This window comes from Pseudomonas sp. FW300-N2A2 (genome assembly GCF_017351735.1).
Lineage (GTDB): Bacteria > Pseudomonadota > Gammaproteobacteria > Pseudomonadales > Pseudomonadaceae > Aquipseudomonas > Aquipseudomonas migulae.
Window position 1 is genome coordinate 55,996 of record NZ_JACNDU010000002.1, and the last position, 57,671, is coordinate 113,666.

At 60.3% G+C, this 57,671-nt stretch carries 50 protein-coding genes and 2 pseudogenes (2 of these 52 only partly in view); 32 read left to right on the plus strand and 20 right to left on the minus strand.

The window, feature by feature from the left end; genetic code table 11:
• Both thiI and typA read left to right on the plus strand, forming a co-directional pair.
• Positions 1–30 carry the final stretch of a tRNA uracil 4-sulfurtransferase ThiI gene (gene thiI, locus J4E42_RS03900; protein WP_008040995.1) on the plus strand. Its footprint begins 1,425 nt before the window's first position, so only the last 30 of its 1,455 coding nucleotides appear in the window; its start codon lies off the left edge, out of view; the stop codon is at positions 28–30.
• A gap of 139 nt (positions 31–169) precedes the next feature.
• A complete protein-coding gene (gene typA, locus J4E42_RS03905) occupies positions 170–1,990 on the plus strand; it encodes a translational GTPase TypA (protein WP_008028025.1) in 1,821 nt (606 codons plus the stop codon).
• Positions 1,991–2,192: 202 nt separating this feature from the next.
• Here typA and J4E42_RS03910 read toward each other — a convergent pair whose 3' ends face one another.
• Positions 2,193–2,633, minus strand: coding sequence for a YkgJ family cysteine cluster protein (locus tag J4E42_RS03910; RefSeq protein WP_085988407.1), 441 nt, complete (start codon positions 2,631–2,633; stop codon positions 2,193–2,195).
• Positions 2,634–2,892: 259 nt separating this feature from the next.
• Between J4E42_RS03910 and J4E42_RS03915 the strand changes: the two genes are divergently transcribed.
• The 5 genes from J4E42_RS03915 (at position 2,893) to J4E42_RS03935 (ending at position 12,421) form a co-directional block, all read left to right on the plus strand.
• The gene (locus J4E42_RS03915; protein WP_008028030.1) at positions 2,893–5,343 is read left to right on the plus strand and encodes a glycogen/starch/alpha-glucan phosphorylase; all 2,451 of its coding nucleotides are present in this window, start codon (positions 2,893–2,895) and stop codon (positions 5,341–5,343) included.
• 217 nt (positions 5,344–5,560) lie between these two features.
• Entirely contained in the window at positions 5,561–9,154 is a 3,594-nt protein-coding gene (locus J4E42_RS03920) for a DUF2339 domain-containing protein (protein ID WP_207284655.1), read from the plus strand.
• The gene (locus J4E42_RS03925; RefSeq protein WP_207284656.1) at positions 9,151–10,524 is read left to right on the plus strand and encodes a DUF3999 domain-containing protein; all 1,374 of its coding nucleotides are present in this window, start codon (positions 9,151–9,153) and stop codon (positions 10,522–10,524) included. The genes J4E42_RS03920 and J4E42_RS03925 overlap by 4 nt, the downstream gene beginning before the upstream one ends.
• Before the next feature lie 281 nt (positions 10,525–10,805).
• Positions 10,806–11,816, plus strand: coding sequence for a class 1 fructose-bisphosphatase (locus tag J4E42_RS03930; protein ID WP_008040991.1), 1,011 nt, complete (start codon positions 10,806–10,808; stop codon positions 11,814–11,816).
• A gap of 2 nt (positions 11,817–11,818) precedes the next feature.
• Positions 11,819–12,421, plus strand: coding sequence for a DUF924 family protein (locus tag J4E42_RS03935; protein ID WP_207284657.1), 603 nt, complete (start codon positions 11,819–11,821; stop codon positions 12,419–12,421).
• A 117-nt stretch (positions 12,422–12,538) separates the two neighbouring features.
• Here J4E42_RS03935 and J4E42_RS29650 read toward each other — a convergent pair whose 3' ends face one another.
• Both J4E42_RS29650 and J4E42_RS29655 read right to left on the minus strand, forming a co-directional pair.
• On the minus strand, positions 12,539–13,303 hold the full coding sequence (locus J4E42_RS29650; protein ID WP_371927683.1) for a methyl-accepting chemotaxis protein: 765 nt from the start codon (positions 13,301–13,303) through the stop codon (positions 12,539–12,541).
• A gap of 93 nt (positions 13,304–13,396) precedes the next feature.
• Positions 13,397–14,431 (minus strand): annotated as a pseudogene (locus tag J4E42_RS29655) (cache domain-containing protein); the annotation flags it as partial.
• A gap of 282 nt (positions 14,432–14,713) precedes the next feature.
• Here J4E42_RS29655 and J4E42_RS03945 point away from each other — a divergent pair.
• Complete coding sequence (locus J4E42_RS03945; protein ID WP_008028040.1) at positions 14,714–14,968, plus strand: hypothetical protein; 255 nt, start codon at positions 14,714–14,716, stop codon at positions 14,966–14,968.
• Positions 14,969–14,999: 31 nt separating this feature from the next.
• Positions 15,000–15,569 carry a lipocalin family protein gene (locus J4E42_RS03950; RefSeq protein WP_207284658.1) on the plus strand — a complete coding sequence of 190 codons (570 nt, stop codon included), beginning with the start codon at positions 15,000–15,002 and terminating at the stop codon, positions 15,567–15,569.
• 112 nt (positions 15,570–15,681) lie between these two features.
• On the opposite strand, the gene J4E42_RS03955 is transcribed toward J4E42_RS03950, so the two are convergent.
• Entirely contained in the window at positions 15,682–17,046 is a 1,365-nt protein-coding gene (locus J4E42_RS03955; protein WP_008036578.1) for a formimidoylglutamate deiminase, read from the minus strand.
• A gap of 146 nt (positions 17,047–17,192) precedes the next feature.
• Here J4E42_RS03955 and hutC point away from each other — a divergent pair, with 146 nt between their 5' ends.
• From hutC to J4E42_RS04055, 20 genes are all read left to right on the plus strand, one after another.
• Positions 17,193–17,903, plus strand: coding sequence for a histidine utilization repressor (gene hutC / locus J4E42_RS03960; RefSeq protein ID WP_172435301.1), 711 nt, complete (start codon positions 17,193–17,195; stop codon positions 17,901–17,903).
• On the plus strand, positions 17,900–18,469 hold the full coding sequence (locus tag J4E42_RS03965; RefSeq protein WP_207284659.1) for a HutD family protein: 570 nt from the start codon (positions 17,900–17,902) through the stop codon (positions 18,467–18,469). Before hutC ends, J4E42_RS03965 begins: the two co-directional genes overlap by 4 nt.
• Positions 18,470–18,914: 445 nt before the next feature.
• Complete coding sequence (gene hutU / locus J4E42_RS03970; RefSeq protein ID WP_192226835.1) at positions 18,915–20,603, plus strand: urocanate hydratase; 1,689 nt, start codon at positions 18,915–18,917, stop codon at positions 20,601–20,603.
• Positions 20,604–20,737: 134 nt separating this feature from the next.
• Entirely contained in the window at positions 20,738–22,207 is a 1,470-nt protein-coding gene (locus tag J4E42_RS03975) for a cytosine permease (RefSeq protein ID WP_207284660.1), read from the plus strand.
• A gap of 69 nt (positions 22,208–22,276) precedes the next feature.
• The gene (locus tag J4E42_RS03980) at positions 22,277–23,245 is read left to right on the plus strand and encodes an ABC transporter substrate-binding protein (protein ID WP_008025265.1); all 969 of its coding nucleotides are present in this window, start codon (positions 22,277–22,279) and stop codon (positions 23,243–23,245) included.
• A gap of 70 nt (positions 23,246–23,315) precedes the next feature.
• Complete coding sequence (locus J4E42_RS03985) at positions 23,316–24,167, plus strand: proline/glycine betaine ABC transporter permease (RefSeq protein WP_008025264.1); 852 nt, start codon at positions 23,316–23,318, stop codon at positions 24,165–24,167.
• Positions 24,164–24,994 (plus strand): glycine betaine/L-proline ABC transporter ATP-binding protein, encoded by an 831-nt coding sequence (locus J4E42_RS03990; RefSeq protein ID WP_008036590.1) that lies wholly within the window; start codon positions 24,164–24,166, stop codon positions 24,992–24,994. The genes J4E42_RS03985 and J4E42_RS03990 overlap by 4 nt, the downstream gene beginning before the upstream one ends.
• Positions 24,995–25,121: 127 nt before the next feature.
• Positions 25,122–26,645, plus strand: coding sequence for a histidine ammonia-lyase (gene hutH / locus J4E42_RS03995; RefSeq protein ID WP_207284661.1), 1,524 nt, complete (start codon positions 25,122–25,124; stop codon positions 26,643–26,645).
• A gap of 131 nt (positions 26,646–26,776) precedes the next feature.
• Complete coding sequence (gene hutH / locus J4E42_RS04000; RefSeq protein ID WP_207284662.1) at positions 26,777–28,309, plus strand: histidine ammonia-lyase; 1,533 nt, start codon at positions 26,777–26,779, stop codon at positions 28,307–28,309.
• An 87-nt stretch (positions 28,310–28,396) separates the two neighbouring features.
• Positions 28,397–29,602, plus strand: a complete 1,206-nt coding sequence (gene hutI, locus J4E42_RS04005; protein WP_192226838.1) for an imidazolonepropionase — start codon at positions 28,397–28,399, stop codon at positions 29,600–29,602.
• 10 nt (positions 29,603–29,612) lie between these two features.
• On the plus strand, positions 29,613–30,416 hold the full coding sequence (gene hutG / locus J4E42_RS04010) for an N-formylglutamate deformylase (protein WP_207284663.1): 804 nt from the start codon (positions 29,613–29,615) through the stop codon (positions 30,414–30,416).
• A 252-nt stretch (positions 30,417–30,668) separates the two neighbouring features.
• A complete protein-coding gene (locus tag J4E42_RS04015) occupies positions 30,669–31,616 on the plus strand; it encodes a choline ABC transporter substrate-binding protein (RefSeq protein WP_207284664.1) in 948 nt (315 codons plus the stop codon).
• Between the two features lie 146 nt (positions 31,617–31,762).
• Positions 31,763–32,692, plus strand: coding sequence for an alpha/beta hydrolase (locus J4E42_RS04020; RefSeq protein WP_207284665.1), 930 nt, complete (start codon positions 31,763–31,765; stop codon positions 32,690–32,692).
• Between the two features lie 104 nt (positions 32,693–32,796).
• A complete protein-coding gene (gene pip / locus J4E42_RS04025; protein ID WP_008025251.1) occupies positions 32,797–33,768 on the plus strand; it encodes a prolyl aminopeptidase in 972 nt (323 codons plus the stop codon).
• A complete protein-coding gene (gene dtd, locus J4E42_RS04030) occupies positions 33,765–34,202 on the plus strand; it encodes a D-aminoacyl-tRNA deacylase (RefSeq protein ID WP_008025248.1) in 438 nt (145 codons plus the stop codon). The genes pip and dtd overlap by 4 nt, the downstream gene beginning before the upstream one ends.
• Before the next feature lie 321 nt (positions 34,203–34,523).
• Complete coding sequence (locus tag J4E42_RS04035; protein WP_192226841.1) at positions 34,524–36,341, plus strand: glucan biosynthesis protein G; 1,818 nt, start codon at positions 34,524–34,526, stop codon at positions 36,339–36,341.
• Positions 36,334–38,904, plus strand: a complete 2,571-nt coding sequence (gene mdoH / locus J4E42_RS04040) for a glucans biosynthesis glucosyltransferase MdoH (RefSeq protein ID WP_032832668.1) — start codon at positions 36,334–36,336, stop codon at positions 38,902–38,904. The genes J4E42_RS04035 and mdoH overlap by 8 nt, the downstream gene beginning before the upstream one ends.
• Positions 38,905–39,093: 189 nt before the next feature.
• Positions 39,094–39,891 (plus strand): transporter substrate-binding domain-containing protein, encoded by a 798-nt coding sequence (locus J4E42_RS04045; protein ID WP_008041897.1) that lies wholly within the window; start codon positions 39,094–39,096, stop codon positions 39,889–39,891.
• Positions 39,892–40,021: 130 nt separating this feature from the next.
• On the plus strand, positions 40,022–40,981 hold the full coding sequence (locus tag J4E42_RS04050) for an amino acid ABC transporter permease (RefSeq protein ID WP_008025242.1): 960 nt from the start codon (positions 40,022–40,024) through the stop codon (positions 40,979–40,981).
• On the plus strand, positions 40,974–41,708 hold the full coding sequence (locus J4E42_RS04055) for an amino acid ABC transporter ATP-binding protein (protein ID WP_008025241.1): 735 nt from the start codon (positions 40,974–40,976) through the stop codon (positions 41,706–41,708). The genes J4E42_RS04050 and J4E42_RS04055 overlap by 8 nt, the downstream gene beginning before the upstream one ends.
• Positions 41,709–41,850: 142 nt before the next feature.
• On the opposite strand, the gene J4E42_RS29660 is transcribed toward J4E42_RS04055, so the two are convergent.
• The 11 genes and pseudogenes from J4E42_RS29660 to ubiE all read right to left on the minus strand — a co-directional run bounded on the left by J4E42_RS29660 (position 41,851) and on the right by ubiE (position 49,914).
• The gene (locus J4E42_RS29660; RefSeq protein ID WP_404943240.1) at positions 41,851–42,723 is read right to left on the minus strand and encodes a methyl-accepting chemotaxis protein; all 873 of its coding nucleotides are present in this window, start codon (positions 42,721–42,723) and stop codon (positions 41,851–41,853) included.
• Positions 42,709–43,767, minus strand: a pseudogene (locus J4E42_RS29665) (methyl-accepting chemotaxis protein); the annotation flags it as partial. The pseudogene J4E42_RS29665 and the gene J4E42_RS29660, both read right to left, overlap by 15 nt.
• An 80-nt stretch (positions 43,768–43,847) precedes the next feature.
• Positions 43,848–44,555 carry a 16S rRNA (uracil(1498)-N(3))-methyltransferase gene (locus J4E42_RS04065; RefSeq protein ID WP_207284667.1) on the minus strand — a complete coding sequence of 236 codons (708 nt, stop codon included), beginning with the start codon at positions 44,553–44,555 and terminating at the stop codon, positions 43,848–43,850.
• Positions 44,552–45,346, minus strand: a complete 795-nt coding sequence (gene tatC / locus J4E42_RS04070; RefSeq protein ID WP_008025235.1) for a twin-arginine translocase subunit TatC — start codon at positions 45,344–45,346, stop codon at positions 44,552–44,554. The genes J4E42_RS04065 and tatC overlap by 4 nt, the downstream gene beginning before the upstream one ends.
• Positions 45,343–45,804: a Sec-independent protein translocase protein TatB gene (tatB, locus tag J4E42_RS04075; protein ID WP_207284668.1), complete on the minus strand. Its 462-nt coding sequence runs from the start codon at positions 45,802–45,804 to the stop codon at positions 45,343–45,345. The genes tatC and tatB overlap by 4 nt, the downstream gene beginning before the upstream one ends.
• A gap of 10 nt (positions 45,805–45,814) precedes the next feature.
• Positions 45,815–46,087, minus strand: a complete 273-nt coding sequence (locus J4E42_RS04080) for a twin-arginine translocase TatA/TatE family subunit (RefSeq protein WP_008025233.1) — start codon at positions 46,085–46,087, stop codon at positions 45,815–45,817.
• A gap of 25 nt (positions 46,088–46,112) precedes the next feature.
• Complete coding sequence (locus tag J4E42_RS04085; RefSeq protein WP_008025232.1) at positions 46,113–46,445, minus strand: phosphoribosyl-ATP diphosphatase; 333 nt, start codon at positions 46,443–46,445, stop codon at positions 46,113–46,115.
• On the minus strand, positions 46,438–46,839 hold the full coding sequence (gene hisI, locus J4E42_RS04090; RefSeq protein ID WP_008041892.1) for a phosphoribosyl-AMP cyclohydrolase: 402 nt from the start codon (positions 46,837–46,839) through the stop codon (positions 46,438–46,440). The genes J4E42_RS04085 and hisI overlap by 8 nt, the downstream gene beginning before the upstream one ends.
• An 80-nt stretch (positions 46,840–46,919) precedes the next feature.
• A complete protein-coding gene (gene ubiB, locus J4E42_RS04095; RefSeq protein ID WP_008041890.1) occupies positions 46,920–48,524 on the minus strand; it encodes a ubiquinone biosynthesis regulatory protein kinase UbiB in 1,605 nt (534 codons plus the stop codon).
• Positions 48,521–49,144 (minus strand): SCP2 domain-containing protein, encoded by a 624-nt coding sequence (locus J4E42_RS04100; RefSeq protein WP_008025228.1) that lies wholly within the window; start codon positions 49,142–49,144, stop codon positions 48,521–48,523. The genes ubiB and J4E42_RS04100 overlap by 4 nt, the downstream gene beginning before the upstream one ends.
• Positions 49,144–49,914 (minus strand): bifunctional demethylmenaquinone methyltransferase/2-methoxy-6-polyprenyl-1,4-benzoquinol methylase UbiE, encoded by a 771-nt coding sequence (gene ubiE / locus J4E42_RS04105; RefSeq protein ID WP_007948968.1) that lies wholly within the window; start codon positions 49,912–49,914, stop codon positions 49,144–49,146. The genes J4E42_RS04100 and ubiE overlap by 1 nt, the downstream gene beginning before the upstream one ends.
• A gap of 155 nt (positions 49,915–50,069) precedes the next feature.
• Here ubiE and J4E42_RS04110 point away from each other — a divergent pair, with 155 nt between their 5' ends.
• The 3 genes from J4E42_RS04110 (at position 50,070) to J4E42_RS04120 (ending at position 51,871) form a co-directional block, all read left to right on the plus strand.
• Positions 50,070–50,345 (plus strand): polyhydroxyalkanoic acid system family protein, encoded by a 276-nt coding sequence (locus J4E42_RS04110; protein ID WP_008041889.1) that lies wholly within the window; start codon positions 50,070–50,072, stop codon positions 50,343–50,345.
• Positions 50,346–50,589: 244 nt separating this feature from the next.
• Entirely contained in the window at positions 50,590–51,012 is a 423-nt protein-coding gene (locus J4E42_RS04115) for a phasin family protein (RefSeq protein WP_008025226.1), read from the plus strand.
• A gap of 10 nt (positions 51,013–51,022) precedes the next feature.
• The gene (locus J4E42_RS04120; RefSeq protein ID WP_008041887.1) at positions 51,023–51,871 is read left to right on the plus strand and encodes a phasin family protein; all 849 of its coding nucleotides are present in this window, start codon (positions 51,023–51,025) and stop codon (positions 51,869–51,871) included.
• Positions 51,872–52,062: 191 nt separating this feature from the next.
• Here J4E42_RS04120 and J4E42_RS04125 read toward each other — a convergent pair whose 3' ends face one another.
• The 5 genes from J4E42_RS04125 to J4E42_RS04145 all read right to left on the minus strand — a co-directional run.
• Entirely contained in the window at positions 52,063–52,683 is a 621-nt protein-coding gene (locus J4E42_RS04125; protein ID WP_008025224.1) for a TetR/AcrR family transcriptional regulator, read from the minus strand.
• A gap of 166 nt (positions 52,684–52,849) precedes the next feature.
• Positions 52,850–54,532, minus strand: a complete 1,683-nt coding sequence (gene phaC / locus J4E42_RS04130) for a class II poly(R)-hydroxyalkanoic acid synthase (protein ID WP_008041884.1) — start codon at positions 54,530–54,532, stop codon at positions 52,850–52,852.
• Between the two features lie 114 nt (positions 54,533–54,646).
• Positions 54,647–55,501 (minus strand): poly(3-hydroxyalkanoate) depolymerase, encoded by an 855-nt coding sequence (gene phaZ, locus J4E42_RS04135; protein ID WP_008041882.1) that lies wholly within the window; start codon positions 55,499–55,501, stop codon positions 54,647–54,649.
• A 144-nt stretch (positions 55,502–55,645) separates the two neighbouring features.
• Positions 55,646–57,325, minus strand: coding sequence for a class II poly(R)-hydroxyalkanoic acid synthase (gene phaC / locus J4E42_RS04140; protein WP_008041874.1), 1,680 nt, complete (start codon positions 57,323–57,325; stop codon positions 55,646–55,648).
• Between the two features lie 258 nt (positions 57,326–57,583).
• Positions 57,584–57,671, minus strand: the end of a protein-coding gene (locus J4E42_RS04145; RefSeq protein WP_008025216.1) for a gamma-butyrobetaine hydroxylase-like domain-containing protein. 290 nt of this gene lie beyond the right edge of the window; only the last 88 of its 378 coding nucleotides appear in the window; its start codon lies off the right edge, out of view — the gene reads right to left on this strand; it ends in the stop codon at positions 57,584–57,586.

Below are 57,671 nucleotides of genomic sequence, written 5' to 3' on the forward strand. Positions count from 1 at the left end.
GCCAATGTGCGCGTTTATCGACCGAGCTAAGAGCCCGGGGCTGTTTGCCTGTGGCCTGCGTCATCGGCCCCCCGACTCTGCCGTCAAGCTGTAACGGCAAGGCCTGACTCTACTGTTAATCGCTGCCAAGACTTGTCAGCACACCGAATCCTCTGATCGAGATACACAAGTGATCGAAAATCTACGCAACATCGCCATCATTGCTCACGTTGACCATGGTAAAACCACCCTGGTAGACAAACTCCTGCGTCAATCCGGCACTCTGGAGCGCAACGAGCTCAACGACGAGCGCGTGATGGACTCCAACGACCAGGAAAAAGAGCGCGGTATTACCATTCTGGCGAAAAACACCGCCATCAACTGGAACGGCTACCACATCAACATCGTGGACACCCCGGGCCACGCCGACTTCGGCGGCGAAGTTGAACGCGTAATGTCGATGGTTGACTCCGTTCTGCTGCTGGTTGACGCTCAAGACGGCCCTATGCCGCAAACCCGTTTCGTGACCAAGAAGGCTTTCGAAGCCGGCCTGCGTCCGATCGTGTGCATCAACAAGGTTGACCGTCCAGGCGCGCGTCCGGACTGGGTTCTGGACCAGATCTTCGACCTGTTCGACAACCTGGGTGCCACCGAAGAACAGCTGGACTTCAAAGTCGTCTACGCCTCGGCCCTGAACGGCATTGCCGGTCTGGACCACACCGACATGGCTGAAGACATGACCCCGCTGTACCAGTCGATCGTCGACAACGTACCTGCGCCGAAAGTTGACCGTGAAGGCCCGTTCCAGATGCAAATCTCGGCACTGGACTACAACAGCTTCCTGGGTGTTATCGGTGTTGGCCGTATCGCTCGTGGTAGCGTCAAGCCGAACACTCCGGTTGTCGCCATCGGCGCCGACGGCAAGAAACGCAACGGCCGTATCCTGAAGCTGATGGGTCACCACGGTCTGCACCGTATCGACGTTGAAGAAGCGTTTGCCGGTGACATCGTGTGCGTGAGCGGTATGGACTCGCTGTTCATCTCCGACACCCTGTGCCAGCCGGACAACGTCGAGGCGATGAAGCCTCTGACCGTTGACGAGCCAACCGTTTCCATGACCTTCCAGGTGAACGACTCGCCTTTCTGCGGTAAAGAAGGCAAGTTCGTGACTTCCCGTAACATCAAGGAACGTCTGGACAAAGAGCTGCTGTACAACGTTGCTCTGCGCGTTGAAGAAGGCGACTCGGCTGACAAGTTCAAGGTTTCCGGCCGTGGTGAGCTGCATCTCTCGGTACTGATCGAAACCATGCGTCGCGAAGGCTTCGAAATGGGCGTTGGTCGTCCTGAAGTGATCATCCGTCAGGTTGACGGCGTGAAGCAGGAACCGTTTGAAAACGTCACCATCGACACCCCTGAAGAATCCCAGGGCAAGGTCATGGAAGAGATGGGTCTGCGTAAGGGCGACCTGACCAACATGGTGCCGGATGGCAAAGGCCGTGTGCGTCTGGAATACAACATCCCTGCTCGTGGTCTGATCGGTTTCCGTAACCAGTTCCTGACCCTGACCAACGGTGCTGGCATCCTGACCTCGATCTTCGATCGCTACGACACCATGAAGTCCGGCGACATGTCCGGTCGTCAGAACGGTGTTCTGGTATCGGTAGAAACCGGCAAGGCTCTGACCTACTCCCTGGAAACCCTGCAGGCACGTGGCAAGCTGTTCGTTGAACACGGTCAGGAAATCTACAACGGTCAGATCGTTGGTCTGAACAGCCGTGATAACGACATGGGCGTCAACCCAACCAAAGGTAAGAAGCTCGACAACATGCGTGCTTCGGGTAAAGACGAAACCATCGCTCTGGTTCCACCTGTTCGCTTCACCCTGGAACAGGCCCTGGAATTCATCCAGGACGACGAGCTGTGTGAAGTTACTCCTAAGTCCATCCGTCTTCGCAAGAAGATCCTGGACGAAGGCGAGCGTACCCGCGCTGCCAAGAAAGCCAAGAACTGAGTTTTAGTTCAGGCTGAATGAAAACGCCCCCGGTCGAAAGGCCGGGGGCGTTTTTGTTTGTCTGCGATTTGTGTGGTGTTTTCACCGGCCCCTTCGCGGGCAAGTCGGATCGCCGCATCGCTCGCTCCTACAGGTTATGCGCTGCCCTTGTAGGAGCGAGGCTTGCCCGCGAAGGCGCCCGTTCAGGCGCCCATATTCCGGATCAGAATTTCTCGAGAGGCCGACGGCTGCTGCTGGTCTCGCGCGCCACTTCCTTCGGCTTGTAAGCGCAATACCCAGGTCGCGGCCCGATCTTCGGGTGGTTGCGGCAAGTATCCGGGCGCTTTTCATAAATAGTGCACAGACGGCTCTTACGATCCAGGTACAGGCAATCGTTGTTGCTCATGCGCTGGAGGGTGAAGATCTCGGTCTTCTGGCTGTAACGCTCGACGATCCCTTCCTTCTGCAAACGCTTGGCGATGTTCTTCGCCGGTTCGCCGCGCTCGAACTCGTCGACGATGCCGATGCGGATCAGATCCTTGATCTTGACCTCGACCGGCAGGGTGCAGCAGCTGGATATGCAGGAACCGCACATCGGCGCAGAGTATTTGGCCCAGGTATCGAGACGATCGATCTCTGCGGCGGCGATCAGGTTGGGCTTCATCATCGGTTGTTACCAGCGTGTGCATCAGGGCGCGCGATCATACCGGGACTGGTGGATTTTTGAACAACCTTTCGCCAGATTTTTTTAACTGTGGTCAACAACACGTGAATTCCGGCACGGCCCCTGCATTGATTCAGGTACACGACAAGGTAATGCCGACCTATCTCGCACTAACAGGAAAAACTGCCGAACCAGAGCCTCTACCGCCTGTCAGACCGTCTAGGCTCAGACAACTCAAAGCTCGCTCGAGGTCTTATCGATGACTCAAGAACCACTTGTTCGCGAAGCAGAGGTGGCCGCATTCCGCGACGCCGTCTTGACCAAACTCACCTACGCGGTGGGTAAAGACCCGGATCACGCCTTCGACCACGACTGGTTCGAAGCCATTGCGCTGGCGGCGCGCGATCACATGGTCGAGCACTGGATGGACCACACCCGGCAGATCTACCGCAAAGGTCAGAAGCGGGTTTATTACCTCTCCCTGGAATTTCTCATCGGCCGGCTGCTCTACGACAGTTTGAGCAACCTTGGCCTGCTCGACGTCGCCCGCGAAGCGCTGACCGAACTCGGCGTCGATCTCGAACGTATCCGCCTGCTGGAACCCGACGCCGCCCTGGGTAACGGCGGCCTCGGTCGTCTGGCGGCGTGCTTCATGGAAAGCATGTCGACCCTCGGCATCGCCGGCCACGGTTATGGCATTCGTTATGAGCACGGCTTGTTCCGCCAGGCGATTGTCGATGGCTGGCAGCAGGAACAGACCGAACACTGGCTGGATTTCGGCAACCCGTGGGAATTCGAACGGCCAGAAGTGGTTTACCCGATCGGCTTCGGCGGCAGCGTCGAAACCGTGACCGACTCAAACGGCAAGTCCAAGCAAGTCTGGTCCCCGGCGGAAACCGTGCGCGCCATTGCTTATGACACCCCGGTAGTCGGCTGGCGCGGGGCGAGCGTCAACACGCTGCGCCTGTGGCGTGCCCGCGCGATGGAAGATTTGCACCTTGAGCGCTTTAACGCCGGCGACCACCTCGGCGCGGTCGCTGAAGTGGCGCGGGCGGAAAGTATCTCTCGCGTACTGTACCCGGCGGACAGCACCGAGGCCGGCCAGGAACTGCGCCTGCGCCAGGAATACTTCTTTGTCGCGGCATCTCTCCAGGATTTGCTGCGCCGTCATCGCAACATGCACACCTCGGTGCTGACCCTGGGCGACCACGCGGCAATCCAGCTCAACGACACTCACCCGTCCATTGCCGTGGCCGAACTGATGCGCCAATTGGTCGATGTCTACGACGTGGCGTGGGACGCCGCGTGGCAGGTCACCGTCGACACGCTTTCGTACACCAACCACACGCTGTTGCCGGAAGCGCTGGAAACCTGGCCGGTCGGTTTGATGGAGCGGATGCTGCCAAGGCACATGCAGATCATTTACCTGATCAACGCCCAGCACATCGATTCGCTACGCGCCAAAGGCATTCACGATTTTGACGTGCTTCGCGCGGTATCGCTGATCGAAGAGGACAACGGTCGCCGTGTGCGAATGGGCAACCTGGCATTCCTTGGCTCCCACAGCGTCAACGGCGTGTCCGGGTTGCACACGCAACTGATGCGCAAAACCGTGTTCTCCGAACTGCACAAGCTCTACCCGGAGCGGATCAACAACAAGACCAACGGCATTACCTTCCGCCGCTGGCTGTATCAGGCCAACTCGGAATTGACCTCGATGCTGGTCGATGCCCTCGGCCCTGATCTGTTGGATAACCCGGAGGAGCGCTTGCTCGATCTGGAACCGTTCGCGGAAAAAGCCGCGTTCCGCAAGGCCTTCGCCGAACAGCGCCTGCATAGCAAAAAAGCGCTTGCGTACATCATTCACGAGCGCCTTGGGGTTGCGGTCAACCCGGCGGCGATGTTCGACGTGCAGGTCAAACGGATCCACGAATACAAACGTCAGTTGCTCAACTTGCTGCACACCGTCGCGCTGTATCAGGCGATTCGCGCCGAGCCGGAAATCGACTGGGTGCCGCGAGTGAAGATCTTCGCCGGCAAGGCCGCCGCCAGTTATCACCAGGCCAAGCTGATCATCAAACTGACCAACGACATCGCCCGGGTGGTGAACAACGACCCGACTGTGCGCGGCTTGCTCAAAGTGGTGTTCCTGCCTAACTACAACGTCAGCCTGGCGGAGAGCATCATTCCGGCGGCGGATTTGTCCGAGCAGATTTCCACCGCAGGCTTCGAAGCGTCGGGCACCAGTAACATGAAGTTCGGCCTCAACGGCGCGCTGACGATTGGCACGCTGGACGGTGCCAACGTGGAAATGTGCGAGCGCATCGGCGCCGAGCACATGTTCATCTTCGGCCTCAGCGCGCAGCAGGTTGAAGCGCGCAAACAGAATCATGAATTCAATGCGACGCCGGACATTGCCGCGTCCCATCGGCTCAATGATGTGCTGCAAGCGATTCGTGGCGGGGTGTTCTCGCCGGATGATCCGTCCCGTTACACCGGCTTGATCGATTCGCTGATCGACTACGACCGCTTCCTGGTCTGTGCCGATTTTGATTCCTACTGGGACGCGCAGATGCGTGTTGAAGCCCATTGGCACGACTCGAACGAGTGGTGGCGTTCGGCGGTGTTGAACACGTCCCGGATGGGCTGGTTCTCCTCCGACCGGACCATTCGCGAGTACGCGACGGATATCTGGAAAGCATTGGAGTAACTTTTAGCCACAAATGTGCGCAAGGTCCGACGGTTGTTGGACCTGGCCGATATACTAAGCACCAGTTTGCCAGATGTTTCAGTGATGTCCTTGCGGGCATCTTCGCGGGCAAGCCTCGCTCCTACAGGATTTACGCATAACCTGTAGGAGCGAGGCTTGCCCGCGAAAGCATCAGCGCAGACACCGCAAGGCAATGGGCCGCTTAGGGATATCGACCATGCAATGGATGTTCATGCTGATAGGGCTGGTGCTGGGCTGGATACTCGACGAGTCGTTCAGCGACGCGCTGTTGGGTGCGTTACTCGGGTTGGGTATCGGCCAGGCCATTCGCATCGGCCGTTTGGGTTCACAGGCGGCTGAACAGCGCGCTCTGCTGGAGCAGGCGCAGGTGGCGCTGAATGCGGTCCAGCAACGCCTGGCCACGCTGGAGGTGTCTGGCGTCAAGGCGCCTGAAACCAGCGAACCGCTTGCCGAGGAACCGCTTGCCAGCGAACCGGCCCCGTCCCCTGTATTCATTCTCGAAGAAGTCCCTGTCTCGACCCCGGAGATAGTCTGGGAACTCCCGCCCGAACTCGAACCGATCACCGCGACAGCGACGCAAACCAGCCGTCCGCTGCCCGACGATGCCTGGAAGCCCGAGCCGGTTGCCCGCGAACCCGCCGTCCCGCGGGGCCCGAACTTCATCGAGCGCGCCATCAGCGGCGCCCGTAACTGGCTGTTCGGTGGCAACACCGTGCTGCGGGTCGGTGTGGTGCTGTTGTTCCTCGGTCTGGCGTTTCTGCTGCGTTATGCCACCGAAGGCATGGTGGTGCCGATCGAACTGCGTTACGCCGGGGTGGCGGCGGCTGCGTTGGCCCTGCTCGGTCTGGGCTGGTGGTTGCGTCATCGCAACACTAACTATGCGTTGATGCTGCAAGGCACCGGGATCGCCGTGTTGTACCTGACGGTGTTCGCGGCCATGCGTTTGCATCCGCTGCTTGATCCGACGGCGGCGCTCGGGTTGCTGGTGGCGGTGACGGTGTTCTCGGCCATTCTGGCCATCACTCAAGACTCGCTGGCACTGGCGTGCGCCGCCGCGCTGGGCGGTTTCGCCGCGCCGATCCTGACGTCCACCGGCGCCGGCAACCATGTCGCGCTGTTCAGCTATTTCGCCTTGCTCAACGCCGGCATTCTCGCCATCGCCTGGTTCAAGGCCTGGCGGCTGCTCAACCTGATCGGCTTTGTCGGCACCTTCGGCATCGGTTTCGCCTGGGGCCTGCGCTCCTACACACCGGAGCTGCTGTGGAGCACCGAGCCGTTCCTGATTGTGTTTTTCCTGATGTACCTGGCCATCGGGCTACTGTTTGCACGACGCAAGTTGCTGGAAATGAGCGACGCGCCCGAGGACGACAGTCGCGAGGCGCTGCTGCACTGGTCGGCGCGCAAAGGTGACTACGTCGACGGCACGATGCTGTTCGGCCCGCCGCTGGTAGGTTTCGGTTTGCAGTTCGCGCTGGTCCAGCATCTGGAGTTCGCTGCCGCTTTCAGTGCATTGGCGCTGGGCATGATTTACATGGGCCTGGCCCGCCTGCTGATGGGTGGCCGAGCGTTGTTGCTGGCGGAAACCTGTCTGGCGTTGGGCGTGATCTTCGCCAGTCTGGCGATCCCGTTGGGGCTTGATGCGCGCTGGACAGCGGCCGCTTGGGCGGTGGAAGGTGCCGGGATTTTCTGGCTCGGATTGCGTCAGCAACGCCCGCTGGCGCGCGCCTTTGCGTTGCTGCTGCAACTGGGCTCTGCGTTGGCGTTCCTCAGTGAGCTGCGGTTCGGCGAAAGCAGCCTGCTGGAAGGTGCGCCGCTGGGCGCGTTGATGCTCGGCGTGGCGCTGCTGTTCAGTTTCTACCAACTGCGCAACGCCTTGCCTGAGCAGACGTTGGCGTGGGAGCGCAAAGGCTTGCCGGTGCTGGCCTGCCTCGGTTTGACCTTCCTCTATCTGCTGGCGCCGCTGTTCTTCTTTACCCACGGCACGGCGATCAGTTGGGCGCTGGCCGGTCTGGCGACGTTGTTTGTCGGTCTGCGTCTGCAATCGCGCACCTTCCTCTTCACCGCGTTCGCTGTGCAATTGCTGGGCGGCGCGTTGTTCCTGCTGCGCCTGCAAGGTGCGAGCGGTGAGTCTGGCGCGGTGTTCAGCGCGGGTTGGAGCGGTTTGCTCAGCGCGTCGCTGATCGGCCTGGCGTTGATCGCCGGTATGTTGCTGGCCGCCCGCGATGACATGGTGCGCAGCGATGCTCGGCTGTTGCGCGGTTTGTCGGTGGTGTTGCTGGCTGGCCTGGTGCTGATCAACCTCGCTGTTCTGTTCGTGCTGCCGTGGCAAACCGCAAGTGCGGTGTGGGCGGCCAGTGGTCTGTTCATTATCTGGCTGAGCCTTTATCTGAAGCAGCGCGTGAGTTTCGTCTTCGGTCTGCTGTTGCAGGTGATTGGCGGGGCGGCGTTCCTGTTCGCCGGGCCGGACCTGCTGGGGCCGCTGGCCAGCGAAGGGTTGAAACCATTGGCGCATAGCGGATTCTGGACGCCGTTGGTGCTGGGGCTGGCGGCGTTGGTCGGCGCCTGGCGCTTGCAGCTCGGCAACCATGCTTCGGCGTTCGATGTCCTGAGTTTGCAGCGTTTGTCCGAAGTGCTGCTGGTGTGGGGCGCGGGTTGGTGGGCGTTGGCGTGGATCAGTGAAGTGCTGCGTTTTGCACCGATGAATCTTCAGGCGACGTTGCTGCTGGCAGTCGCGGCGCTGAGCGTCGCGCTGTGGGCCGTGTTGGCGTTGCGCCTGAAATGGCCGTCGCTGGGTTTGCTCTGCACTTTGCTGATTCCTGTGGCGGGTGTGGTATTGCTCGGGGCATGGCACGCGCGTTACCACCCGGCGGCTGACTTCGGCTGGCTCGCCTGGGCGGCGGTGTTCGTCGTGCATTTCATCTCGCTGCGGCGTCTGGCGCCGATGCTCCCCGAGCGGGCTTTGAGCACCGCTCATGTACTCGGTTGCTGGCTGTTGATCGGTGTGCTGGCGCTGGAGTTGCGTTACGGGTTGCTGCTGTTGTCCGAGCAATACAACGCCTGGCGTTGGTTGGGTTGGGCGATTCTGCCAAGTGTTTATCTGGTGTTGATGGCCGCACCGCGTGCCTGGCCGTGGCCGGTGTCGGCTTATCCGCGCGAGTATCGACTGTACGCGGCGGCGCCGCTGGCCTTGCTCATGCTCGGCTGGTTCTGGCTGGCGAACATTGTCAGCGACGGCACCGCCGAGCCGCTGCCCTATGTGCCGCTGATCAATCCGCTGGAGTTGGGGCTACTGTTTGCGCTGTTCGGCGTTTATGTGTGGGCCCGCAGCGCCGTGACGCAACTGGCGATCCGCAAGGACATCTTCGATCACGCCACGCAGCTGATCGCAGGTGTTTCGCTGTTCGCGTTTTTCACCGCGCTGGTGAATCGCACGGCTCACCATTGGGGCGGCGTACCGTTCGAGCTGGATTTGCTGCTCGCGTCGATGCAGGTGCAGGCCGGTCTGTCGATCGTCTGGACCTTGATGGCTCTGAGTCTGATGATCGGCGGCCATCTGCGCCATCGTCGTGAAGTCTGGCTGATCGGCGCGGCGCTGATCGGTGTGGTGGTCGCGAAACTGTTCTTTGTCGAATTGAGTAACCGTGGCGGACTCGCCCGGATCGTCTCGTTTATCGGTGTTGGCGTGTTGCTGTTGGTGGTGGGCTATTTCGCCCCGTTGCCGCCCAAGCGCGTCGACGCTACGCCGGAATCTGGAAAACCGGCCCCGGAAACCGAAGGAGTGTCGTCTTGAGTCAGAAGCTGAACCTGGTCTGGTTGGGCGCTGTTGCGTTGGGCGTGGCGCTGTCGGCCAACGCGCAGGAAAAACCGGCGGACTTCGCCACGCAAGTGCCGTTGACCGTGAGCGGCGAAGGTCCGTGGTATCGCCTCGAATTGCCCTTGGCCGTGCAGCTGAATGCGCGACAAACCGACCTCAGCGATGTGCGCGTGTTCAACGCGGCCGGTGAGGCTCAGGCCTACGCCGTGGCGCGGGAGACCGCGAAAACCGGCGAAACCCCCACCCTGACCGACGTGAAATGGTTCCCGTTGTACAACTCGGCGGACGCCACCGAGCGCGCGCCGAGTGTGCGGGTGCAATCGAGCGCCAATGGCACGCTGGTCGAAGTGCAGCCGTCGAGTCAGCTGGAGGTGGGCGAAGAAGTGCTGAGCGGTTGGCTGCTCGACGCCAGCGGCATCAAGGCACCGTTGCAGCAATTGATCCTCGACTGGACCAGCGAGCGCGATGGCTTCCAGCGTTTCAGCATCGAAGCCAGCGACGATTTGCAGCATTGGCAGTCGTGGGGTGACGGGCAGGTGGCGCGGCTGACGTTTGCCGACGAGCGGGTCGAGCAGCATGAGGTCGGCTTGCCGGGACAATCAGCGCGTTATCTGCGCTTGTTGTGGAACACGCCGCAATCGGCGCCGATATTGACCTCGGCGCAACTGCAAAGCGCCAGCACGCGCAGCCTGCCGCTGCCATTGGTCTGGTCGCAGCCGTTGGCGGGCGCCAGCGTGAAGGCGGGTGAATACACCTGGCAATTGCCGATGGGGTTGAACGTCGAGCGCGTGCAGGTCGAACTGAATCAACCGAACAGCCTGGCGCCGGTGACGTTGTCCGGTCGTCGGGAAAGCAGCCTGCCGTGGCAGCTGTTGAGCAGTGGTTTGCTCTATCGCCTGACCCAGAGTGGCCAGGACGTGGTGCAGAACGAATTGCAGCTGCCGGGGCAAACCGTGCAGCAGTTGAAGTTGACGGTGGACGAGCGCGGTGGTGGCTTGGGCGCCGAGGCGCCGACGGTGCGTTTCGCTGTGCGTTCGACGCAACTGGTGTTCCTGGCGCGCGGCGCCGGGCCTTATACGCTGGCGCTGGGCAATGCGACGGTGAAAGCGGCGAACCTGCCGCTGGCAACGTTGATTCCGGATTACAGCGCGGCGAAGTGGGCGGCGTTGGGCAAGGCGACGGTGTCGGGCGGGGTGGTAGAGACGCCGAGCTCCACACTCACATCCGTTGCACAGGCTGAACCTAACTGGAAGAAGTTCGGGTTGTGGGCGGTGTTGTTGCTGGGTGTTTTGTTTTTGGCGGCGATGGCGTTCAGCTTGTTGCGTAAACCTCCGGCCAATTCCTGAGAATGGCTGGCGCTGCGCGCCATTCGCGGGCAAGTCGGATCGCCGCACCGCTCGCTCCTACAGAATTTGCGCACAACCTGTAGGAGCGAGGCTTGCCCGCGAAGGCGTCATCTATCACCACCAAAAATACCGAATCTGGCGCCATTCCTTAGTCTGTTTCGATCTACGCTAAACCCGGCACATGAACTCTGTTGGACGTATCACGTCTGATAGGAGGAAATACGCCCCGACTCGCGTTAAACTGCGCGGGTTTTTAGCCCCCCATTCCACCGGAGCCTTCCATGTCCCGCGTTACCCTGAGTCGCTATTTGATTGAGCAGACCCGTAGCAACAACACCCCTGCCGATCTGCGTTTCCTGATCGAAGTGGTGGCGCGCGCCTGTAAAGAAATCAGCCACGCCGTCTCCAAAGGCGCCCTGGGTGGTGTTCTGGGCAGCATGGGCACTGAAAACGTCCAAGGTGAAGTGCAGAAGAAGCTGGACGTGATGTCCAACGACATCCTGCTCGAAGCCAACGAATGGGGCGGTCACCTGGCCGGCATGGCGTCCGAAGAAATGGACAATGCCTACCAGATCCCGGGCAAATACCCGAAAGGCGCGTACCTGCTGGTATTCGACCCGCTGGACGGTTCGTCGAACATCGACATCAACGCGCCGGTCGGTACGATCTTCTCGGTGCTGCGTTGCCCGAACGAATACCTGACCCAGAACGAGCCTTTGAACGAAAAGGCCTTCCTGCAGCCAGGCGCTCAGCAGGTTGCCGCCGGTTACGCGATCTACGGTCCACAGACCATGCTGGTGCTGACCCTGGGCAATGGCGTCAAAGGCTTCACCCTGGACCGTGAAATGGGCAGCTTCGTGCTGACCCATGAAGACATCACGATCCCTGAGTCCACTCAGGAATTCGCGATCAACGCCTCCAACCAGCGTCACTGGGAAGCGCCGGTACAGCGTTACGTCAGCGAATTGCTGGCTGGCGATGAAGGCCCGTTGAAAAAGAACTACAACATGCGCTGGGTTGCCGCGATGGTTGCCGACGTGCACCGCATCCTGACCCGTGGCGGTCTGTTCATGTACCCACGCGACAGCCGTGAGCCGTCGAAGCCGGGCAAACTGCGCCTGATGTACGAAGCCAACCCGATGTCGTTCCTGGTTGAACAGGCGGGCGGCGCGTCCACCGACGGCCACCAGCGCATCCTCGACATTCAACCGGAAGGCCTGCACCAGCGCGTAGCAGTGTTCCTCGGTTCGAAAGAAGAAGTCGCACGCGTCACGGCTTACCACAAGGAATAAACATGACCGCGCCCTGGCAGCCGTTGCTCGAATGGTGGTTCGGAAATTCCGAATCGCCGAACGAAGTAGCGGCTGAGAAGGGCAGGTTATGGTTCGGCAAGCACGACAGCCAGGACCTCGAAGCGCAGACGCGTTTCGGGGACTGGGTCGAGCAGGCACTGGCCGGCGGATTGACTGACTGGGCGCAACGCCCGGAAGGTTGGCTGGCCTTGGTGCTGCTGCTTGATCAACTGCCGCGAATGATCTTTCGCGAAACACCCAAATCCTTTTCCGGCGATCTCAGGGCTCAGGCACTGGTGGCGCAAGGCATTGCTGCGGATTTTGATCGACAGTTGCGGCCGATTCAGCGGGTGTTCATCTATCTGGTGTTCGAGCACTGCGAGAATCTGGCGGTGCAGAATGAGGCCGTCTCACGCTATATCGATCTGGTGGCGCAACAGCCAGAGGGCGACCGGAAACTCTTTAGCAACTATCTGAGCTACGCCGAGAAGCACCAGCAGGTGATTGCGCGGTTTGGACGGTTTCCGCATCGCAATGCGGTGTTGGGAAGGGAGTCTACGGCGGAGGAGTTGGTGTTTCTTTCGCAGCCTGGCTCAAGGTTCTAAATTTTCATTGCGGCTGATGCCGTCTTCGCGAGCAGGCTCGCTCCCACAGTGGATCTCCAGCGTTACGAAGATCCATGTGGGAGCGAGCCTGCTCGCGATGAGGCCCGCAAGAGCGCCTTAAATCCTGAAGCTACCGACCAACTGCTTAAGACGCGCCGCCTGCTGCTCCAGATCGGAACACGCCCGCAACGTCGCCTGCAGGTTCTCCACCCCTTCCTGATTCAGCGTGTTGATCTCGGTAATGTCGACATTGATCGACTCCACCACCGCAGTCTGCTCTTCCGTCGCCGTGGCCACGGACTGGTTCATCCCGTCGATCTCGCCAATCCGCTGTGTCACGCTACCCAGACGCTCGCCCGCCTGATTGGCGATGCCGACGCTGCTTTCACTCTGACGCTGGCTGTCGGTCATGGTGCTCACCGCTTCACGGGCACCGACTTGCAGTTCTTCGATCATCTTCTGCACTTGCTGCGCCGAGTCCTGGGTGCGGTGGGCGAGGTTGCGCACTTCGTCGGCGACCACGGCAAAACCGCGCCCGGCTTCACCGGCACGTGCGGCTTCGATGGCGGCGTTCAGCGCCAGCAGGTTGGTCTGCTGCGAGATGCTGGTGATCACTTCCAGAATCTGCCCAATGTTCACCGTGTTGCTGTTGAGCGTCTCAATGTTGCCGCACGAATCGCTGATCTTCGCCGAGAGCTGCTGCATCGCCGCGATGGTTTTATCCACCACTTGCTGACCGTCTTCGGCCAAGGCGCGTGCATCGCTGGAATGCTGCGAGGCGAGGGCGGCGTTCTGGGCGATTTCCTGAGCGGCTGCGCCCAGTTCATTGATGGCGGCGGCCACGCTGCTGGTGCGCGAGGCTTGCTGGTCGGAGTTGAACATCGACGAGTTGGACGCGGCGACAACGCGCAGGGCGACTTCGTTGACCTGGCCGGTGGCCGAGGACACTTCGCGAATCGAGGTGTGAATCCGCTCGACAAAGCGGTTGAACGAAGTACCCAGCGCGCCGAATTCGTCGTGGCCGTGAATGGTCAGGCGTTTGGTCAGGTCGCCTTCACCTTCGGCGATGTCATGCATGGCGCGGCCCATGGTCAGCAGCGGCTGCATCAGGAAACTGATCAGCATGCCCAGCAGCGCGATGATGATCACCACCGCGATAACCATGGCGATGATCGCCGAGGTGCGGAATTCGCTGAGCATCGAGAACGCGGTGTCCTGATCCAGCACCAGCGCCACATACCAATCCGCCGACGGCACGCCGTTGACGTGAGTGAAGGAGATGAACTGGCGTTTGCCGTCGATCTCGACCTCTTTCATGCCCGGGCTGACTTGCGGTGCGCCGTTCGGGTAGGCCTCGGCGAGGTTCTTGAGCACCAGTTTGCTGTCCGGGTGGATCAGGATCTTGCCGTCGGCGCTGACGATAAACGCATGGCCGTGACCGCCGAAGTTCAGCGAGTTGATGATCGCGCTGACGCTGGACAGGTCAATGTCGGCGCCGGCGACGCCGATCATCTGGTTCTGATGCTTCACCGGTGTGGCCACGGTGATCACCAGTTTGCCGGAGGACGCAGCGATGTACGGCTCGGTGACGATGGTCTGTTGCGCGCCGTTGGCCGCCTTGTACCAGCCACGCGCGCGAGGGTCGTAATCGGCGGCGCGATTGCCGGCCGGAACCGAGAACATCACGCCGTCAGTGCCGCCGAAGTAGCTCAGCTGGAAATTGCTGGTGTAGGCCGGCAAGTCGATGGCGCGCTTGAGGCTGGCCTGGGCGCTGCCGTCCACGGCGATCTGCTGGGACAACGATTGCAACAGCTGGATGCGGCTTTCCAGCCAGGTTTGAATGTTGCTGGTGGTCAGGCTGCCGAGTTCCTGCATCGACGATTCGGTACTGCTGCGCAAGGTCTGGCGCTGGCGGTAGTCGTTGAAGAGGATGAAACAGGCGAATGCAACGGCCACCACGAGGGCAGCAGCCAACAAGATTTTGTGGCTGAACTTCATGTTTCTGGTCATTAAATGAACTACCGCGGAGGTGCTGGTCGACAAGGGGCGTCAATTTGCCACAGGAACGGGCTTTGCGCTGCTTTTATGTCGACTGAGCGGCGCCAAAGATTAGGCGAATTCTGTCAAAACCGACGAAATGCTCAACAACACGAGAAAGTGGCTGATTTTTCGGCAAAAGGCAGACGAGCGGCCCGATAAATAGGCGCTCGGTCAGGGAACCAGACAGGGGTTTTCTCTTCTAAGCTTCAGCTTGGCTGTCATGCCATTCCCCTTTGTCCCAGGAGCTACACAATGTCGCTGCGTTCCATCGCCCTGCTTTCGTTCTGCGTGTTGCTGGCCGCGTGCGGCAAAATCAATCAGGAAAACTACTCCAAGTTGTCGACAGGCATGGCTAAGGCCGAGGTGGAAACCTTGCTGGGCAAACCTACCGACTGCGCGGGCGCGCTCGGCATGTCCAGTTGCACCTGGGGCGACAAGAACAGCTTTATCAGCGTGCAGTACGCCGGTGACAAAGTGTTGATGTTTTCCGGCCAAGGCCTGAAGTAAACCGGGGCGATATGCCCACGGGAGAAAAACAATGAAGCGGTTATTGATCCTCCTTTTTGCCAGCCTGGTATTGGCCGGCTGCGCCACTTCTGGTGAAAATCCGTTGGCGCCGAAAACGGTCAACAGCGTCAATCTCAAGAAGTACCAAGGGACCTGGTACGAGTTGGCGCGTCTGCCGATGTATTTCCAGCGCAACTGTGCGCAATCCGAAGCGCATTACACGCTCAAGCCGGACGGCAACATCCTGGTGCTGAATCGCTGCCTGACGGCGGATTGGCAATGGGAAGAGGCCAAGGGCACGGCTTATCCACAGGTGGCGGGCAAGACCGACAAGTTGTGGGTCGAGTTCGATACCTGGTTTTCGCGGTTGATACCGGGTGTGGCGAAGGGCGAATACTGGGTGTTGTTCGTCAGCGAAGACTACAAGACTGCTATCGTCGGCGACCCGAGCCGCCGGTATCTGTGGCTGCTGTCGCGAACCCCGACGGTCAACGGTGTAGTGCGCGAAGAACTGCTGAGCAAGGCGCGTCAGCAGGGGTATGACACCACGCGGCTGATCTGGCGTGCGACGGATACGCAGATGGCCAAGACCTCGAATTGATTACGCACCCTTTGTAGGAGCCGGCTTGCCGGCGATGGGGCCGTCATGTTCAACATCACTGTTGACAGACAGTCCGCCATCGCCGGCAAGCCGGCTCCTACAAGGGTTTGTGTTAACCCAAAAGATCGCGCAGGACTTGGGTGAACGCGCGGTTACTTTCTTCTTCTGCGGCATGTCGCCCATCGCGCACAACCCACTGGCCATTGACCAGCACATCGCGCACCTGGCGATCGCCGCCGGCAAACAACCAACGATTGAGAATCCCGTCGCCACTGGCGGTCGCCAGGTACGGATCGTTGCCGTCCAGCACCAGCCAATCTGCCCGTTTGCCAACTTCCAGTGCACCGATCGGCTGCCCCATCGCCTGCGCGCCGCCGTCGAGTGCCGCGTCGTACAGCGTGCGGCCGACCATCGGCTGATCCGCGCCATACAACCGGTTGCGCCGCTGATCGCGCAGGCGCTGGCCGTATTCCAGCCAGCGCAATTCTTCCACCACGCTCAGCGACACATGGCTGTCAGAACCGATGCCCATGCGCCCGCCTTGAGCGAGGAAGTCCACCGCCGGGAAAATCCCGTCGCCGAGGTTGGCTTCGGTGGTCAGGCACAAACCGGCAATGGCGCGACTCTTGGCCATCAGCGTGACTTCTTCCGGGTTGGCGTGGGTCGCGTGGACCAGGCACCAGCGTTGGTCGACTTCGGTATTTTCATACAGCCATTGCAGCGGCCGGCGACCGCTCCAGCTCAGGCAGTCGTCGACTTCCTTCTGCTGCTCGGCGATGTGAATGTGCACCGGGCACTGCTTGTCGCTGGCCGCCAGCACTTCGCTGATCTGTTGCGGTGTTACCGCACGCAACGAGTGGAAGCACAGACCCAGCGATTGGGCCGGTTGCTGCGCCAGGATCGGCTGCAAGCGCGACTGGAGCTTGAGGTAGTTTTCAGTGCTGTTGATAAAGCGACGCTGGCCGTCGTTCGGCGTCTGGCCGCCGAAACCGGAATGGCTGTAGAGCACCGGCAGCAGGGTCAAACCGATGCCGGCCGAGCTGGCCGCCTGGCTGATGCGCAATGCCAGTTCGGCCGGATCTGCATAGGGTTGGCCGCTTGTGTCGTGGTGCACGTAATGAAATTCCGCCACCGAGGTGTAACCGGCCTTGAGCATTTCGATGTACAGCTGACGGGCGATTACGCCGAGTTGGTCGGGGCTGATTTTTCCGACGAGACGGTACATCAAATCGCGCCAGGTCCAGAAACTGTCGTTCGGATTACCGGCCACTTCCGCCAGCCCGGCCATCGCTCGCTGGAACGCGTGGGAGTGCAGATTCGGCATGCCTGGCAGCAGCGGACCGCTTAGCCGTTCGGCACCATCTGCGTGGGAATCGGCCTGGATATGGGTCAAAACGCCGTCGGCGCTGACCTCAAGACGTACATTGTTGGCCCATCCACTAGGCAGCAGCGCGCGTTCGGCAAAGAAGGCGGACATGGTTCAGCACCCCATCGTGTGTTATTTGTATATACATATACAGACGTTTGCCTGCCCGGTAAACTCCGGCAAGCTAGCAACCTTTACTAAACGACCAAGGATTAACCGTGCCGACTCCGCCACCAGTGTCACCGTTGGCCGCGAACATGGGCGACAGTCCGGCGCCCTTGTACGCCCGCGTCAAACAGATGATCACCCAGCAAATCGACAGTGGAAACTGGCCGCCGCACTACCGCGTTCCGTCGGAAAGCGAGTTGGTCAGCCAACTCGGTTTCAGCCGCATGACCATCAACCGCGCGCTGCGCGAGATGACTGCCGACGGTCTGTTGGTGCGTATGCAAGGCGTCGGCACGTTCGTCGCCGAACCGAAAAGCCAGTCCGCGCTGTTCGAAGTGCACAACATCGCCGACGAAATCGCCTCCCGTGGCCATCGCCATACCTGCAAGGTCATTACCCTTGAAGAAGAGGCCGCCGGTTCCGAGCGCGCCCTGGCGCTGGACATGCGTGAAGGTCAAAAAGTCTTCCACTCGCTGATCGTGCATTTCGAAAACGATATTCCGGTGCAAATCGAAGACCGTTTCGTCAACGCGCTGGTCGCCCCGGACTACCTCAAGCAGGACTTCACGCTGCAAACGCCTTACGCCTATCTGAACCAGGTCGCGCCGCTGACCGAAGGCGAGCATGTGGTCGAGGCGATTCTGGCCGAGGCCAGCGAGTGCAAATTGCTGCAGATTGAGAAAGGCGAGCCGTGCCTGCTGATTCGTCGCCGCACCTGGTCTGGCCGTCAGCCGGTGACCGCCGCCCGTTTGATCCACCCTGGTTCCCGTCATCGTCTGGAAGGTCGGTTTCATAAATGAGTCAGATAAAGGTTTTACGTGCCGTTGATTACCCGCGCATGCCGTGGAAAAACGGCGGCGGCAGCACTGAAGAAATCACCCGCGATGCGGGTACTGGCCTGGATGGCTTCGGCTGGCGCCTGTCGATTGCCGATATTGGTGAGTCGGGTGGCTTCTCGACGTTCACTGGCTATGAGCGAGTGATCACCGTGCTGCAAGGCGACGGCATGACCTTGCGCGTCGATGGCCAGGACACGCATCCGTTGTTACCGCTGGAACCGTTTGCGTTCAGTGGCGAGAGCCAGGTGTCGTGCACTCTGCTTGGCGGGCCGATTCGCGACTTCAACCTGATTTATGCGCCGCAGCGTTACAGCGCACGGTTGCAGTGGCTGGACGGCGAACAACGGTTTTTCAGTTCGGCGGGCACGGTGTTGGTGTTCAGTGTCGGCGAGGCGCTGGAATTGCAGGTCGGTAACAACACCCAGCAATTGGGTCGCCATGACTGCCTGCAACTCGACGGTAATAACGGCCTGCTGGAAGTCTCCAGTAACGGCCCATGCTGTGTGGTCGAGCTGACTGCACGCTGATCCAAAATCCTTTCGCGGGCAAGCCTCGCTCCTACAGTGGACCGCAGATCCCCTGTAGGAGCGAGGCTTGCCCGCGAAGTTTTTCCACCGATCAAATCCGTTCCCTAATGCGCACCACTTTGTTACCGAACGCCCCAGCGTGGCGCAAAACCACGCTCAAGTAACAACAGTCCTCCCCTCCGCAAAATCCTCCCGAAAAATTTCATCTTCTCCAAAACCCTTGATCCAGGGGGCTTCCAGCCTTCCAGAAACTTTTCTTGAACACCCATCCAACAAGTTGGCCGCTTGATTGCATATGCTTGTATGTACAAGTAAAGACGTATGCGTATGAGTCGATCGAGACTCTCCGCAGCGTCCACTGATTCGCTTGTGTCGCGTTGACGCGCACAGGCTGGCTTACCCACCGCCAGGGTTGGTTTGAATTGATCGCTGAGGAGTCTTTTTCGTGACTGACAATACCCAGAAACCTACTAAGTTTCGTGACGTTGAAATCCGTGCCGCCCGCGGTAACAAGCTGACCGCCAAGAGCTGGCTGACCGAAGCGCCGCTGCGTATGCTGATGAACAACCTCGACCCGGAAGTCGCCGAGAACCCTAAAGAGCTGGTGGTTTACGGTGGTATCGGTCGTGCGGCGCGTAACTGGGAATGCTACGACAAGATTGTCGAAAGCCTGACCAACCTGAACGAAGACGAGACCCTGCTGGTGCAATCCGGCAAGCCGGTCGGCGTGTTCAAGACCCACAGCAACGCTCCGCGCGTACTGATTGCCAACTCCAACCTGGTGCCACACTGGGCGAGCTGGGAACACTTCAACGAACTCGACGCCAAAGGCCTGGCCATGTACGGCCAGATGACCGCCGGCAGCTGGATCTACATCGGTAGCCAGGGCATCGTTCAAGGCACCTACGAAACCTTCGTCGAAGCCGGTCGCCAACACTACAACGATGACCTCAAAGGTCGTTGGGTCCTGACCGCAGGCCTGGGCGGCATGGGCGGCGCTCAACCTCTGGCTGCAACCCTGGCCGGCGCTTGCTCGCTGAACATCGAATGCCAACAGGTCAGCATCGATTTCCGTTTGAACAGCCGCTACGTCGACGAGCAAGCCAAAGACCTCGACGACGCTCTGGCCCGCATCGAGAAATACACCAAGGAAGGCAAAGCGATTTCCATCGCCCTGCTGGGTAACGCCGCTGAAATCCTGCCGGAACTGGTCCGTCGAGGTGTGCGCCCGGATATGGTCACCGACCAGACCAGCGCCCACGACCCGCTCAACGGTTACCTGCCGGCCGGCTGGACCTGGGAAGAGTACCGCGCTCGTGCCAAGACCGAGCCTGCTGCCGTGGTGAAAGCCGCCAAGCAATCGATGGCCGTGCACGTTAAAGCGATGCTGGATTTCCAGAAAATGGGCATCCCGACTTTCGACTACGGCAACAACATCCGTCAGATGGCCCAGGAAGAAGGCGTGGAAAACGCATTCGACTTCCCAGGCTTCGTACCGGCTTACATCCGTCCGCTGTTCTGCCGTGGTATCGGCCCGTTCCGTTGGGCTGCACTGTCGGGCAACGCTGAAGACATCTACAAAACCGACGCCAAGGTCAAGGAACTGATCCCGGACGACGCTCACCTGCACAACTGGCTGGACATGGCGCGCGAGCGCATCAGCTTCCAGGGTCTGCCGGCACGTATCTGCTGGGTTGGCCTGGGCCTGCGCGCCAAGCTCGGCCTGGCGTTCAACGAAATGGTACGCAGCGGTGAATTGTCCGCGCCAATCGTGATCGGTCGCGACCACCTGGACTCCGGTTCGGTGTCGAGCCCGAACCGCGAAACCGAATCGATGCAAGACGGTTCCGATGCCGTGTCCGACTGGCCACTGCTCAACGCCCTGCTCAATACCGCGAGCGGCGCGACCTGGGTTTCCCTGCACCACGGCGGCGGCGTCGGCATGGGCTTCTCCCAGCATTCCGGCATGGTGATTGTCTGCGACGGTACTGACGAAGCGGCCGAGCGTATCGCCCGCGTTCTGCACAACGACCCGGCCACCGGCGTTATGCGTCACGCCGATGCGGGTTACCAGATCGCGATCGACTGCGCCAAGGAACAAGGGCTGAACTTGCCGATGATTACCGGTAAATAGCGCAACACCTCTGTAGGAGCCAGCTTGCTGGCGATGGCGATTTACCTGACACATCAGGGTGCCTGTATCGCCGGCAAGCCGGCTCCTACAAAGATTTTTACCAACCCGGAAGAACAATCCACAGAGGTTGAATCATGGCTGTTAACAACGATCGTGCAGGCAGCAAACCGTTGATCGAGAAACGCTCGATCGACTACATCCCGGAAGCGGAAAGACACGGTCGTCTGTTCAGCCAGTTCACGCTGTGGATGGGTGCCAACCTGCAAATCACCGCGATTGTCACCGGGGCCCTGGCCGTGGTGCTGGGCGGTGACGTGTTCTGGTCGTTGATCGGTCTGTTGATCGGTCAACTGCTCGGCGGCGGGGTGATGGCGCTGCACGCTGCGCAAGGGCCCAAGCTTGGCCTGCCGCAGATGATCTCCAGCCGTGTGCAGTTCGGCGTTTATGGCGCGGCGATCCCGATCGTTCTGGTGTGCCTGATGTACCTGGGTTTCACCGCAACGGGCACCGTGCTGTCCGGTCAGGCGCTGGGCCAGTTGTTTGGCGTCAGTGACACCGTCGGTATCCTCATCTTCGCCAGTGTCATCGTGCTGGTCACGGTGCTGGGCTATCGGGTGATCCATTGGATTGGCCGTATTGCCAGCGTCATTGGTGTGATTGCCTTCGTTTACCTGTTCAGCCGTTTGATGAGCCAGACTGACGTTGGCGCACTCCTGCAAATCCGCCACTTCAGCTGGAGCAGCTTCCTGCTTGCGGTGTCGCTCGCGGCGTCCTGGCAGATCGCCTTCGGTCCTTACGTGGCTGACTATTCACGCTACCTGCCGAGCAAGACTTCCTCGGTGAAAACCTTTTTCGCCGCGGGTGCAGGTTCGGTCATTGGCGCGCAGGTGGCAATGATCCTCGGCGTGTTTGCCGCCGCCTCGGCCAATGGGCAATTCGCCGGTCACGAAGTGGCCTACATCGTAGGTCTGGGTGGTACCGGTGCCACTGCTGCGCTGCTGTACTTCAGCATCGCGTTCGGCAAGGTCACCATCTCCACGCTGAACTCCTACGGCAGCTTCATGTGCATCGCGACCATCATCAGCGGTTTCCGTGGTGACCTGAAAGTAACGCGCTTGCAGCGTCTGCTGTTTGTGCTGGTCATCGTCGGTGCGGCGACCCTGATGGCGTTGCTCGGCCAGCATTCGTTCCTCGGTGCGTTCAAGTCCTTCATCCTGTTCTTGCTGGCGTTCTTTACCCCATGGAGCGCGATCAACCTGGTGGACTACTACTGCATCACCCGCGAGCGCTATGACGTGCCGGCGCTGTCCGATCCGAACGGTCGTTACGGTCGTTGGAACGTTCTGGGTATCAGCGTCTATGTTTTCGGTGTGCTGGTGCAGCTGCCATTCATCTCCAGCAAGTTCTATACAGGTCCGCTGGTGGCCGCTCTGGGTGATGTGGATATCTCCTGGATCATCGGCCTGGTGATTCCCGCCGCCCTGTATTACGTGTGTGCAAAAAAATGGCACGGCACAGTGCCCGATCAACTGATCCTGCCGGTCGAGCGGGACGTTATTACCGAACAAAAGCTGAATGTCGGTCGCGCTGCGGCGCAGGCCTGATTGGACGTGGACAGGGCTGGATGCCTCTTGACTGCCGTAAGCCAATTCATGATTAGGAGCGTCACAACAATGAAATCGAACAAGACCCTGCTGACCACATTGCTTTCCATGGGCCTGCTGGCCAGCGCCGGCGCCACTCAGGCAGCCGGTTGGTGCGAATCGGGCAAACCGGTGAAATTCGCCGGCCTGAACTGGGAAAGCGCCATGCTCCTGACCGACGTGCTGCAAGTCGTGCTGGAGAAAGGCTACGACTGCAAGACCGACAGCCTGCCGGGCAACTCCATCACCATGGAAAACGCCCTGAGCAGCAACGACATTCAAGTGTTTGCCGAAGAGTGGGTCGGCCGCAGCGAAGTCTGGAACAAGGCCGAGAAGGCCGGCAAAGTCGTCGGTGTCGGCGCGCCAGTCGTGGGCGCAGTCGAAGGCTGGTACGTGCCGCGCTACGTGATCGAAGGCGACGCCAAGCGCAAACTGGAAGCCAAGGCGCCGGACCTGAAAAACATTGCTGACCTGGGCAAGTATGCCGCCGTGTTCAAGGACGCCGAAGAACCCGCCAAGGGCCGTTTCTACAACTGCCCGGCGGGCTGGACCTGTGAGCTGGACAACAGCGAAATGCTGAAAAGCTACGGCCTGGAAAGCAGCTACACCAACTTCCGTCCGGGCACCGGCCCGGCACTGGATGCCGCAGTGCTGTCGAGCTACAAGCGTGGCGAGCCGATCCTGTTCTACTACTGGTCGCCAACGCCGCTGATGGGCCAGGTTGACCTGGTGAAACTCGAAGAGAAGCCGGGCGTGGACAAGCGCGTGACCATCAAGGTCGGCCTGTCCAAGACCTTCCACGAGCAAGCCCCGGAACTGGTGGCCGTGCTGGAAAAGGTCAACCTGCCGATCGACCTGCTGAACCAGAACCTCGGGCGTATGGCCAAAGAGCGGATCGAGTCGCCAAAACTGGCCAAGATCTTCTTGAAGGAACATCCTGAAGTCTGGCACGCATGGGTGAGCGAAGACGCAGCCAAAAAGATCGACGCGGCCTTGTAGGTTGAGCTTCTCCGACTGCCGTCAGCGGCAGTCGGATGCTTGATCGCAACCCCTTGATTGAGAGTCTCTTATGTTTCCCGAAAGCTTTACCTTTTCCATCGCCGACTGGGTCAACGGTTGGGTCGATTCGCTGGTCACCAACTACGGCGATGTGTTCCGCAGCATCTCCGACACCCTGTTGTGGGCCATCGTCAATCTTGAAGGGCTGCTGCGTGCGGCGCCCTGGTGGCTGATGCTGGCGATCGTGGCGGGCGTTGCCTGGCACGCGACCCGCAAGGTCGTGACCACCTCCGTGATCGTCGGTTTGCTGTTCCTGGTCGGCGCGGTCGGCCTCTGGGACAAGCTGATGCAGACCCTCGCGCTGATGATGGTCGCGACGGTCATTTCGGTGCTGATCGGCATTCCGCTGGGCATTCTCTCGGCACGCAGCAATCGCCTGCGTTCGGTGCTGATGCCGTTGCTGGACATCATGCAGACCATGCCGAGCTTCGTGTACCTGATCCCGGTGCTGATGCTGTTCGGCCTGGGCAAGGTCCCGGCGATTTTCGCCACCGTGATCTACGCCGCGCCGCCGCTGATCCGCCTGACTGATCTGGGCATCCGCCAGGTCGACGGTGAAGTGATGGAAGCGATCAACGCCTTCGGTGCCAACCGCTGGCAGCAACTGTTCGGCGTGCAATTGCCGCTGGCCCTGCCGAGCATCATGGCCGGGATCAACCAGACCACCATGATGGCCCTGTCGATGGTGGTGATTGCCTCGATGATCGGTGCCCGTGGCCTGGGTGAAGATGTGTTGGTGGGGATTCAGACCCTCAACGTCGGACGCGGCCTTGAAGCCGGTCTGGCGATCGTGATTCTGGCAGTGGTGATCGACCGCATTACACAGGCGTACGGTCGTGCACGGCATGAGGTGAGCAAATGAGCAACGCAGCCATCAGCAAGATCGAAGTCAAAAACGTCTTCAAGATTTTCGGTAACCGTTCCAAGGAAGCGCTGGGCATGATCGGCCAGGGCAAGACCAAGGATCAGGTGCTGGCCGAAACCGGCTGCGTGGTCGGTGTGAACGACCTGTCGTTGAGCATCGGCAGCGGCGAGATCTTCGTGATCATGGGCCTGTCCGGTTCCGGTAAATCGACCCTGGTGCGCCACTTCAACCGCCTGATCGACCCGACCAGCGGCGCGATCCTGGTGGATGGCGTGGACATCCTGCAATACGACATGGAAGCCCTGCGCGAATTTCGTCGTCGCAAGATCAGCATGGTGTTCCAGAGCTTTGGCCTGTTGCCGCACAAGACCGTGGTGGACAACGTCGCCTATGGCCTGAAAGTGCGCGGCGAGAGCAAGCAGATGTGCACCGAACGCGCGCTGCACTGGATCAACACCGTGGGCCTCAAGGGCTACGAAAACAAATACCCGCATCAGCTCTCGGGCGGCATGCGTCAGCGTGTGGGCCTGGCACGTGCGTTGGCGGCGGACACCGACATCATCCTGATGGACGAAGCCTTCAGTGCGCTCGATCCGCTGATTCGCGCCGAGATGCAGGACCAGTTGCTGGAGCTGCAAAAGACCCTGCACAAGACCATCGTCTTCATTACCCACGACCTCGACGAGGCCGTGCGCATCGGCAACCGCATCGCGATCCTCAAGGATGGCCGCCTGATTCAGGTCGGCACCCCGAGAGAGATCCTGCATTCGCCGGCGGATGAGTATGTCGACCGGTTCGTACAGCGGCGGGCGGCGGTGGTTTAAAGGTTTGCGGCGTTTGTGCCGGCCCCATCGCGAGCAGGCTCGCTCCCACACCTGTAGGAGCGAGGCTTGCTCGCGAAGGCGGCGGTAGAGCTGCATCAATATTCAGGATGTACGGTTGAGGTTAATGATGTCCCAGGCTGAAAAAATCGTTATCGCCGATGCCCCGCTGCGTTGGCAGGATGTGGTCGCGGTAGCCCGTCACGGCGCACAACTCGAGCTGTCGGCCCAGACCTGGGCACGCATCGACAATGCCCAGGCGATCGTCCAGCGCATCGTCACCAGCGGCGAACGCGCCTATGGCGTCAACACCGGTCTGGGCGCGCTTTGCAACGTATCGCTCAAAGACGAACAGCTCAGCCAACTGTCACGCAACACCTTGCTCAGCCATGCCTGTGGCGTCGGCGCACCACTGGCCGACGAGCAGACCCGCGCGATCATGTGCGCAGCGATCCGCAACTACTCCCAGGGCAAATCCGGCATTCACCGGCAAGTGGTCGAAGCCTTACTGGCGCTGCTCAATCGGGGCATCACCCCGCAAGTGCCGTCCCAGGGTTCGGTCGGTTACCTGACCCACATGGCACACATCGGCATCGCACTGCTGGGTGTCGGCAATGTCAGCTATCGCGGGCAGATTGTTTCCGCTCAACAGGCGCTGGCTGAAGAAGGCCTGCAACCTGTTCAACTCGGTGCCAAGGACGGTTTGTGCCTGGTCAACGGTACGCCGTGCATGAGCGGCCTCAGCTGCCTGGCGATTGCCGATGCGACGCGCCTGCTGCAGTGGGCCGACGTGATCAGTGCCATGAGCTTCGAAGCCCAGCGTGGCCAGATTGCTGCGTTCGACGCCGAGATCATCGCGCTCAAACCGCATCCGGGCATGCAACAGGTCGGGATCAACCTGCGGGCGCTGCTCGATGGCAGCGAAGTGATTGCCAGCAGCAAAGGCATTCGTACGCAGGATGCGCTGAGCATCCGGTCGATCCCGCAAGTCCACGGCGCTGCTCGCGATCAACTCGATCACGCGATCAAGCAAGTCGAAACCGAACTCAACGGCTGCACGGATAACCCGTTGCTGCTGGGCACACCGGACAACTTCCGCGTCATGTCCCAAGCAAACCCGCATGGCCAGTCGGTCGCGTTGGCAGCTGATTTGCTGGCCATCGCCATGGCCGAAATCGGCTCCATCGCCGAACGACGTCTGGACCGTTTGATCAACCCGCACGTCAGCGGTCTGCCGGCGTTCCTGGTGGCCAATCCGGGGGTGAACTCCGGGATGATGATCGTGCAATACGTCGCCGCTTCGCTGTGTGCGGAAAACCGCCAGTTGGCGCAACCGGCGGTGCTCGACAACTACGTCACTTCCGGCTTGCAGGAAGACCACCTGAGCATGGGCACCAACGCCGCGCTGAAGCTGCATCGCGCGCTGGAAAACTGCACGCAGATCCTCGCCATCGAGTACCTGCTGGCGGCCCAGGCTTTTGAGTTCCTCAAAGAGCAACGCTTCGGCGCCGGCACCGATGCGGCGTGGCGTCTGCTGCGTGAGCGTGTTCCGGCCTACGACCAGGATCGCTGGCTGGCGCCGGACATCGCCGCCGCTGCCGGCGTATTGAAAGACTCGAATTTGCTGCACAAGGCTTTACCGAATCTGAACTGATTTCCACACAACACCAACGTGCCAAGGCGCGGCTCCCAAAAAGCGAGTCGCGACGGACAACGGATATCTCCGGAGCGTCTGGTGAGTCTTCTTCGTTTATGAAGAATAAAAACTCTCAAAAGGAGCACAAAATGACTGCACTAAACCTGATCCCCGGCCAACTGAGCCTTGCCCAACTGCGTGATGTCTATCAGCAACCGGTCAAAATCACCCTCGATAACAGCGCTGCTGCCCAGATCGAAGCCAGCGTTGCCTGCGTGGAACAGATCCTCGCCGAGAACCGTACCGCTTACGGCATCAACACCGGTTTCGGCCTGCTGGCCTCGACCCGCATCGCCAGCGAAGACCTGGAAAACCTGCAGCGCTCGCTGGTGCTGTCCCACGCTGCCGGCGTCGGCGAGCCGATCAGCGACGCGTTGGTGCGTCTGGTCATGGTGCTCAAGGTCAACAGCCTGAGCCGTGGTTTCTCCGGTATTCGTCGCGTGGTCATCGACGCGCTGATCGCCCTGATCAACGCCGAGGTTTACCCGCACATTCCATTGAAAGGTTCGGTCGGTGCCTCCGGCGACCTGGCGCCATTGGCCCACATGTCGCTGGTGCTGCTGGGTGAAGGCAAGGCTCGTTACAAAGGCGAGTGGATGGAAGCGACCGAAGCGCTGAAAGTCGCCGGTCTGACCCCGCTGACCCTGGCCGCGAAAGAAGGCCTGGCGCTGCTCAACGGTACTCAGGTGTCCACCGCTTACGCGCTGCGTGGTCTGTTTGAAGGTGAAGATCTGTTCGCGGGCGCCCTGGCTCTGGGCGGCCTGACCGTCGAAGCGGTGCTGGGTTCGCGCTCGCCGTTCGACGCCCGCATCCACGCCGCCCGTGGCCAGAAAGGCCAGATCGACGCCGCTGCCGCTTACCGCGACTTGCTGGGCGAGCGCAGTGAAGTGTCCGATTCGCACGAGAACTGCGAAAAGGTCCAGGACCCGTACTCCCTGCGCTGCCAGCCGCAAGTCATGGGCGCCTGCCTGACCCAGTTCCGTCAGGCTGCCGAAGTCTTGGCCGTCGAAGCCAACGCCGTTTCGGATAACCCGCTGGTGTTCGCTGCTGAAGGTGACGTGATCTCTGGCGGTAACTTCCACGCCGAACCTGTCGCGATGGCCGCCGACAACATGGCCCTGGCCATCGCTGAAATCGGCTCGCTGAGCGAACGCCGCATCTCGCTGATGATGGACAAGCACATGTCGCAACTGCCGCCGTTCCTGGTGGCCAATGGCGGCGTGAACTCCGGTTTCATGATCGCCCAGGTGACCGCTGCGGCACTCGCCAGCGAGAACAAGGCGTTGTCCCATCCGCATTCGGTGGACAGCCTGCCGACCTCCGCCAACCAGGAAGACCACGTGTCGATGGCTCCGGCTGCCGGCAAGCGTCTGTGGGAAATGGCGGAAAACACCCGCGGCGTTCTGGCGGTGGAATGGTTGGCCGCGGCTCAAGGCCTTGACCTGCGTGAAGGTCTGAAGACCTCGCCAAAACTGGAAAAGGTTCGGGCGATTCTGCGTAAAGAAGTGCCGTTCTATGAGAAGGACCGCTTCTTTGCGCCGGACATCAATGCGGCCAGCGAGTTGTTGGCGACGCGTTGCCTGAATGAACTGGTATCGGCGAAGTTGCTGCCTAGTCTGTGATGGCCTCTTCGCGGGCAAGCCTCGCTCCTACCTTGTAGGAGCGAGGCTTGCCCGCGAACCGATTTTGAACATTGTGGAGATTACGGGATGAAAACTCTCTGGCAACACTGCCACGTCGCAACCATGGCGCAAGGCGTCTACTCGATCATCGAGGACGCGGCCATCGTGACGTCCGGTGCGCACATTGAGTGGATCGGCCCACGTGCTGAACTGCCGGCGGGTGAATACCCGGCCGTCAACGATTTGAACGGGGCCTGGGTTACGCCGGGCCTGATCGACTGCCACACCCACACGGTGTTTGGCGGTAACCGCAGCGGTGAATTCGAACAGCGTCTGCAAGGCGTCAGCTATGCGGAAATCGCCGCGGCCGGCGGCGGCATCGCCAGCACCGTGCGCGCCACGCGCGCGGCCAGTGAAGACGAGTTGTTCGCCAGCGCCGCCAAGCGGTTGAAGAGTTTGATGCGCGATGGCGTGACCAGCATCGAAATCAAATCCGGCTACGGTCTCGACCTGGCCAACGAACGCAAGATGCTGCGCGTGGCCCGCCGTCTCGGGGCCGAACTGCCGATCAGTGTGCGCAGCACCTGCCTGGCGGCCCACGCTTTGCCGCCGGAATACAAGGATCGCGCCGACGACTACATCGATCACATCTGCGCCGAGATGCTCCCGGCCCTGGCCGCCGAAGGGCTGGTGGATGCGGTGGATGCGTTTTGCGAATACCTGGCGTTCTCGCCGGCACAGGTCGAGCGCGTGTTCGTCACTGCGCAAAAACTGGGCTTGCCGGTGAAGCTGCATGCCGAGCAACTGTCGTCATTGCACGGTTCGAGCCTGGCGGCGCGTTATCACGCTCTGTCCGCCGATCACCTGGAATTCATGACCGAAGAAGACGCCATCGCCATGGCCGCGTCCGGCACGGTCGCCGTGTTGCTGCCCGGCGCGTTCTACTTCCTGCGTGAAACCCAATTGCCGCCGATGGATGCGTTGCGCAAACACGGGGTGAAAATCGCCATCGCCAGCGACCTTAACCCCGGCACTTCGCCGGCGCTGTCGCTGCGCTTGATGCTGAACATGGCTTGCACCTGTTTCCGCATGACCCCGGAAGAAGCCCTGGCCGGTGCGACGATTCATGCCGCCACCGCGCTGGGCATGGCCGACACCCATGGTTCGCTGGAAGCCGGCAAGGTCGCTGACTTCGTCGCCTGGCAAATCGATCGTCCCGCCGACCTGTCGTACTGGCTGGGCGGTGACCTGGAAAAACGCGTCGTGCGTCACGGCGTCGAAACAAGCGTTTAGGAGAGCAGTTGTGGATAAGGTTCTGAACTTCAAACAAGGCCGCGTGCCGCTGCTGATCAGCATGCCCCACGCCGGCGTGCGCCTGACCCCGGCGGTTGAAGCCGGGTTGATCCCCGACGCGAAAAGCCTGCCGGACACTGACTGGCATATCCCGAAACTCTACGAATTCGCTGCCGAACTGGGCGCCAGCACCCTGGCTGCCGAGTACTCGCGGTTTGTCATCGACCTGAACCGGCCTTCGGACGACAAACCGTTGTACGTCGGCGCCACCACCGGTTTGTACCCGGCGACGCTGTTCGACGGCATTCCGTTGTTCCGTGAAGGCATGGAACCGTCGGCGGCTGAGCGTGCGGCGTATCTGGAGCAGGTCTGGACGCCGTACCACAGCACGTTGCAGAACGAGCTGGCTCGTATGAAAGCCGAATTCGGCTATGCATTGCTGTTTGATGCGCACTCGATCCGCTCGATCATCCCGCACCTGTTCGACGGCAAACTGCCGGACTTCAACCTCGGCACGTTCAACGGCGCCAGTTGCGATCCACAGTTGGCGACTCAACTGGAAGCGATCTGCGCCAGGCACACCGATTACAGCCATGTGCTGAACGGGCGCTTCAAGGGCGGCCACATCACCCGGCACTATGGCAATCCGGCGCAAAACATCCACGCCGTGCAACTGGAGTTGGGCCAGTGCACGTACATGGAAGAGTTCGAGCCGTTCCGTTATCGCCCGGACCTGGCAGAGCCGACGCAAGTGGTGCTCAAGGAGCTGCTGCAAGGGCTGCTGGCCTGGGGCCAAAAACACTACAACGTCTGACCCTGGTGGGAGCGGGCTTGCTCGCGAAGGCGGTGTGTCAGACACCATTGATGTCGACTGACACACCGCTTTCGCGAGCAAGTCGAATCGTCGCACCGCCGCTCCCACAGGTAACGCGTTCACTTTAGTCGCCACCGTGCAAATCTCGGTCGCCACAGTTCGCTTTTACCCTCTCGACGCTGCGTAATGTTCTGGACACGGTGCATCAAGACACCGGACCCATAATAATTCTGCCGCACGAGATCATTCCCAATGAAAAGACTGTTGACCTGCTGTCTCTCAATCCTCTGCGGTACCGCTCTTCTGAGCACCCCTGTTCTGGCCAGTGACGATGCTTCCTGCAAAGCCGTGCGCATGGGCGTGGTCAACTGGACCGACGTCATCGCCACCAGCGGCATGGCCGACGTGTTGCTCAACGGCCTTGGCTACGAAAGCAAGCAAACCAGCGCCGTGCAGCAAATCATCTTCGCCGGCATCCGCGACAAGCGCCTGGACATCTTCCTCGGTTACTGGAAACCGGCGATGGACAAAAACATCGCGCCGTTCCTGGCCGCCAATCAAGTGAAGGTCCTGGAAAAACCGAGCCTGGCCGACGCCCAGGCAACCCTCGCCGTGCCGGAATACGTGGCCGAGGCGGGGCTGAAAACCTTTTCCGATATCGCCAAATTCAAAGACAAGCTCGGCGGCAAAATCTACGGCATCGAGCCGGGCAGTGGCGCCAACACCACGATCAAAACCATGATCGAGTCCAATCAGTTCGGCCTGAAGGATTTCAAACTGATCGAGTCCGGTGAGGCCGGCATGCTTGCCGCCGTGCAACGGGCGGTGAATCGCAAGGAGTTCGTGGTGTTCGTCGGCTGGACGCCGCACCCGATGAACATCAACATGAAAATCGCTTACCTGACCGGCAGCGAAGATGTTTACGGGCCGAACGAAGGCGCGGCGACGGTCTCCACCGTGACGTCTCCGGACTACGCCGAGCGTTGCCCGAACGTGAACCGCTTGCTGGAGAACCTGACCTTCACCGCCGCCCAGGAAAGCCAGCTGATGGTGCCGATCATGGAGCGCAAGACGCCGCAGGACGTGGCCAGGCAGTGGCTGCGTGATCATCCGCAAGACCTGCAGCGCTGGTTGGCCGGTGTCAGCAGTTTTGATGGCAAGGATGGTGTTGCCACCGTACAAGCCAGCCTGAAAAACTGACCATCACCGCAAAACCCCTGTAGGAGCGAGCCTGCTCGCGATGGCGGTGGGTCAGTCAAAATTAATGCTGATTGACCCACTGCCATCGCGAGCAGGCTCGCTCCCACAGGGTTATCCACTCGTCACAAATCCTCGGCGGCAGGTCCATGGAAACTTATCCCCTTTCTGACCAAATGACGGCATTCGTCGAGAAAACCGTCAGCTTCAACGCCACCGACACCAGCCTCGCCGGACTGCGCCAGGCCTACAGCGAGATGTGCCGGGCGTTCACCCCGCCGCGTCCCGCCGGGCTATACGTAGTGGATTTTGTATTGGCCGGTGTACCGATTCGGTCCTATCAGCCCGCAGCTTTGCCATCGACCGACGGTAGCCCGTGCATTGTGTATCTGCACGGCGGCGGTTGGGTGGTGGGGGATCTGGATTCCCACGACTTCATCTGCGCCGAGCTGGCGTCGACGCTCGGCGTGTTGGTGATCGCGGTCGATTATCGTCTGGCGCCGGAGCATCCGTTTCCAGCGGCGTTCGATGACTGCCTGAAGGTCTGGCGAGCGCTGCGCTCCGGGCCGTTTCAACTGGACCCCGCACGTACGCTGGTGGCCGGCGACAGCGCCGGTGGCAATCTCGCCGCCGCGCTGTGCCTGGCACTGCGCGATGCGGGTGAGCCACTGCCGGCGGCGCAAGTGCTGATCTATCCCGGCCTCGGTGGCGATCACCGTTTGCCTTCACGCAGTGAATGCAGCGACGCGCCTCTGCTCAGCAGCAGTGACGTAGATTGTTATCACGCCTTGTATTTGCGCGGCACTCAAACGCCTGGCACCTATGCCATGCCGTTGCTCGCCGGGGATTTGCGCGGATTGCCGCCGGCATTGATCGCGGTGGCGCAGTTCGACCCGCTACGCGATGACGGCGTGCTGTACGCCGAGCGCCTGAACGCTGCGGGCGTGGCCGCGACGCTTTATTACGGGGAAGGGCTGGTTCATGGCTGTCTGCGGGCGCGGGGTCAGGTCGCGGAGGTCGATGCGCTCTACGAAACGCTGCTCGGCTATTTGGCAAAAAAACGGGTGGCAAAACTCTGACTCTGCATGGACATGCTCATTGACGTAAATCGGGTTTATGATGCCCAACGGCAGAATAATAGAAGTCCCCCCAGGGATGACCTCGACCCCTTACGGAGCGCGCAATGCAGACTTTGTACCCGCAGATCAAACCCCACGCCCGGCACGATCTGGCTGTCGATGAAACCCACACCCTGTATGTAGACGAAAGCGGTTCACCGGAAGGTTTGCCGGTGGTGTTCATCCACGGCGGCCCCGGTGCCGGGTGTGATGCACAGAGTCGCTGCTTTTTTGATCCGAACCTGTATCGCATCGTCACCTTCGACCAGCGCGGTTGTGGTCGATCCACGCCCCACGCCAGCCTGGAAAACAACACCACCTGGGATCTGGTCGCCGACCTTGAGCGGATTCGCCAGCATCTGGGCATCGATAAATGGGTGCTGTTCGGTGGCTCGTGGGGCTCGACCCTGGCGCTGGCCTACGCGCAAACCCATCCGGAGCGTGTGCACGGTCTGATCCTGCGCGGGATTTTTCTCTGCCGTCCGCAGGAAATCGAGTGGTTCTATCAGGCGGGCGCCAGTCGTCTGTTTCCTGATTACTGGCAAGACTACATTGCGCCGATCCCGCTGGATGAGCGCGAAGATTTGCTCGGCGCTTTCCACAAGCGCCTGACCGGCAACGATCAGATCGCCCAGATGCACGCGGCCAAAGCCTGGTCTACCTGGGAAGGGCGGACCGCGACCTTGCGTCCGAACCCGTTGGTGGTTGATCGTTTCTCCGAGCCGCAACGGGCGTTGTCCATCGCGCGCATCGAATGTCACTACTTCACCAACAATGCGTTCCTTGAGCCGAATCAGTTGATCCGCGACATGGGCAAGATCGCCCATCTGCCGGGCGTGATCGTTCACGGTCGCTACGACGTGATTTGCCCGCTGGATAACGCCTGGGAACTGCATCAGAACTGGCCGAACAGTGAACTGCAGGTCATCCGTGATGCCGGGCATGCCGCCTCCGAACCCGGCATTACCGATGCCTTGGTACGCGCCGCCGATCAGATGGCCCGGCGCCTGCTCGACCTGTCCCCAGCAGAAGCATGAAGGGCCTGTTGCAGCGCGTGCGTGGCGCGCGCGTCGAGGTAGCGGGGGAGGTGGTCGGTGCCGTCGATCAGGGTTTGCTGGTACTGGTGGCGGTCGAGCCCGAGGACACTCGGGCCAGCGCCGACAAACTTCTGCATAAGCTGCTTAACTATCGTGTGTTCAGTGACGCCGAGGGCAAGATGAATCTGTCCCTGGCGGATGTCGGGGGCGGGTTGCTGCTGGTCTCTCAGTTCACCCTGGCCGCCGACACCAAAAACGGGTTGCGCCCGAGTTTTTCAACCGCTGCCCCTCCGGCGCTGGGCGAGGAGCTTTTCGACTATCTATTAGAGAAAGCGAAACAGGTGCATGGCACAGTGGCATCAGGTAGATTCGGCGCGGATATGCAGGTGCACCTGGTCAATGATGGCCCGGTAACCTTCCTGTTACAGACCTGAAAGCGCTTGAAACAAGTTTTTAAGCGCTTTTTCACTGAAAACAGGGGGTTTTCGCGAGAAATACTTTGTTGCGCCTGATGCGTTGTAACGCGGCCTACTAGATAATCGCGCGCTACGGGGATCAGCGTTCGTTGGTCCGTTTTGACTTAGGTAGAGACTTGTCCTGGGCCTGTTGGGGAATCATTTAGCCCCATAGGAGTCGGAACAATGCTCGCCAACTTGGCAAGAGTGGTTTGTAGGGACGGGTTTTTCATCCCGTTTACCTCACAGGCCCTTTAACTGGCCGTTGGTTTTTTGATCTGTTTTCGGCGAGGGTTGCTCGTGATTGTTAGTCCCTGTAATGCACCAAGATTGTCAGCCAAACGGCTACGAAGCGCACTGGTAGCGGGCTCTGCACTGCTCTGCCTGTTCGGCGCCGGCCAGCTTTGGGCATTCAATCTGGATGATGTATCGGTCAAGGCAAAAGAGCTGGCCGGGCAGAAATTCGAAGCCCCGCGCAGTAACCTGCCGAACGAATTCCGTGAGATGAAATTCGCGGACTATCAGAAAATTCGTTTCCTGACCGAAAAAGCCGAATGGGCCGATCAGAAAACCCCGTTCAAGCTTTCGTTCTATCACCAGGGTATGCATTTCGATACTCCGGTGAAAATCAACGAAATCACGGCCAACACCGTCGAAGAGATCAAATACGACCCGTCTCGTTTCGATTTCGGCGACCTGAAATTCGATCCTAAAGCCACCGAACAACTGGGTTATGCCGGTTTCCGTGTGCTGTACCCGATCAACAAGGCCGACAAGCAAGACGAAATCATGACCATGCTGGGCGCGAGTTACTTCCGCGTTGTCGGCAAGGGTCACACGTATGGCTTGTCCGCTCGCGGCCTGGCAATCGATACCGCGTTGCCGTCCGGCGAAGAGTTCCCGCGTTTCCGTGAGTTCTGGATTCAACAGCCGAAGCCGGGCGACAAGCACCTGGTAATCTTCGCGCTGCTGGATTCGCCACGCGCCACCGGTGCCTATCGCCTGACCCTGCGTCCGGGCAGCGACACCATTGTCGACGTCAAGGCGCAGATGTTCCTGCGTGACAAGGTCACCAAGCTTGGCGTTGCGCCGCTGACCAGCATGTTCCTGTTCGGCGCCAACCAGCCGTCGAAAGTGCTGAACTACCGCCGCGAACTGCACGATTCCAGCGGCTTGTCGATCCATGCCGGCAACGGCGAGTGGATCTGGCGTCCGCTGAACAACCCGAAACACCTGGCGGTGAGCAACTTCTCGATCGAGAACCCGCGCGGTTTCGGCTTGCTGCAACGTGGCCGTGACTTCAGCCACTACGAAGACCTCGACGACCGCTACGACAAGCGCCCAAGTGCCTGGATCGAGCCAAAAGGCGATTGGGGCAAGGGTTCTGTCGACCTGGTCGAAATTCCGACTGCCGATGAAACCAACGACAACATCGTTGCCTTCTGGAGCCCGGAAAAACTGCCTGAGCCTGGTCAGCCGCTGGAATTCGGCTACCGCCTGCACTGGACCATGGACGAAGCGGCGATTCACGCACCGGACAGCGCCTGGGTCAAACAGACCTTGCGCTCCACCGGCGACGTCAAGCAGTCCAACCTGATTCGTCAGCCGGACGGCAGCGTTGCCTATCTGGTGGATTTCGAAGGCCCGTCCCTGGCAGCGTTGCCGGCCGATACAGACGTTCGCAGCCAGGTCAGCGTGGGTGATAATGCCGAGCTGGTCGAGAACAGCGTGCGCTACAACCCTGAAACCAAGGGCTGGCGCCTGACCCTGCGCATGAAGATCAAGGATCCGGGCAAGTCCACCGAGATGCGTGCCGCACTGGTGCAGAACATCGTGCCTGCCGATCTGGCCAAGACTTCGATCCCATCGTCCACCTCTTCCGTTGCCAAGGCCGACAAAGTGGCCGCCAAGCAAGCGGAGAAAGCGGACAAGGACGCGAAGGCCGCCGAGGCCAAGCAGGCCGAAGCCAAGCCAGTTGCAGATGCCAAGGACAAGGCGAACAACAAAGACGCCAAGCAGCCTGTCGCTGCCGACGCGGCCCCAGCCACACCGGAATCGGCACCGACTGAAGAAGTCCTGACCGAGACCTGGAGCTATCAGTTGCCTGCCGATGAGTAATTCTCAAGTCCAGCCAGAAACTCTTGCCGAGTATCTGGCGCATCTGCCGATGACCGACGAGCAGCGCGCGGAACTCGCGGGCTGCAAGTCGTTCAGCGAACTTCACGAGCGTCTGTCGTCCTCGACGTTCGATGCACCGGTCGAGGCTGCTCAAGCCTCGGTCGGCCGTCGCTTGACCCTGAGCACCGCTGAAGAGCTGGAAGAAGCGGAAATGCTGGTGCTCGACGCCAGCGGTCGTGTTTGCCTCAAGGCAACCCCGCCGATCCGCCGGACCAAAGTCGTGCCGGAGCCGTGGCGCACCAACATTCTGGTGCGTGGCTGGCGGCGTCTGACCGGTCGCACCAACCCGCCGGCTCCGCCGAAAGACGAGAACGTGCTGCCGGCGGCCCGCTGGCGCACCGTGGGTTCGATCCGCCGTTACATCTTGCTGGTACTGATGCTCGGTCAAACCATCGTTGCCGGCTGGTACATGAAAGGCATCATGCCGTACCAGGGCTGGTCGTTCGTCGACCTCAACGAAGTCCTGCATCAGCCGCTCCTGCAAACCGTCACGCAAGTACTGCCGTACGCGCTGCAGACCACCATCCTGATCATGTTCGGGATTCTGTTCTGCTGGGTCTCGGCCGGTTTCTGGACCGCGCTGATGGGCTTCCTCGAGTTGCTCACCGGTCACGATAAATACCGCATCTCCGGTAAAAGTGCTGGCAACGAGCCGATCCCCAAAGACGCGCGCACCGCACTGGTGATGCCGATCTGCAACGAAGACGTGCCACGGGTGTTTGCCGGTCTGCGCGCGACGTTCGAGTCGGTCGCTGCCACAGGTGACCTGGACCGCTTCGACTTCTTCGTCCTCAGCGACAGTAACGATGCCGACATCTGCGTCGCCGAACAGCAGGCCTGGCTGGACGTCTGCCGCGAAGCCAAGGGTTTCGGCAAGATCTTCTATCGCCGCCGTCGCCGTCGCGTAAAACGCAAAAGCGGCAACCTCGACGACTTCTGCCGTCGCTGGGGCGGTGACTACAAGTACATGGTCGTGCTCGACGCTGACTCCGTGATGAGCGGCGAATGCCTGACCAGTCTGGTGCGCCTGATGGAAGCCACGCCGGACGCCGGGATCATCCAGACCGCGCCACGTGCGTCGGGCATGGACACTCTTTATGCGCGCATGCAGCAGTTTGCGACCCGCGTGTACGGTCCGCTGTTCACCGCCGGTCTGCACTTCTGGCAGTTGGGCGAATCGCACTACTGGGGCCACAACGCGATTATCCGCATGAAGCCGTTCATCGAGCACTGCGCCCTGGCGCCGTTGCCCGGTAAAGGCGCGTTCGCCGGCGCGATTCTGTCCCACGACTTCGTTGAAGCCGCGCTGATGCGCCGTGCCGGTTGGGGCGTGTGGATTGCCTACGACTTGCCGGGCAGCTACGAAGAGTTGCCGCCGAACCTGCTGGACGAACTCAAGCGTGACCGTCGCTGGTGCCACGGTAACCTGATGAACTTCCGCCTGTTCCTGGTCAAGGGCATGCACCCGGTTCACCGTGCGGTGTTCCTCACCGGCGTGATGTCTTACCTGTCGGCGCCGTTGTGGTTCTTCTTCCTCGTGCTGTCGACGGCGCTGCTGGCGGTCAACACGCTGATGGAGCCGCAGTACTTCCTCGAACCGCGTCAGCTCTACCCGCTGTGGCCACAATGGCACCCGGACAAGGCCATCGCGCTGTTCTCGACCACTATCGTGCTGCTGTTCCTGCCGAAGCTGTTGAGCATCATCCTGATCTGGGCCAAGGGCGCGAAAGAGTTCGGTGGCAAGTTCAAGGTGACCCTGTCGATGCTGCTGGAGATGTTGTTCTCCATGTTGCTGGCGCCGGTGCGGATGATTTTCCACACCCGTTTCGTACTCGCCGCGTTCCTCGGCTGGGCCGCGACCTGGAACTCGCCGCAACGTGACGACGACTCCACGCCATGGAGCGAAGCGGTCAAGCGCCACGGTCCGCAAACGCTGCTGGGCTTCTTCTGGGCCCTGTTGGTGATCTGGCTGAACCCGAGCTTCCTCTGGTGGCTGGTGCCGATCGTCGGTTCGTTGATGCTGTCGATCCCGGTTTCCGTGATCTCCAGCCGTGTCGGCCTGGGCCTGAAGTCCCGTGACGAGAGCCTGTTCCTGATCCCTGAGGAATACAATCCGCCACAGGCGTTGCTGGCAACTGACCAGTACACCCATGAAAACCGTTGGCATGCGCTGAAAGACGGCTTCATCCGGTCGGTGGTCGATCCACAGCAGAACGCTTTGGCGTGCTCGCTGGCGACATCGCGCCACGGTCAGGCCGAGCCAATCGAATGGCTGCGGATCGAACGAGTTCGCCATGCATTGAAAGTCGGGCCTGACGGTCTGAACAACAATGAGCGTGTACAACTACTGAGCGACCCGGTAGCACTGGCTCGTTTGCATGAGCAGGTCTGGAGCGAAGGTCATCCCGAGTGGCTGGAAGCCTGGCGCAAATCGGTGAAATCCGATCCCCATGCGCCGTTGCTGCCGCTCAAGCCGCTGAGTGCACAACCGCAGTTGGCATAACAAAGAGAACCCCGCGAAAGCGGGGTTTTTTTTGCCTCATCGTTCCCAAACACTTGTGCAAACGAGCGAGTACGTTAGCATCCGTCCCCGAATTGGTGCGCCCGGATAATTTTTGTCCGTATCGATGCGTTTCCTGAGGGGAGCCGCCGTTTGCGCGCCTCATAACGCACTGGTTTTGGGGACATGAAGATGAAGAAGTATCTCTCGATGCTGCTGGTCGGCGTCACGGCATTGGTTGCAGTCAGCACGGCGCAGGCCGGTGCCATCGATGACGCGGTCAAGCGCGGCACGTTGAAAGTCGGCATGGACCCGACCTACATGCCGTTCGAAATGACCAACAAGCGCGGCGAGATCATCGGCTTCGAAGTCGACATCCTCAAAGCCATGACCAAGGCCATGGGCGTCAAGCTGGAGCTGGTGTCCACCGGCTACGACGGCATTATCCCGGCCCTGCTCACTGACAAGTTCGACATGATCGGCAGCGGCATGACGCTGACCCAGGAACGCAACCTGCGCCTGAACTTCAGCGAACCGTTCATCGTGGTCGGCCAGACGCTGCTGATTCGCAAAGAGCTGGAAGGCACCATCAAGTCCTACAAAGACCTGAACACCGCCGACTACCGCATCACCTCCAAGCTCGGCACCACCGGTGAGATGGTCGCCAAGAAGCTGATCTCCAAAGCCAAGTACCACGGCTACGACAACGAGCAGGAAGCAGTGCTCGACGTGGTCAACGGCAAGGCTGACGCCTTCATCTACGACGCGCCTTACAACGTCGTGGCGGTGAACAAGGTCGGCAACGGCAAACTGGTGTTCCTCGACAAGCCGTTCACCTACGAGCCGCTGGCCTTTGGTCTGAAGAAGGGTGACTACGACAGCATCAACTTCATCAACAACTTCCTGCACCAGATCCACGAAGACGGCACCTACGATCGCATCCATGACAAGTGGTTCAAAGACACCGCTTGGTTGAAGGATATGGAATAAGGCCCGGTCAGATAGACCGCGTCGCCTCAATCGCCAGCAGGCAGGCTCCCACAATGAAATGCATTCCCCTGTGGGAGCCAGCCTGCTGGCGATGACGGCCTCCAAGGCAACACAAATCCCGGAACCTGCAATGAAACAGAAAAAAGCCCAATGGCCCTGGCACGTGTTGACCGTGCTGGTGCTGATCGGCCTGGCCGGCGCGTTGTATTACGCCACCTCGCTGATGTCCTACGAATGGCGCTGGAACCGCGTCCCGCAGTACTTCGCCTACCACGCCGAAGAGTCCCAGCGCGCCGCCGACATCTCCACCGTCAGCGAGCTGGTGCGCAAAGGCGACAAGGCTGAAGTCACGTTGCGCAACGACGCGGGTGACGAGCAGCGCGTGACCGTCGACGACAACAGCCTGCAAGTCGCCCAAGGCGATGATGTGGCCGAAGGCGACGTGATCGGCGTGACTCGCCATTGGGCCGCCGGACCGCTGATGTGGGGGCTCTGGACCACCCTGTGGTTGTCCGTGGTGTCTGGCGTGCTCGGCTTGCTGATCGGCCTCGCCACGGGCTTGTGCCGTCTCTCGAACAATCCGACCCTGCGCGACCTCTCGACGATTTACGTCGAACTGGTGCGCGGTACGCCGCTGCTGGTGCAGATTTTCATTTTCTACTTCTTCATCGGCACCGTGATGAACCTGTCCCGGGAGTTCGCCGGGATCGCCGCGCTGTCGCTGTTCACCGGTGCCTACGTGGCGGAAATCATCCGCTCCGGCGTGCAATCCATCGCCCGTGGCCAGAACGAAGCTGCGCGCTCCCTGGGCTTGAGCGCGGGTCAGTCGATGCGCCACGTGGTACTGCCGCAAGCGTTCAAACGCGTGCTGCCGCCGCTCGCCGGGCAGTTCATCAGCCTGGTCAAGGACACCTCGCTGGTGTCGGTGATTGCGATTACCGAGCTGTTGAAAAGCGGTCGCGAAGTCATCACTACCTCGTTTTCGCCATTCGAAATCCTGTTCTGCGTGGCTGGCCTGTACTTGTTGATCAACCTGCCGCTGTCGAAAATCGCCAGCCGGCTTGAGCGGAGGCTCGCGCAAAGTGATTGAAGTCCGCGATCTGGTAAAAGTCTTCGACACTCGCGGCCACGTGGTGCGCGCGGTGGACAACGTCTCCACCCAAGTGGCGAAGGGCGAAGTATTGGTGGTGATCGGTCCGTCCGGTTCCGGCAAATCGACCTTCCTGCGCTGCCTCAACGGCCTGGAAGAATTCGACTCGGGCTCGGTGAGCATCGACGGCCTGCAACTGGCCGATCCGAAAACCGACGTGAATGCCTACCGCCGCGAAGTCGGCATGGTGTTCCAGCATTTCAACTTGTTCCCGCATATGACCGTGCTGGAAAACCTCTGCCTCGCCCAGAAAGTCGTGCGCAAGCGCGGCAAGAAGGAGCGTGAAGCCAAGGCCTTGGCATTGCTGGAAAAGGTTGGCATTGCGCAGAAGGCCAACGAGTTTCCGTCACGCCTGTCCGGCGGTCAGCAGCAGCGCGTGGCGATTGCACGGGCATTGGCCATGGAGCCGAAGGTCATGCTGTTTGATGAGCCGACTTCGGCGCTCGATCCGGAAATGGTCGGCGAAGTGCTGGATGTGATGAAAACCCTGGCCGTGGAAGGCATGACCATGGTCTGCGTGACCCACGAAATGGGCTTTGCGCGGGAAGTGGCGGATCGGGTGCTGTTTTTCGATCACGGCAAATTGCTGGAAGACGCCTCGCCAGCCGAGTTCTTCGATGCGCCGAAGGATCCGCGGGCGCAGGCCTTCCTTCGTCAGGTCCTTTAAAAGCAGCGGCCTTGGGGCCGCTAATCGCTAGCAGGCTAGCTCCCACAGTGGATTTGTGGTGTTCACACCAAACCCTGTGGGAGCCAGCCTGCTGGCGATTGCATCACCTCGGTCCATAGTGAAACGAGGCAAATGAATCACCTCAAACCTTGAACCTGCCCACCAGCATCTGCAAATGCGTCCCCAGCCGCGCCAGCTCAACGCTGGACGCCGCGGTCTCTTCACTGGCTGCCGAGGTCTGCTCGGACACATCGCGCACGTTCAGCACGCTGCGATTGATCTCTTCCGCCACCGCGCTTTGCTGTTCGGCAGCGGCGGCAATCTGCTGGTTCATCGACTGAATCGCCGACACGGTGCGGGTGATGCTTTCCAGCGAGCCACCGGCGCGGCGGGTCAGTTCGACGCTGCTGTCGGTCAGGGTGCGGCTGTTGTCCATGATGGTCGCGACTTGCTGGGTGCCGCTCTGCAGGCCGACGATCAGCTCTTCGATTTCTTCGGTGGACTTCTGGGTGCGCTGGGCCAGGCTGCGGACTTCGTCGGCGACCACCGCAAAACCACGTCCGGCTTCACCGGCGCGAGCGGCTTCAATGGCCGCGTTGAGCGCCAGCAGGTTGGTTTGCTGAGCCACGGATTTGATCACGTCGAGCACACTGCCGATCTTGTCGCTTTCGCGTTTGAGATGCCCCATGGCGTCGGTGGAGTTGCCGACTTCCTTGGCCAGGCGTTCGATTTGAGCGATGGCTTCGCCGACCACCTTGTCGCCTTCGCGGGCCTGCTGATCGGCGGCGAGCGCAGCTTCGGAGGCTTCTTCGGCGTTACGTGCGACTTCCTGCACCGTGGCGGTCATTTCGTTCATCGCGGTCGCCACCTGGTCGGTCTCGACCTTCTGGCTGTTGACGCCGGCGCTGGTCTGCTCGGTGACTGCGGACAGTTCTTCAGCGGCGCTGGCGATTTGCGTGACGCCATCGCTGATGCCGCCGATCAATTCGCGCAGGCCCAGGGTCATGCTTTGCATCGCCCGCTGGAGCTGACCGAGTTCGTCCTGACGCTCGGACACGAGGTTCTGGGTCAGGTCGCCGGCGGCGATGCGCTCGGCCACTTTCAGTGTCTGGCCCAGCGGAACGACGATCTGCCGGGTGATGGCCCATGCCGCGAACAGGCCGAAGACCAGCGCCAGGGCGGTGGCCAGTAACAGCATGTTCTTGGCGTGCGCGGCGTCAGTGTCACGGATGACGGTTTGCGAGGCGGTGAGCTTTTTGCTGACGTCTAACAGGATGTTGCCCTGATCGGCCATGCGTTTCAGCGCGGCGGCGCTGGCGACCTGGGAGTCACGGAACTGGCTGACGGCGGCGCGGTAGGCTTTGAGTGAGTCGGCGGCCTGTTGCAGGTTGGCGATGTGCTGCTCCGGCAATCTGGACGGCAGGCTTTCGAGGTTTTTCAGCGCATTGTCGATGGCGTCCAGCGCCGGTTGTTCGGCTTCGGTCTTGCCGCTGTAGGTATAGCCGCGCACCTGGAAGCGAGCTTGCTGGATCAGTTTGCTCAGGTCGATAACGCTGTTGAAATCGGCGACGCTATCGCCTTGCAGCAAGGATTTCTCGACTTCACCCACGCGCGCCACGGCGTTATCGGCCGTGGCGCCGAGTTTGCTGCGAGCATCTTCGCGGTTGGCGCCGGCCTGGGTCATGGCGGCGAAGGCTTGTTTGTACTCGCTGACCGCGGCCAGTTGCTGATCGACCATGGCTGCGTCGGCAGGTTGCTCGATCAGTGTGCGGGCGGTTTTCAAACCGGTGTCGAGTTGGCCGAGCAGGTCGTTGACGGCGCCAGGGCCTTGTTCGCCACGGCGCATTTCGTAGTCCAGGCGGGCCAGGCGCAGGTCTTTGGTCAGTTCATTGAGGCTGGCAATAAACCCGAGCTTGTCGCCGCGATTCACCACGTCACTCAGGCCGGTCCAGCCCGTGACGGTGATCAACAATGTCAGCAGCAGCACCAGACCGAAGCCGACACCCAGTTTGCGATTGACGCTGACGTTCCCCAGTTTCTCGGCTAGCCATCGGTACATGCTGCAACTCCCACGGACCACAAGTTGGTTTTATGGGAACTGTATCGGCAGGCGGTCAGGATTCTGTAGGAGCGTAATGGCTAGAAGAGGCGGGCGAGCAGCGCGGTGACGGCGGTCTCGACGCGCAGGATGCGCTCGCCGAGCTGCACCGGTTGCAGGCCGGACTTGGCCAGCAGGTCGATTTCGTAGGGGATCCAGCCGCCTTCCGGACCGATAGCCAACGTGACCTGCTCGTCGAGGCCGCGGGGGCAGGGCGGGTAGTTGCCCGGATGGCCGACCAGGCCAAGGGTGCCTTCGGCAATCGCTGGCAGTCGATCTTCGACAAACGGCTTGAAGCGCTTCTCGATGACAATTTCAGGCAACACGCTGTCCCGAGCCTGTTCGAGGCCGAGGATCAGTTGCTCGCGAATCGCTTCCGGTTCCAGGAACGGGGTCTGCCAGAAGCTTTTCTCGACGCGATAGCTGTTCACCAGCACGATCCGTGGCACACCCATGGCCGCCACGGTCTGAAACACCCGGCGCAGCATTTTGGGACGTGGCAGGGCCAGCACCAGGGTCAGCGGCAGCTTGGTCGGTGGCGGTTGGTCGAGGGTGACGCGCAGTTCGGCTTCATCGGCGTCCAGGCGCAGTACTTCGGCCGAGCCCATCAAACCGCCGATACGCCCGACGCGCATGCTGTCACCCACCTCACAGCGATGGACTTCCTGCATGTGCGTCAACCGCCGATCACGCAGGATCACCCGGTCGGCCGCAATGAAATCGGCCTCTTCGAGGAGCAGCAGGTTCACGCTTGGGTCGCTGGCGGCTGGTCGTTGTGATCGTCAACCGGTTGGTCGTCCGGATGGTCGCCGCGCTTGCTGATCAGGCCGCCGAACAGGATGCCGATTTCAAACAGCAGCCACATCGGTACGGCCAGCAGCGTCTGCGAGAAGATGTCCGGTGGCGTCAGGATCATGCCGACCACGAAGCAGCCGATGATCACGTACGGGCGGATTTTCTTCAGGTATTTGACGTCGACTACGCCGATCCACACCAGCAGCACCACGGCCACCGGAATCTCGAACGCCACGCCGAAGGCGAAGAACAGCGTCATGACGAAGTCGAGGTAGCTGCTGATGTCGGTCATCATCTCCACGCCGGCCGGGGTGGCGGCGGCAAAGAATTTGAAGATCAGCGGGAATACCAGGTAATAGGCGAATGCCATGCCGGCATAAAACAGCATGATGCTCGATACCAGCAACGGCACCGCGATGCGTTTTTCATGCTTGTACAGGCCCGGCGCAATGAAGCCCCAGATCTGATGCAGGATCACCGGGATCGCCAGGAACAGCGACACCATCATGGTCAGCTTAAGTGGCGTCAGGAACGGCGACGACACGTCGGTGGCGATCATCGTCGCGCCCACTGGCAGATACTGGCGCAGCGGTGTGGAGACGAAGGTGTAGATCTGCTGGGTGAACGCAAACAACCCGGCGAAGATGATGAAGATCGCCGCTACGCAGCGCAGCAGACGGGTACGCAACTCGGTGAGGTGCGAAACCAGCGGCATGTGCTGGTCGTTTTCTGGGAGATCGCTCATGAGGCTCGCGGCGGCAAAGTGGTGTCGTGAGGAGCCGGCGTTGTCGGCACGGCGGCAGGAGCAACGGGTTCTGCATGCGCCACGACCGGCGCCGCTTCAACCGCTTCCACCGCTTTCACGGTTTCCGTCGGCGCAGCAGCAGGCGCGGATTCTGTCGTCGATGCATGGGTCGTCTGCTCCGCCACCGGCTGAACCGGAGTGGCTTCCTGCTGGGTCGGCGTGAAAATCTTCCGCGCCTCCTGTTCCAGCGACAGAATGTGCTCGTTGTGCAGTTGCCGACGAATCTCATCGGCACCGATTTCACGCTCAACTTCCTGTTTGATCGCATTGAAGCTGCGCTTCAGGCGACCGACCCACAGGCCGGCGGTGCGCGCAGCACCCGGCAGACGCTCGGGGCCCAGCACCAGCAGGGCCACGAGGCCGACGAGCAGCAGTTCAGAGAAGCTGATACCAAACATTAGTCAGTGCTCACACGTCTTTGCGGATCGGCTCTTCGACTTTTTGCGCCTGCACGTCGATGGTGTGCGGCTGGTTCACGGACTGGGTGGTCTGTGGCTGAACAGGCGGAACCGGTTGGGCCGCTGCCGGATCGGCGGGTTTTTCGTCGTCGTTCATGGCTTTCTTGAAGCCCTTGATCGATTCGCCGACGTCAGTGCCGAGGTTTTTCAGTTTCTTGGTGCCGAACACCAGCACGACAACAACCAGGATGACGATCCAGTGTTTCCAGTCAAAAATGCCCATGTTGCTGCTCCTCTCTAATAGTTGTTCAGGCGGACGGACGCGAGGCTTTCTCAGCGTGTCCGGACAGACCGAAGCGACGGTCCAGTTCATCGAGTACAGCCTGTGGATGCTGCCCCAGTTGGGCGAGCATGACCATGCTGTGGAACCACAAATCGGCGGTCTCGTAGATCACATCGCTGCAGTCGCCGCTGATGGCGGCATCCTTGGCGGCAATGATGGTTTCGACCGACTCTTCGCCGACTTTTTCCAGAATCTTGTTCAAGCCCTTGTGGTACAGGCTGGCGACGTACGAGCTGTCGGCGGCGGCGCCTTTGCGCGCTTCCAGTACCTCGGCCAGTCGGGTCAGAGTGTCACTCATGTGTGTGTCCTGCGGAATAGATGGCGTGCGGGTCTTTGAGAACCGGGTCGACGGTTTTCCAGTCGCCGTTCTCGAAGACGCGATAGAAGCAGCTCTGCCGACCGGTATGGCAGGCGATGTCGCCGATCTGCTCGACCATCAGGATGATCACGTCGGCGTCGCAGTCCAGGCGCATCTCATGCAGGGTCTGCACGTGGCCGGACTCTTCGCCCTTGCGCCACAACTTGCCACGGGAACGTGACCAGTAGATGGCGCGGTTTTCGACAGCGGTCAGTTCCAGCGCTTCGCGGTTCATCCAGGCCATCATCAGGACGCGCCCGGTCTTGTGATCCTGGGCGATTGCCGGCACCAGGCCGTCGGCGTCCCACTTGATCTCGTCCAGCCAGTTTTTCATCTTCGACTCCGACAGCGGGCTCCGCACTACATGAGCAGAGTCCAACGTTCAAACAGTGTGCCAGTGGATCACACAACTGGCTATCGGCGAACGACCAGATACAAGCCGACGGCCATCATGATTCCTGCCGGCCAGTAGGCCAGTTCGTTCAACGGCCCGCCCATGGCCAGTATTGCGCCGCCGGCCAGGTGCGCGGTGCCGAGCAGGCGCAGGAACCAGTCGTCCCGGCGTCGATGCCACGATGGCGGCGGGTCGTAAGCGTGGGGCTGCGACATGCGTTCGAGCAGGTCGCGCGCCATGTTGGCCAGGTGCGGCAGTTGTTCGAACTGGTTCTGCACGTTGCCGAGCAAGGCTTTGGGGCTGACGCGCTCGCGCATCCAGCGTTCGAGGAACGGCTGGGCGGTGTTCCACAGATCGAGGTCCGGGTACAGCTGACGGCCCAGGCCTTCGATGTTCAACAGGGTTTTTTGCAGCAAAACGAGTTGTGGCTGCACTTCCATGTTGAAGCGTCGAGCGGTCTGGAACAGGCGCATCAGCACCTGACCGAAGGAAATATCTTTTAACGGTTTTTCGAAGATCGGCTCGCAAACGGTGCGGATCGCTGCTTCGAATTCGTTGAGTTTGGTTTCCGCCGGTACCCAGCCCGAGTCGATGTGCAGTTGCGCCACACGCCGGTAATCGCGTTTGAAGAACGCGAACAGGTTGCGCGCCAGATAATCCTGGTCTTCGGGGGTCAGGCTGCCGACGATGCCGCAGTCGATCGCAATGTACTGCGGGCTCCACGGGTTGACGGTGCTGACGAAGATGTTGCCCGGGTGCATGTCGGCGTGGAAGAAACTGTCGCGGAACACCTGGGTGAAAAAGATCTCGACGCCGCGCTCGGCGAGCATTTTCATGTCGGTGCGCTGGTCGGCCAGGGTCGCGAGGTCGGTGACCTGAATGCCGTAGATGCGCTCCATCACCAGCACTTTCGGCCGGCACCAGTCCCAATAGACTTGTGGCACGTACAGCAGCGGCGAACCGTCGAAATTACGCTTCAACTGGCTGGCGTTGGCCGCCTCGCGCAACAGGTCGAGTTCGTCGTAGATGGTTTTTTCATAGTCGCTGACCACGTCCACCGGGTGCAGCAGACGCGCGTCGGCGGAGAGTTTTTCCGCTGCGCGGGCGAGGATGAACAACCACGCCAGGTCTTGCGCGATGATCGGTTTCAGGCCGGGGCGGATGACTTTGACGACGACTTCTTCACCGGTTTTCAACTGCGCGGCGTGCACCTGCGCCACCGAAGCCGAGGCCAGCGGCTCGACGTCGAAACGGCTGAACACTTCACTGATCTTTTTGCCGAGCTGTTCTTCGATCAGCTTGACCGACACTTGCGAATCGAACGGCGGCACGCGGTCCTGCAGCTTCATCAGCTCATCGGCGATGTCTTCCGGCAGCAGGTCGCGGCGGGTGGACAGGATCTGCCCGAACTTGATGAAGATCGGCCCCAGGTCCTGCAGCGCCAGGCGCAATCGCGCGCCACGGCTCAGGTCCAGCGGCTTGCGCGGGAACCAGCGCCACGGCAAGGCGTAGCGCAGCGCCAGCAGAAACCACGGCAGCGGCAGGGCGAACAGCAGGTCATCGAGGCGGTAGCGAATCACAACGCGCTGGATGCGCAACAAACGGCGGACGGCAAGCAGCTTCATGCGTTATCGCTTGGGTCGAGGGATCGGGAAAGGCGCTCGAAACGCGCCTCGAGACGTTCCAGATCGAGTTTGATCTGGTCCAGTTCACTGAATCGGGCTTCGGCTTCGCGCTGACCGACGAGGGTGCGCGATTCTTCGGCCAGGTATTCGCCCAGGTTCTGACCCAGGCTGGCAAATCCTTGCTGATACCAGCGTGCGCGACTGCGCAGGTGACCGCCGACCAGTTGCGTGGCCACAGGTCCCAGCCAGCGCGAAAGTTCGTATTCCCAGTCCAGCTCCAGGTCCTGGAGGATCGCGGCCAGTTCCAGCAGCACGCCGCTGTCGCCGTCGAGTTCGACTTCAGGGGCATGCAAAACCGAGGTCTTGTCCTTGCTCATCGCCAGTTTCAACAGGCTGGAAGCCGGTGCACGCAAGGTGCAGTCGGCGCCGGTTTCCCAGTGGGTCGCCAACATCAAGCCTTCGTCGCTGGGCAGGATGAACAGTTGCAGTGCCGGGCTGCGGCAATCGACGGCAATCACCCGGCCGCTCAAATGCGCCAGCCGCGGCAGCGCCGTGCTGTCGAGACGCAACACCCGGTTCAGGCCGAGTTCAATGCTGGCGAGCAGACCGGCCAGCAACATCAGGGTTTGATGCCACGGTGCAGGGCCACGATGCCTGCGGTCATGTTGTGGTAGGTCACGCGGTCGAAACCGGCCTCGACCATCATCGACTTCAGGGTTTCCTGATTCGGGTGCATGCGGATCGATTCGGCCAGGTAGCGATAGCTTTCCGAGTCGTTGGTGATCAGCTTGCCCATCAGCGGCATGAAGGCGAACGAGTAGGCGTCGTAGGCTTTGGACATCAGCGCGTTGGTCGGCTTGGAGAATTCCAGCACCAGCAAACGGCCACCCGGCTTGAGTACGCGCAGCATCGAGCGCAGGGCGTCTTCTTTATGTGTCACGTTGCGCAGGCCGAATGCGATGGTCACGCAGTCGAAATGGTTGTCCGGGAACGGCAGCTTTTCAGCGTCGGCCTGAACGAATTCGACGTTGCCGGCCACACCCAGGTCCAGCAGACGGTCACGACCGACCTTGAGCATGGATTCGTTGATGTCGGCCAACACCACCTGGCCGGTCGGGCCCACGAGGTGCGAGAATTTTTTGGTCAGGTCGCCGGTGCCGCCGGCAATGTCCAGCACGCGGTTGCCGGTGCGAACGCCCGACAGCTCGATCGCAAAACGCTTCCACAAACGGTGCATGCCGCCCGACAGGAGGTCGTTCATCAAGTCGTACTTGGCGGCTACCGAGTGGAAAACCTCAGCGACTTTTTCCGCTTTTTGGCTTTCCGGAACGTTTTTGAAACCGAAGTGCGTGGTGGGTTCGGCATCGCTGCCTTTGCGCTGATCAGTCATATCGCTGTCACCAGAAGAGAATGCGGGACATTCTAATCCCGGTGGCCTGCTTTGTCTTGGCAAGGCTGAAGGTAAGATGTAGAACCGCCGGGACGTTTTGCCGCAGGCGCGGTCAAGATGCTTCAGGAAAGTATTCATAAAGCAGGAGTCATTCGATGGCCCGTATTAGTGTTGAACGTGCCCACGGCCTGGGCAAGGAAGCGGCCCGCGAGAAGGCCGACCAGTTGGCGCAGAAACTGTCCGATCAATATGGCCTGGAGCCGCAGTGGTCCGGCGACACCCTGAACCTCAAGCGTTCCGGGGTGAAAGGCGCGGTGCATGTTGCTGAGGATTCGATTCGCGTTGATGTGGAATTGGGCCTGATGATGTCGGCCATGAGCGGCATGATCAAATCGGAAATCGAAAAGGCCCTCGATAAAGCCCTGGTCTGATTTCCGAGTCGAACCACATCCCCTGTGGGAGCCAGCCTGCTGGCGATGGCGGTGTATCAGTCAACATTGATGTTGATGGATAAATCGCTATCGCCAGCAGGCTGGCTCCCACATTTGTTTTAAGGCGCGCCCGAGGTTTTATGTCAGTTGTTAGGGTGCCGTTTCTAATTTTTCTCCCTACTTTGTGCATGAGCCCGACACTTTCGCGGGCAGTTCCTCAAACCTTCTGCGCGTGAGGTGCACCATGGCCAAAGTTATTTTGAAGAAAAAAATCGACGCTTCGACAACCGCTCTGAGCGACGTCAAATCCTATGCCCGCAAGATCTGGCTGGCAGGCCTGGGTGCCTACGCCAAGGTCGGCCAAGAGGGCAGCGATTACTTTCAAGAGTTGATCAAGGCTGGTCAAACTGTTGAAAAGAAAGGCAAAAAGGTAGTTGCCGAGAAACTTGAAGCAGCTAACGCCGAGATTGATGAAGCCAAGAGCGAAGTAAGCACTTTCAAAGGCAAGGTCGAAGTTCAACTCGACAAGGTCGAGAAGGCTTTTGACTCGCGTGTCGCAAGTACCTTGAATCGTATTGGCATTCCGTCTAAACATGACGTTGAGGCACTCTCTGCTAAGCTCGATGAGCTGACGGCATTGCTCGAACGCGTCGCGCGTAAATCTTAAGGAGAACGGGATGGCTGGTAAAAAGAACACCGAAAAAGAAGGCAGCTCGTGGATCGGGAAAGTCGAAGACTACTCCCGCAAAATCTGGCTTGCTGGTTTAGGCGTGTACTCGAAGATCGACACTGACGGCAGCAAGCTCTTCGATACATTGGTCAAAGACGGCGAGAAAGCCGAGAAGCTCACCAAGAGCGCTGTCGGCAAGAAAGTCGATGCCGCCAAGGACTCCGCTACCTCTGCCAAATCGCGCATCACTGGCGTGAAAGATCGTGCGCTGGGCAAGTGGGATGAGCTGGAAGGGGCTTTCGACAAGCGCCTGAACAGCGCCATTTCGCGCCTGGGTGTCCCGAGCCGCAACGAAGTGAAAGCGCTGCACAGCAAGGTCGATACCCTGACCAAGCAAATCGAAAAACTCACCGGTGCCAAGGTTGCGCCTGTTGCGGCGAAAACCGCAGCAGCCAAACCAGCGGCTAAAACCGCTGCTAAGCCTCTGGCAAAAGCTGCCGCTAAACCGGCTGCAAAACCCGCCGCGAAAGCAGCGGCCAAGCCGGCTGCCAAAACGGCCGCAGCAAAACCTGCCGCAGCCAAGCCAGCAGCGAAACCGGTTGCCGCCAAAGCCGCCGCTAAACCGGCTGCTAAACCTGCAGCAGCCAAGCCTGCGGCAAAACCTGCCGCCGCGAAAAAACCAGCAGTGAAAAAACCGGCAGCGCCGAAAGCGGCTGCTCCAAAACCAGCAGTGGCTGCCGCCAAACCGGCAACCCCGGCGCCGACAGTGAGCAGCTCCAACTCTGCTACCGCGCCGACCCCTGCTGTAACCCCGACTGCCGCGCCAGCTCCATCGACGCCAACCAGTCAGTCCTGATTTCAGGGCTCAAAAAAACGCCCGGCCTGCAAAGGTCGGGCGTTTTTGTTTGTGCACGATCCTGCAAACACCACCGCCCTTGTAGGAGCTAGCCTGCTAGCGATATCGGTTCATCAGTCAACAACAATGTCGCCGGATAAATCGCTATCGCTAGCAGGCTAGCTCCCACAGGGGGCCGTGGTATTCAGGTGTCACTCGTGTTCTTCGAGGTATTGGAGTGCCAGTTGCTCCGTCGCCACCTTGATCGGCGGCAGCAGATGCGGCGCCACCAGCATCATGATCTGATACACCACCAGCCTCACCTCACCTTCGCGATCCAGAATCCGCTGGTAATCCAGCGAAAACAGCAGCGTCATGGTGATCTGTTCCACCAACTGCCCCAACGCCTGCGTGTCGCTGACCAAGTGCCCTTGAGCCTTCAACCGCGCCAGCAACGAAGCCAGTGTGCGCTTCAGCGCATTGAGCAGGTTGCGAATCCCTTTGGCCAGTTTCGGCAGGCGCCCGGCGAGGTTCGACAGGTCCTGAAAGAGAAACCGATAGTGCGACAGGCGCTCGACGATCAGGTGCAGGAACAGCCAGTAATCTTCCGGTGCCAACTCCACATCGGACGGCGGATCGAGCAGCGGCGCAAGCTCTGCCTGGAAGCGCTCGAACAGCCCGAGAATCAGCGGTTCCTTGCCGTGAAAGTGGTAGTAGAGGTTGCCCGGGCTGATGCCCATTTCGTTGGCAACTTCCATGGTGGAGACGTTCGGTTCGCCCTTCTGATTGAACAACTGCAGGGCACATTCGAGGATCCGGTCGCGGGTTTTCATCCAGTCTTCTTAATGATCATTCCAATCCAACCTCCTCCCTGTAGGAGCGAGCCTGCTCGCGATGGACGTTAACGATAGCGCGTGCTGCCTGGATGAACGCGTTGCCTAAACGTTTTTCGCGAGCAGGCTCGCTCCTACAGAGGGAAGACCGTGGTGTGTTTGGGTATCAGCGCACGCGCACGTAAGTACCGGGTGCCGCCTCCATGGGTGGATAGTTCTGGTTGCCGAGGGCCATGTGGGTTTCCTTTTGCGCGCCCGAACGTTCCTGAATCCAGCTCAGCCACTGCGTCCACCAGCTGCCGTCGACTTGCTTGGCGTCGTAATACCAGGCCCGCGGATCGCTGCTCAGTTTTGTGCTTTCAATGAAGTTGGCTTTCGGGTTGGACGGCGGGTTCAGGATGCTCTGTACATGACCGCTGTTGGACAGCACGAAGCGTCGCTCGCCACCCAGCAGCAGCGTCGAGCGATACACGGCATCCCACGGAGTGATGTGGTCGTTGATGCCGGCCACGCTGAAGCTGTCGACGGTGACTTTCTGCAAGTCGATCGGCGTGCCGCACACTTCCAGGCCCCCCGGATGACTCAGCGGGTTGTGCTTGAAGAAGTCCAGCAGATCGCCGTGAAAGGCGGCTGGCAGACGTGTGTTGTCGTTGTTCCAGTAGAGGATGTCGAACGCCGGCGGCTCCTTGCCCAACAGGTAGTTGTTGACGAAGTAGCTCCAGATCAAATCGTTGGGGCGCATCCAGGCGAAGACCTTGGCCATGTCGCGACCGTCCAGCACGCCCTTCTGATAGGACCGACGCTTGGCCGCTTCCAGGGTCTGTTCGTCGGCGAACAGGGTCGCGGGACTCTCCATCTGGCTGTCGAGCAGGCTCACCAGATAGGTTGCGCTGGATACACGGCGCAGTTGCCGCTTCGCCTGCAAATGACCTTGCAGCGCGGCAATGGTCAGCCCGCCGGCGCAGGCGCCCATCAGGTTGACTTCCCGGGCGCCGGTGATCGCCCGGCATACATTCATCGCTTCTTCGACGGCTTCGACGTAGGTCGAAAGGCCCCATTCGCGATGGCGCACATCGGGGTTGCGCCAGCTGATCATGAAGGTTTGCAGGCCGTTTTTCAGGGCGAACTGGACGAAGCTGTTGTTCGGGCTCAGGTCGAAAATGTAGTACTTGTTGATCTGTGGCGGCACCACCAGCAGCGGTTTGGAATACTGCTTTTCGCTCATCGGCTTGTACTGGATCAGTTCCAGCAGCTCATTGCGAAACACCACGGCGCCGGTGGTGGTGGCGACCGTCTTGCCGACCTCGAAGGCCTGCTTGGTCACTTGCCTGGGCAGGCCGTCGTTGTGCAGGAAATCATCGACCAGGTGACTGATGCCACGCACCAGGCTGTTGCCGCCGGAGTTGAAGATTTCCTTGACCGCCAGCGGATTGAGCAGGGTGTTGGACGGTGACACCGCGTCATTGAGCAAAGCGAACGCGAAGTGGGCGCGGGCGCGATCGTCCGGGTCCATGTTGCTCTCGTCGATCCAGCTTTTGACCTGTTTCTGCCAGCTCAGGTAGGCCTGCAAACTGCGGCGATAAAACGGGTTGAGGCTCCATGCGGGGTCGGCAAAGCGATTGTCGTTGGGGTTGGTCGGGTGCAGGGTTTCGCCCAGCAACACGCGCCCCAGTTGACCGCCCAGCTTCAACGCATGGCGGGCGCTGTGCACGGGGTTGCGCAAACCATGGGCGGCAACGCTGCGCAGGGTCGAAAACAGATCCCGACCACGCAGGCCGGTAATCGCACTCTGTGCGTTGATGAACGCTGCGGGAGTCGGTAAAGATTCCCTCGCTGGCTTGTCGCGCATGACTCAACACTCCTTCGTCTTCAGGCCAAATACAAACACACCGAACCAGAACACCATAGACGCTGTAACGGGTTGTTGCGCGGCGCGGCGTCCTGCCGACCGACGATAAGTCGGTTAGCCGCCCGATGGAGCCGGATGCGGATGCATCACGGCGCGCTGCCGTTCTTCCTCGAGAAACTTCATGATGATCGGCGCCACGGCCTCGGCGCGGGTGATCAGGAACAGGTGCCCGTCATCGATGATGTGCAACTGGGCATTGGGAATCCGCCAGGCCAGCACGCGCATGTTGATCAACGGGATCAGCGGGTCATCGTCGCCGGCCAGCACCAGCGTTGGCTGGTGGATCTTGTGCAGCCAGTGAATGCTGGTCCAGCCGAGCCCGGCGAACAGCTGCCAGTAGTAACCGAGCTTGCCTGCCGAGCGCACCTTCGCCGCATGGCTGGCCGCCAGTGTCGGATCGCGACGGAACGAGCCGCCGTAGATCATCGGCGCAATGCGGATCACGTGCGATGGCTGGATGTAGCGCCGTGGGCTGGCCATCATCCACAGCACTTTCGGTTTGCCCGGCACCATCACCGCACCCGCCGCCGTCGCCGCCAGCACCAGTTTCTTGCAGCGCTCGGGGTAGTCGTAAGCAAACTGCTGGGCGAGGGCGCCACCCCATGACACACCGATCACGTTCACTTGCCCGTAATCGAGATAGTCGAGCATCCGCGCCGTGAGTTTGGCCAGGCCCGGAAAACGATACGGCCGGTTCGGCGTCGACGAACCGCCGACACCGGGCACGTCGAAAGCGATGACTTCGAGGTCCGGGTCCAATGCGGCGACAAACGGAAACACCAGCTCCAGGTTGGCGCCGATGCCGTTGAATATCAGCAAGGGCGTCAAGTGAGGCTTGCCGGGGCGTACTGCCGTGCGGAGGGTCTGGCCATCCAGGTCGACGGTACGAAAAATGAACGGTTGCGGCATGCTTCAAGCCCTGTGGGTTAATTATCCCGGTCCCCTGTAGGAGCGAAGCTTGCTCGCGAAGGCGTCAGATCAGTCGAAATCTACGTTGAATGAATGACCGCTTTCGCGAGCAAGCTTCGCTCCTACGGGGGGCGGGTGTGTCAGTTACCGTTCGTGTACGTAAGTGCCCGGTGCTGCTTCACCTTCGGGATAAGCCTTGTTGCCCAGTTTTGTCGGGGATTTTTTCAATTCGCCCGAACGCTCGGCTTGCCAGGCCTGCCAGTGCAGCCACCAGGAATCGGTGTGCTTGGTGGAGTTTTCCTGCCACTCCTCAGCCTTCAACGGCATCTCGGTGCCCGTCATGTAGCGTGATTTCGGGTTGCCCGGCGGGTTCAGAATGCTCTGGATATGTCCGCTGCTGGACAGTACGAATTCGACCTTGCCGCCGAACAGTTGCGCCGACTTGTAGCAGGACTTCCACGGCGTGATGTGGTCGTTGGTGCCGGCCAGGGAAAAGATGTCGGCCGTGACCTGCTTCAGGTCGATCGGCGTGCCGCACACTTCCAGTGCATCCGGGCGGATCAGCGGATTGTTTTTGAACATCTCGATCAGATCGCCGTGGAACGCGGCGGGCAACCGGGTGGTGTCGTTGTTCCAGAACAGAATGTCGAACACCGGCGGCTCGTTGCCGAGCAGGTAGTTGTTGACCCAGTAGTTCCAGATCAGATCGTTGGGGCGCATCCAGGCGAACACTTTCGCCATGTCGCGGCCTTCCAGTACACCCGCCTGATAGGAATGGCGTTTGGCGGCTTCAAGCGTCTGCTCGTCGACGAACAGTGCCACGTCGCTGTCCAGGGTGGTGTCCAGCACGCTGACCAGCAGCGTCAGGGCGTTGACTTTTTTCTCGCCGATTGCGGCGTAGTGGCCCAGCAACGCGGTGCAGGTGATGCCGCCGGAGCAGGCGCCGAGCATGTTCACGTCTTTGCTGCCGGTGATCGCGGTGACCACATCAACCGCCTCCTTGAGCGCTTCGATGTAGGTCGACAGACCCCATTCGCGTTGCTCCTTGGTCGGGTTGCGCCAGCTGACGATGAAGGTCTGCACGTGATTGCGCAGGCAGAAACGCGCCAGGCTTTTGTCCGGGCTCAGGTCGAAAACGTAGAACTTGTTGATCTGTGGCGGCACCACCAGCAATGGGCGCTCATGCACCTGCTCGGTGGTCGGCCGGTACTGGATCAGCTCCAGCACGTCGTTACGGAAAACCACCGCACCTTCGGTCACGCCCAGGCTCTTGCCGACTTCGAATGCGCCCATGTTGACCTGGCTCGGCATGCCGCCGTTGTGCACCAGATCCTTGGCCAGGTGCGAGAGGCCGTCGAGCAGGCTCTTGCCACCGGTTTCGAAGAAGCGTTTGACCGCTGCCGGGTTGGCCGCCGTGTTGGTCGGGGCCATGGCTTCGGTCATGAGGTTGATCACGAAATGCCCGCGTGCCACATCCTTGGGCCCGAGGTTACTGTCGTCGATCCAGTCGTGGAGTTCCTTGCGCCACGCCAGGTAGGTTTGCAAATAACGTTTGTAGAGCGGGTTCTGGCTCCAGGCCGGATCGGCGAAACGACGGTCATCGCTGGTCGGTAGCAGTTCGGATTTGCCGAACAGCACGTTCTTCAGTTCAAGACCGAAATGAGCGACATGCTTCGCACTGTGAATCGGTTGTTTAATGGCCTGCCTGAGCACCATTCGAGCAGAAGCCAGTAGATCCTTTCCACGCAGCCCAACGACAGGATTAAGCCCCAAGGTGTTTTCCGAGGCTTGATTCTTCAAGTCATCGTTATTCTTGTTACTCATCTACGACGCTCCATTGTCCTGAGACGAGTACCTGAGTCCAGCCGTGTAGTCACACAGCCAATGCCAGGTACTACTGCTCGGGTGACCGATAATTCTGCATCGCTGCTTTTTAGTTCAGAGAGCACTGCAGGTAACTTGCCAGCTCCATTGGTTACCCGAGTTTAATTTTTTTCGCAAGCAGGCTAATGACTGACCTCGCGGCCAAGCATTCAAACAGATGAAATTAGAAAATGCCTTCTAATGCGCAAGAGGCGCGGGTTAGAGCATCAGCTTGACGACCGATTCGTTAGGGTCGCGGGTCTTTCCGGCCGCTTTCAGCTCGGCAAGATAATCGTTCCAGAGATCC

Excerpts from the sequence above, each read along its gene's own strand:
- J4E42_RS03910 (WP_085988407.1), bottom strand. The coding sequence starts at position 2,633 with ATGAAGCCCAACCTGATCGCCGCCGCAGAGATCGATCGTCTCGATACC.
- J4E42_RS03915 (WP_008028030.1), top strand. The coding sequence starts at position 2,893 with ATGACTCAAGAACCACTTGTTCGCGAAGCAGAGGTGGCCGCATTCCGC.
- J4E42_RS03920 (WP_207284655.1), top strand. The coding sequence starts at position 5,561 with ATGCAATGGATGTTCATGCTGATAGGGCTGGTGCTGGGCTGGATACTC.
- J4E42_RS03930 (WP_008040991.1), top strand. The coding sequence starts at position 10,806 with ATGTCCCGCGTTACCCTGAGTCGCTATTTGATTGAGCAGACCCGTAGC.
- J4E42_RS03935 (WP_207284657.1), top strand. The coding sequence starts at position 11,819 with ATGACCGCGCCCTGGCAGCCGTTGCTCGAATGGTGGTTCGGAAATTCC.
- J4E42_RS29650 (WP_371927683.1), bottom strand. The coding sequence starts at position 13,303 with ATGTTCAACTCCGACCAGCAAGCCTCGCGCACCAGCAGCGTGGCCGCC.
- J4E42_RS03945 (WP_008028040.1), top strand. The coding sequence starts at position 14,714 with ATGTCGCTGCGTTCCATCGCCCTGCTTTCGTTCTGCGTGTTGCTGGCC.
- J4E42_RS03950 (WP_207284658.1), top strand. The coding sequence starts at position 15,000 with ATGAAGCGGTTATTGATCCTCCTTTTTGCCAGCCTGGTATTGGCCGGC.
- J4E42_RS03955 (WP_008036578.1), bottom strand. The coding sequence starts at position 17,046 with ATGTCCGCCTTCTTTGCCGAACGCGCGCTGCTGCCTAGTGGATGGGCC.
- hutC (WP_172435301.1), top strand. The coding sequence starts at position 17,193 with ATGGGCGACAGTCCGGCGCCCTTGTACGCCCGCGTCAAACAGATGATC.
- J4E42_RS03965 (WP_207284659.1), top strand. The coding sequence starts at position 17,900 with ATGAGTCAGATAAAGGTTTTACGTGCCGTTGATTACCCGCGCATGCCG.
- J4E42_RS03975 (WP_207284660.1), top strand. The coding sequence starts at position 20,738 with ATGGCTGTTAACAACGATCGTGCAGGCAGCAAACCGTTGATCGAGAAA.
- J4E42_RS03980 (WP_008025265.1), top strand. The coding sequence starts at position 22,277 with ATGAAATCGAACAAGACCCTGCTGACCACATTGCTTTCCATGGGCCTG.
- J4E42_RS03985 (WP_008025264.1), top strand. The coding sequence starts at position 23,316 with ATGTTTCCCGAAAGCTTTACCTTTTCCATCGCCGACTGGGTCAACGGT.
- J4E42_RS03990 (WP_008036590.1), top strand. The coding sequence starts at position 24,164 with ATGAGCAACGCAGCCATCAGCAAGATCGAAGTCAAAAACGTCTTCAAG.
- hutH (WP_207284661.1), top strand. The coding sequence starts at position 25,122 with ATGTCCCAGGCTGAAAAAATCGTTATCGCCGATGCCCCGCTGCGTTGG.
- hutH (WP_207284662.1), top strand. The coding sequence starts at position 26,777 with ATGACTGCACTAAACCTGATCCCCGGCCAACTGAGCCTTGCCCAACTG.
- hutI (WP_192226838.1), top strand. The coding sequence starts at position 28,397 with ATGAAAACTCTCTGGCAACACTGCCACGTCGCAACCATGGCGCAAGGC.
- J4E42_RS04015 (WP_207284664.1), top strand. The coding sequence starts at position 30,669 with ATGAAAAGACTGTTGACCTGCTGTCTCTCAATCCTCTGCGGTACCGCT.
- J4E42_RS04020 (WP_207284665.1), top strand. The coding sequence starts at position 31,763 with ATGGAAACTTATCCCCTTTCTGACCAAATGACGGCATTCGTCGAGAAA.
- pip (WP_008025251.1), top strand. The coding sequence starts at position 32,797 with ATGCAGACTTTGTACCCGCAGATCAAACCCCACGCCCGGCACGATCTG.
- dtd (WP_008025248.1), top strand. The coding sequence starts at position 33,765 with ATGAAGGGCCTGTTGCAGCGCGTGCGTGGCGCGCGCGTCGAGGTAGCG.
- mdoH (WP_032832668.1), top strand. The coding sequence starts at position 36,334 with ATGAGTAATTCTCAAGTCCAGCCAGAAACTCTTGCCGAGTATCTGGCG.
- J4E42_RS04045 (WP_008041897.1), top strand. The coding sequence starts at position 39,094 with ATGAAGAAGTATCTCTCGATGCTGCTGGTCGGCGTCACGGCATTGGTT.
- J4E42_RS04050 (WP_008025242.1), top strand. The coding sequence starts at position 40,022 with ATGAAACAGAAAAAAGCCCAATGGCCCTGGCACGTGTTGACCGTGCTG.
- J4E42_RS29660 (WP_404943240.1), bottom strand. The coding sequence starts at position 42,723 with ATGCAAAGCATGACCCTGGGCCTGCGCGAATTGATCGGCGGCATCAGC.
- tatC (WP_008025235.1), bottom strand. The coding sequence starts at position 45,346 with ATGAGCGATCTCCCAGAAAACGACCAGCACATGCCGCTGGTTTCGCAC.
- tatB (WP_207284668.1), bottom strand. The coding sequence starts at position 45,804 with ATGTTTGGTATCAGCTTCTCTGAACTGCTGCTCGTCGGCCTCGTGGCC.
- J4E42_RS04080 (WP_008025233.1), bottom strand. The coding sequence starts at position 46,087 with ATGGGCATTTTTGACTGGAAACACTGGATCGTCATCCTGGTTGTTGTC.
- J4E42_RS04085 (WP_008025232.1), bottom strand. The coding sequence starts at position 46,445 with ATGAGTGACACTCTGACCCGACTGGCCGAGGTACTGGAAGCGCGCAAA.
- hisI (WP_008041892.1), bottom strand. The coding sequence starts at position 46,839 with ATGAAAAACTGGCTGGACGAGATCAAGTGGGACGCCGACGGCCTGGTG.
- ubiB (WP_008041890.1), bottom strand. The coding sequence starts at position 48,524 with ATGAAGCTGCTTGCCGTCCGCCGTTTGTTGCGCATCCAGCGCGTTGTG.
- J4E42_RS04100 (WP_008025228.1), bottom strand. The coding sequence starts at position 49,144 with ATGTTGCTGGCCGGTCTGCTCGCCAGCATTGAACTCGGCCTGAACCGG.
- ubiE (WP_007948968.1), bottom strand. The coding sequence starts at position 49,914 with ATGACTGATCAGCGCAAAGGCAGCGATGCCGAACCCACCACGCACTTC.
- J4E42_RS04110 (WP_008041889.1), top strand. The coding sequence starts at position 50,070 with ATGGCCCGTATTAGTGTTGAACGTGCCCACGGCCTGGGCAAGGAAGCG.
- J4E42_RS04115 (WP_008025226.1), top strand. The coding sequence starts at position 50,590 with ATGGCCAAAGTTATTTTGAAGAAAAAAATCGACGCTTCGACAACCGCT.
- J4E42_RS04120 (WP_008041887.1), top strand. The coding sequence starts at position 51,023 with ATGGCTGGTAAAAAGAACACCGAAAAAGAAGGCAGCTCGTGGATCGGG.
- J4E42_RS04125 (WP_008025224.1), bottom strand. The coding sequence starts at position 52,683 with ATGAAAACCCGCGACCGGATCCTCGAATGTGCCCTGCAGTTGTTCAAT.
- phaC (WP_008041884.1), bottom strand. The coding sequence starts at position 54,532 with ATGCGCGACAAGCCAGCGAGGGAATCTTTACCGACTCCCGCAGCGTTC.
- phaZ (WP_008041882.1), bottom strand. The coding sequence starts at position 55,501 with ATGCCGCAACCGTTCATTTTTCGTACCGTCGACCTGGATGGCCAGACC.
- phaC (WP_008041874.1), bottom strand. The coding sequence starts at position 57,325 with ATGAGTAACAAGAATAACGATGACTTGAAGAATCAAGCCTCGGAAAAC.